The sequence below is a fragment of the Nonomuraea sp. NPDC003804 genome (assembly GCF_040610675.1).
In the GTDB taxonomy this organism is placed as follows: Bacteria; Actinomycetota; Actinomycetes; order Streptosporangiales; family Streptosporangiaceae; genus Nonomuraea.
Window position 1 is genome coordinate 208,361 of record NZ_JBEXMT010000004.1, and the last position, 56,031, is coordinate 264,391.

A 56,031-nucleotide genomic window follows, 5' to 3' on the forward strand; every position below is an offset into this window, starting at 1 on the left:
CGCTGACGACTCACACCTCGCTGCGCGACCCCGCACGACCCGACGCTCACCGGGACACGACCCGGCACGACCCGACGCTCACCTGCGCTGACGACTCACACCTCGCTGCGCGACCCCGCACGACCCGACGCTCACCGGGACACGACCCGGCACGACCCGACGCTCACCTGCGCTGACGACCCGCACCTCGCTGCGCGACCCGGCACGACCCGACGCTCACCTGCGCGCCTCGGCTGTCGACTCGCGGACGACCAGGCTGGTCTCCAGCGTCGTCACCCCCGGGGCGACGGGGTTCAGCAGCATGTCGACGGCCATGCGTCCCGCCGCGGCCGTCGGCATCGCGATCGTGGTCAGCCTGGGGCTGCCGAACCTGCCGGGCAGGATGTCGTCCACCCCGATGACGCTGATGTCGCGCGGCACCTGCGTATCGCGTTCGGCCAGACCCTCCATCAGCCCGATGGCCACCAGGTCGTTGTAGGCGAGCACGCCCGTGGCGCCGGAGGCGATCACGTCGGTCACGGCCGACCTGCCGCCGAGCTCGGTGGGCGGGTTGGGGCCGAGGAAGACCACGTCCGCCTCTCCTGCCGTGGCGGCCGCCTGCATCTCCTTGCTGGTCCACGACCCGCTGGGGCCGGTCACCAGCGCGATCCTGCGGTGCCCCAGCGCGACCAGGTGCTCGATCGCCTGCCGGGCGCCCCTGCCGACGTCCATCAGCACCGTCGGCAGGTCATTCACCCTGCGGTTGACGACCACGAGCGGCACCTGCTCGCCCAGCCGCTCGATCGTGCTGTTCGCCAGGCGCGGGCCGCACAGCAGCACGCCGTCGACCTGCTTGGCGAAGGCCTGGATCAGTTCCTCCTCCACCTGCGGGTCCTCGTCGGTGTCGGCCACGAACACGTGGTAGTCGCGCAGCCTGGCCTGCGCCTGGGCCGCCTTGATCAGCGACGAGAAGAACGGGTTGGCGATGTCGGCCACGATCAACCCGAGGTTGTGGGTCCTGCCGGTGGTGAGCGCCCTCGCCGCCCGGTTCGGCCGGTAGCCGAGGTCGTCGGCCACGGCGAGCACCCTGGTGCGCGTCTCGGCGTTCACCAGATGGGGCGCGGAGAAGGTGCGCGACACCGTCGACACGTGCACCCCTGACGCCCGCGCGACGTCCCTGATCGTCACCGCCACAGCAGGCCTCCTCCGACCACTGGCCGCACTCTAGTGCAATCGGTTGTAGCGGTGTCAATCGGCCGGACCAGGACTTACTCCTTGTCATCGCGTCCCGTCAGCACTGCTCCTGCCACCGCTTGACGGCTCCCCGCCGTACCCGAATACTCCGGTGCAACCGGTTGCTACGTCGAGCCTCGGGAGTGGGGTAGCCGATGACACGAACACTGGTGACGGGCAGTGCGGGACGGCTCGGCCGCAGCGTCGTCGTCGCGCTGGCGCAGGCGGGTCACGAGGTGATCGGCGTCGACACCGCACCGGGCACTCCCCCGCAGGCCGCCGCCACCCTGCCCGCCGACCTGACCGACCTGGGCCAGGCCTACGAGGTCATGACCCGGTTCCGGCCGGACAACGTGGTCCACCTGGCCGCGATCGCCACCCCCTTCAGCAGGACGGAAGGGGTGACCTTCCGCACCAACACCCAGCTGGCCTTCAACGTGTGCGAGGCGTCCGCCGCCACCGGCGTCGCCGGCGTCGTGGTGGCCGGCAGCCCCACCGTCATCGGGTACGGCACGCCCGCCTGGCGGCCCCGCTACCTGCCGATCGACGAGGAGCACCCCACCGAGCCGTGGAACGCCTACAGCCTGTCCAAGCAGGTCGCCGAGCAGGTGACGGCCACCTTCGCGCGCGCCTCCCGCACCAGGTTCGCGGCCGTCCGGCCGTGCTACGTCGTCGCGCCCGAGGAATGGGCGGGAGCCCCCACCCAGCAGGGCCACACCATGGCCGAGCGGCTGGACCGGCCGGAGCTCGCGGCGGTCTCGCTGTTCAACTACATCGACGCCAGGGACGCCGCCGATCTCGTCACCGCCCTGCTCGACCGGCTGCCCGGCATCCCCAGCGGCGAGGTGTTCTTCGCGGGCGCCGCCGACGCGCTGGCCCGCGCGCCGCTGGCCGAGCTCCTGCCCGAGATCGTCCCCGGTACGGCGGCCGCCGCGCACACCCTCACCGGCGCCGCCCCCGCCTTCACCTCGGCCAAGGCCGAGCGGCTGCTCGGCTGGACGGCCAAGCGGAGCTGGCGCACCGAGCTGGCCGGGGCATGATCACTGAGCTGCGCGTCAGCGCCCGCACCCCCGAACTCCTCCGCCCGTGGGGGCCGGACGTGCCGTACAACCACGTCGTGGTCGTGCGGATCACGCTGGACGACGGCAGGACGGGCACGGGCTTCTCGTGGACCCCGCAGATCGGCGCGAGCGCCGTGAGGGCGCTGCTGGAGCACGACATCCGCGAGGCGCTCATCGGCATGGACCCGCACCCCGAGGTGGTGTGGGACACGCTCTGGCGGCACCTGCGCGAAGCCGGTCCCGGCGGCCTGACCACGATCGCGCTGGCGGGCGTGGACCTGGCGCTGTGGGACCTGCGCTGCGGCGCGCGGGGCCTGGTGGAGACGCTGGGCAGGCGCAGGGACACCGTCCCCGTGTACGGCAGCGGCGTCAACCTCCACTACACCCTCGACGAGCTCGTCGCCCAGGCCCTGCGGTGGAAGGCGGCGGGCCACCCCGCCGTCAAGATCAAGGTCGGCCGGCCGGATCCGCGTGAGGACGTCGAACGGGTCGCGGCCGTCCGCGAGGCGGTCGGCCCCGGCACGCTCCTCATGGTCGACGCCAACCAGCGCTGGGACCTGCACCGGGCCAGGCGCGCGATCGAGGCGCTGACCCCGTTCGGCCTGCACTGGGTGGAGGAGCCGCTGCCCGCCGACGACGTTCCCGCCCACGTGGGGCTGCGAAGACAGGTGGACGTGCCGATCGCGGTGGGCGAGAACGTCTACACCGTCTACGGCTTCCGCGACCTGCTGACCTCCGGCGCGTGCGACGTCGTCCAGCCGAACGTGGTGCGGGTCGGCGGCATCACCCCCTTCCTTCGCATCGTGGAGCTGGCCAGGGCGTTCGACGTGCCCGTCCATCCCCACCTGCTGCCCGACCTGTCGGCGCAGCTGGCCCTCGCGTTGCCGCTGCCGTGCATGGCCGAGGAGGTGGAGGACGCCTCCTTCGCCGCGCTGGGGCTGCTGGCCGAGCCGTACCCGGTGAGCTTCGCGGGCGCGAAGGTGACGGTCGGCGATCACCGGGGGTTGGGTCTGCTGTTCCGCTGATCCACCCGGCCCGGCAGAAGGCCGACCTGACACCGACCCACATCACCCCTGCCGAGCCGCCCGGATCCGACCCGAGCCAGAGCCGACGTGACACCGACCCACATCACGCCGGCCCAGTCGCCTGGGTCCGACGCGGGACGCCCTGCCGGGGACCTCGTCGTGTGGGCGCTACAGGGGCTGCAACCGTTTGGTGCTGGGCCTTGCCGTCAGGGGCGGCCCGGACCAGTAACTAATACAACCGGTTGCATGGTGATGGAGGTGATCACGTTACGTGGCCTGCCCGCCGTCACCCTGCTGGCCCTCGGGCTCACCGCCCTGCCCGCCGACGCCGCCCCGCGCCCCGAAACCGCCTCGTCCGCGCAAGCCCTCCCTCCGGAAGCCGTCCCGCCCGCGGAAAGCGCCGCGCCTGCCCTCCCGCCCGTGGAAGCCGCACCGCCCTCCCGCCCGGTTGCCAGCGCCCCCGCCACGGGACACGCCACGCTCACGTTCACCGTCCCCGAGCAGGGCGCCTACCGGCTTCACGCCAGAGTGATCGCCGCCACCGACGGCGACGACTCCTTCTGGGTCAGGTCGGACGGCGGCGCGTGGACGCAGTGTCACGGGATCCCGCTCGGCACCTCCTGGCACTGGGCAGAGGTCCCGGTCGCCTACACCCTGTCGCCCGGCACCCACACGATCGCCTTCGCCTACCGGGAGGACGGCGCCAGGCTCGACCGGGTGGCCCTGACCAACGACCCCGCCTTCACCCCGGAGGCCGGATGACCGAGCCGGTCGCGGACGCGGTCACCAGCGTCCGCCCAGCTCCCGCAAGGTGAACAGCCCGCCGGCCCGGTCATGGAGGGGCTCGGTCAGGTCGGGTTCGCCCTGCGCGGCGACGAGCGGAGCCGCGTGCCCCTCGGAGTCGTCCCGCGGCTCGTAGCCGATCGCCCTGGCCTCCTGCAGCGACCACCACCGTCGCGCGTTGTCGGACACTCCCCACACCACGTGGTACCCGGTGGCCCGCATCGCCGCCTCCAGCAGCCGGGCGCAGTCGCCCGGCGAGATCCAGGTGGCCAGCCCTCTGGTGTCGCCGGAGCCCTCGTTGCAGGTGCCGAGCCTGATGACCGTCACGTTGATGCCGAACCTGTCGTGGTAGAGGCTGCCCAGCGCCTCCATCACGACTTTGCTCACGCCGTAGAGGGTGTCGGGGCGGGGGAAGGCGTAGTCGGGCAGGTCGGCCCCGCCGGCGGGGCGGGTGTGGAAGCCGGCCGCGTGGTGGCTGCCCATGAGGACGACGTGCCGTACCCCTTCCTGGCGGGCGGCCTCCAGCAGCACGTACGTGCCGTTCATGTTGGCGTCGACGATGTCGGCCCACGGGTGTTCGCGGCTCTGGCCGCCGAGGTGGATGACGGCGTCGACGCCTTTCATGGCGGAGGCCATGGCGTCGGCGTCGGTCAGGTCGGCGGTCACGACCTCCTCCCCGGGTCCGGCCTGCAGGGGGAGCACGTCGGACAGGCGGAGGATCCGTCCCTCACGGGCGAGGAGAGGGCGGAGCAGGGTGCCGACTTTCCCGGCAGCGCCGGTGACAAGGATGCGCATGGTGACTGTTGTACACGCCTCTGGCGTGAATTCACATACATGGAATGTTGACGCGATGCAGGCCAGTCGTTACGTTCACATGAACGAATGACACATTCGCGAAGCCTGTCCACGTATGTGAACGAGGAGGCGGTCTGATGCCACGTCATCTGCTCGGGGCCGCGTTAGTCACGACGCTCGCCGTCACCCTGTCCAGCTGCGGTTCCGGCGGGGGTTCGGATGACCAGGCGCTGGAGATCTGGATCCGGCAGGCACCGGACTCCGACTCCGCCAAGACCGCCGTCAAGCTGGCCGACGCCTTCACCAAGGCCAGCGGCGTCAAGACCAAGGTCGTCGCCCTCTTCGACGACTTCGAGACCAAGCTGCAGCAGCAGGCGGCGCAGAAGAACCTGCCCGACATCGTCATCAACGACACCGCCCAGCTCGGCAACATGCAGACGCAGGGCTGGCTGCGGGAGGTCGACAAGGCCAGGCTCAAGGGCGGCGACCGGCTGTCGGACCGGGCGTGGCAGGCCGCGCAGGCCGGCAACGGCAAGTACTACGCGGCGCCGTTCTCCGCGCAGGCGTTCGCGCTGATCATCCGCAAGGACTGGAGGGAGAAGGTCGGCCTCCAGCCTCCGCAGAGCTGGGACGACCTGGCGAAGCTGGCCAAGGCGTTCACCGAGCAGGACCCCGACGGCAACGGCCAGAGGGACACCTACGGCTTCGTCGCCCCCGCCGGCACCAAGCGCGGCTACGCCTCCTGGTACGCCTCCTCGATGATCTACGCCAACGGCGGCACGTTCCTCACCGACAACGGCGGCGGCAGGTTCGCCCCCGCGGTCGCCGACCCCAGGACGGTCGAGGCGGTCAGGTGGCTGCAGAACCAGTTCTGCGTCGCCAGGACGGTCAACCCCGGCGCGGTCAGCAACGACACCACCGTCACCCACGAGGTCTTCGAGAAGGGCCAGGGCGGTATCTACCTGGTCGGGCCGTACGTGCTGGCCCGGTTCGTCAAGAGCATCGGCACCGACAGGCTCGAGGTCGTCAAGGTGCCGAAGGGCCCCTCCGGCGGTCCCGGCACGCTGGGCGAGGGCGAGAACGTCTACCTGATGGCCGGCTCGGCCGACGAGGAGGGCCAGCAGAAGTTCGCCGAGTTCGCCGTCTCGCCCGAGGGCCAGAGGATCGGCATGAACAAGGACGCGAACGGCGCGATCGTCAGGCTGCCGGTCAACAGGAACGTGGACATGTCCGCCGAGCGGACCGATCCGCGGTGGAAGGTGTTCCAGGACGCCTACGCCGACGCCGTCTACAGTTCCCCCGTCCCCAACTGGGCGCCCATCAGGCAGACCTCGGCCGACGCCATCAACGCGGTGTGGGCCGACTGCGGCGCCGACGTGAAGACGGCCATGGACGGCCTGGCCACCAGACTGAGCGCGGAACTGCGGGCCCAGAAGGCATCGTGACCACGACGCTCGCGCGGCCCGAGCAGCGCACGGCTTCGCGTCACCGTCCCGGGCAGGGGCGGTGGCGCGGCACCGCCGTCGCGTGGCTGTTCCTCGCCCCCGCCCTGATCCTGTTCCTGTACTTCAAGTTCATCCCCATGTTCGAGGGCCTGCGGATGAGCTTCTTCAAGGTCCAGCCCTTCCTGGGCGACGAGTGGGTGGGGCTCGGCAACTACCGGACGATCATGTCGGACGACGCGTTCGTCAGCGCGGTCTCGCACAGCGTCGTCCTGGCCGTGGGCACGACGGTCGGCTCGCTGGTCCTCGGCCTGGTGCTCGCCCTGCTCGTCGAGGGGCCCGCCCGCTACCTGTGGTTCGTCAGGACGGCGGCGTTCCTGCCGGTGGTCACCACGATGGCGGCGGTGGCCGAGGTGTGGCGGATCATGTACCACCCTGACGCCAGCGGCCTGCTCAACAGCGTGCTGGGCTGGGTCGCCGTCGACCCCCAGCCGTTCCTGGCCAGCGAGGACTCCTCGCTCTGGTCGATCATGGGGATGAGCGTCTGGCGCGGCACGCCGTACGACATGATGATCTTCTTGGCGGGCCTGGTCGGGATCGACAGGACCCTGTACGAGGCGGCGGCCGTGGACGGCGCCGGCACGTGGTCGAGGCTGCGCCACATCACGCTGCCCGCGCTGCGGCCGGTCTTCTGGATCCTCTTCACGCTGGCCGCCATCCGCGGGCTGCGGGTGTTCGTCGAGGTGTACGTGCTCACCAACGGCGGGCCGAACGGCTCGTCCGAGGTGCTCATGACCCTCATCTACAAGCTCGGCTTCCAGCGCAGCGAGCTGGGCGTCGCCGCGGCCGGAGGCGTCGTCCTGTTCGCCGCCACGCTCGCGCTCACCGTGCTGGTCCAGCTGATGCGCAGGAGGCGGCCGGCATGAGATTCGACAGCGCGCTGGGCCTGGAGGCGCGCGGGGGGCCGCTGGCGACGGCGGGCAAGGTCCTGGTCTACTCCGTGATGGTGCTGGTCTTCACCGGGCCGCTGGTCGGCCTGCTGGTCAGCGCCTTCAGCAGGACACTCGACCCGACCGGCTTCACGCTGTGGCCCGACGAGTTCACGCTGGAGAACTTCGCCCAGGCCGCGGACAAGAACGTCTACCTCTACCTGGTCAACTCCTTCGTCGTCGTCGGGTTCGGTCTCGCGCTGCAGATGACGGTGAGCGTCTTCGCCGCCTACTCGCTGGCCCGCAAGCGGTTCAGGGGCATGTCGTTCGTGCTGCTGATCATGCTGGCCACGATGATGCTGCCGGAGGAGATCATCGCGATCCCCCTCTCGCTGGTGCTGGCCGACATGCCGCTCCTCCACGCGAACCTGATCGACTCCTACGCGGGGATGATCCTGCCGGTCGGCGCGTGGGGCTTCTCGATCCTCGTCATGACCGAGTTCATGAAGGAGGTGCCCGTCGAGCTGGAGGAGGCGGCGAAGATCGACGGCGCGGGCGAGCTGCGCACGTTCTTCACGATCATCCTGCCGCTGTGCAAGCCCGCGCTGGGTGTGATCGGCGTCTTCGGGTTCACCATGATCTGGGACCAGTACCTGCTGCCGCTGATCGTGGCCAACGAGTCGAGCCACTGGACGCTGCCGATCGCGCTGCGCTCGCTCCGCTCGGACGAGGAGGTCGGCATCGGGGTGCTGCTGGCCGCGTCGCTGCTGGCGCTGCTGCCTTCGGTGATCGCCTTCCTGGCCTTCCAACGGCAGTTCATGCGTGGCCTGACCAGCGGCGCCGTCAAAGGGTAGATGTCCATGTACATGGATGGCATCCATTATTCTGTCAGGCATGGAGCCCTCGATGGTCAAGTCAGCCGAGCGAACGGTCCGCATCCTGGAAACCCTGGCGGCCTCGCCCGAACGGTTGACCCTGTCGGAGCTCCAGCAGCGCACCGGCTTCCCGCGCAGCAGCCTGCACGCCCTCATGCGCACGCTCGCCGGGCTCAGGTGGGTCGAGACGGAGCCCGGCGCCTCGGCCTTCGGGATCGGGCCGCACGCCCTGCTGACCGGCACCGCCTACCTCGACAAGGATCCGGCCCTGCCGCTGGCGCACGACACGCTGGAGGACCTGCGGGAGGAGATCGGGCACACGGTCCACTTCGCCCGGCGCGACGACGCGCACGTGCTCTACCTGGCCACCCGGGAGTCGCGCGACCGGCATGCGGTCTCCAGGGTGGGCCGCCGGCTGCCCGCGAGCGTGACCGCGCTCGGGCAGGCACTGCTGGCGCAGCTGACCGACGACGAGGTGGCCGCGCTGCTGCCCGACCCGCTGCCCGCGCTCACCGAACACTCGATCACCGATCTGGCCAAGCTCACCGACGAGCTCGATCAGGTACGCGCCCGCGGCTACGCGCTCGAGCGAGAGCAGGGCACACCTGGCGTGGCCTGCGTGGCCGTGGCCGTGGACTACCGCATCCCCGCCACCGACGCCATCAGCTGCTCGATGCCCGCGGACCTGGCCCGCGAGGAGATCGAGCGGATCGCCGAGGCGGTCATCAGCCACACCCGCAGGTTGGCTGCCACTCTGCGCCGGGAGGGCATCCGATAACACATCATCCGGCGCGTTCTCTGGAGGAAAGAAATGCGTCTTGATGGTGTTCTGTTCTTCCCCGTGACCCCCTTCGGGGCCGACGGCTCCGTGAACGGCCAGGCGCTGGCCGCGCACGTGGCCAAGGGGGTCACGGCGGGGGCCGGGGGGGTGTTCGCCGCCTGCGGCACCGGCGAGTTCAACGCCCTGGCGCTGGACGAGTACTCCGCCGTGGTGGCCACCTCCGTGTCCGCCGCCTCCGGGCGGGTGCCCGTGCTGTCCGGAGCGGGCGGGTCGTTGCCGTTCGCCCAGGCCTGCGCGCGGGCCGCGGCGGAGGCGGGCGCCGACGGGCTGCTGCTGATGCCGCCCTACCTGGTGACCGCCCCCGCCGCGGGCCTGGTCTCCTACGTCCGGCAGGTCGCGGCCGGCACCGACCTGCCGATCATCGTCTACCAGCGCGGCACGGCCCGCTTCACGCCCTCGGCGGTGGCCGAGCTGACCGGACTGCCCAACGTCATCGGCTTCAAGGACGGCCTGGGCGACTTCGACCTGCTGCAGCGGATCATCCTTCGCGTACGGCAGGCGACGGACCGCCCGTTCACGTTCTTCAACGGGCTGCCGACAGCCGAGCTGACGGTTCCGGCGTATCGGGGCCTCGGGGTGCCGCTGTACTCCAGCGCGGTCTTCGCCTTCGCGCCGGAGATCGCGCTGACCTTCCACAAGGCGGTCACGGGCGGGGACGAGGTGATGGTGCAGCGCCTGCTCACGCGCTTCTATCTGCCGCTGGTGGAGCTGCGGGACCAGGTGCCCGGCTACGCGGTGTCGCTGGTCAAGGCGGGCGTACGGCTGCGCGGACTGGACGTCGGCGGCGTGCGGGCGCCGCTGGTGGACCCGTCGCCCGGCCACGTCGCCGAGCTGGAGCGGATCATCGCGGCGGGGCTGGAGCTGGCGGGGTAACCCCACGGCCCGTCCTGCCCCGTCCCGGCCACCGCGGCGGCCGGGACGGGGCAGGGCCTTCGGACAGACCGCGCGGTCGCCGACGGCCCTCGCCCCACTCGCCAGGCGGTCAGCCGTCGACGCGCCGCGGGATGCCCAGCGGGTTGTCGTCGCGCAGCTCCGCCGGCAGCAGCTCCTGCGGCCAGCCCTGGTAGGCCGTCGGCCGCAGCCACCTGCGGATGGCCATCGCCCCCACCGAGGTGTGCTCGGGGGCGGTGCTGGCCGGCCACGGACCACCGTGGTGCATCGCCCAGCACACCGCCACGCCGGTCGGCCAGCCGTTCCAGACGAGCCGGCCCGCCTTCCGCGCCAGCACCTCGGCGACCGGCGCGGCCTCGGCGGTGTCGGTGGCGTGGACGGTGGCGGTCAGGGAGCCGTCGAGCCGTTCCAGCACCTCGATCAGCTCGGCCGCGTCGGAGTAGGTGACCACGATCGACGAAGGGCCGAAGCACTCCTCGGCGACCTCGGGCAGCCGGGCGGCGAAGGCGGCCAGGTCGATGGTGAAGACCTTGGGCGCGACCGCCCACTCCCCCTCGCCCCGGCCGCCCTCCGCCAGCAGGGTGAGCTTGGACAGGCGCTCGAGCCCCTGAAGGTAGCCCTCCCTGATGCGATCGCTGAGCATCGGCGAGCCGTTCGTGCCGGCGACCGCCGTACCGAGGGAGGCGACCAGGTCCGCGTCGTCGGGCGCGAAGACCAGGCCGGGGTTGGTGCAGAACTGCCCGGTGCCGAGCGTGAGGGACGCGGCGAAGCCCTCGGCCAGCCCCTCGCGCGCGGCGGAGGGCAGCACCACGACCGGGTTCACGCTGCCCAGCTCGCCGTAGAACGGGATCGGGTCGGGGCGCTCGTCGATGAGCGCCTGGATGGCCTTGCCGCCGGGGATCGACCCGGTGAAGCCCACCGCGACCACGTCGGGGTGCTGGACCAGCCGCTTGCCCGCCGCCAGGCCGTGGACCAGGCCGAGCAGCGCGGGGTCGGGCAGCGCCGACCTGATGACGCGCGCCGTCAGCTCGGAGGTCAGCGGGTGCCCCGGGTGCGCCTTGACGACGACGGGACAGCCCGCCGCGAGCGCCGAGGCGGTGTCACCGCCCGCCACGGAGAAGGCGAACGGGAAGTTCGAGGCGGAGAAGACGCCGACGACGCCGGGCAGCGGGTGGTTCATCCGGCGCACGTCGGGCTGCACCGAGATGACCGCCTCCAGGTGACCGCCGTCGCGCAGCACGCCGGCGAAGAGCCGGAACTGGCTGGCCGCGCGGGCCACCTCGCCGCGCAACCTGGTCTCGCCGAGCGCGGTCTCCCTGTCGGCGACGGCCCAGAGCTCGTCGACGTTGGCCTCCAGCGCCTCGGCGACGGCCTCCAGCACCTCGGGCCTGCTCGCCGCGCGCCAGGCAGGTCCCGCCGCGTGCGCGGCCGCGACGGCGGCGTCGACATCGGCGTCGGCGGCCTCGGGGACGCCTTCGCCGAAGGTGCCGCCGGTGCGCGGGTCGTATGCGTGGATCATCGCCTCACCCCTATGCAATATCACACTTCACTCTACCTTGCCTTGACACTGGCTCAGCCAGATTCTTACAGTACTGACATTCGTCCACAATTCTGGCGGTTGTTCACATATATGAACATTAGAGAGATCACGGTCACCCCGGTCGCCTTCCGCGACCCGCCTCTGCTCAACGCCGCCGGAGTCCACGAGCCGTGGGCGCTGCGCACGATCGTCGAGATCGTCACCGACGAAGGACTGTCCGGGCTCGGCGAGACCTACGGCGACCTGGCCCACCTGGAAAAGGTGCGCACCGCGGCCAATGCCCTCATCGGCATGGACGTACACGCCCAGAACGAGATCTACGCCCGCGTCTCCACCCTGGTCGGCGACGTGGTGAGCGACCTTCACGGGCTGACGGGAGCGGCCACCAAGGAGAAGAGCATCGACCGGGTCTACTCGCCGTTCGAGGTCGCCTGCCTGGACATCCGGGGCAAGGCCGCCGGGCGCCCGGTGAGCGATCTGCTCGGCGGCGCCGTACGGCAGGCCGTGCCGTACAGCGCCTACCTCTTCTACAAGTGGGCCGGTCACCCGGGAGAGCCCGACGACAGGTTCGGCGCGGCGCTCGATCCCGAAGGGATCGTGGCGCAGGCGCGGCTGCTGATCGAGGAGTACGGCTTCCGCTCCATCAAGCTCAAGGGCGGAGTGTTCGAACCCGCCCAGGAGGTCGCGGCGATCCAGGCGCTGCGCGCCGCCTTCCCCGACCACCCGCTCCGCCTGGACCCGAACGCCGTCTGGTCGGTCGAGACCTCGATCCAGGTCGCCCGCGCGCTGGCCGGGACGCTGGAGTACCTGGAGGACCCCACCGCCGGCATCTCCGGCATGGCCGCCGTCGCGGCGCAGGCGCCGATGCCGCTGGCCACCAACATGTGCGTGGTGACCTTCGAGCACCTGCCGCCCGCGATCAGGGAGGGCGCCATCGGGGTGCTGCTGTCCGACCACCACTACTGGGGAGGGCTGGCGCGTTCGGTGCAGCTGGCCAGGCTGTGCGAGACGTTCGGGATCTCGCTGTCCATGCACTCCAACTCCCACCTCGGGATCAGCCTGGCCGCGATGACGCACCTGGCGGCCGCGGTCCCGAACGTCGCCACCGCCTGCGACACGCACACGCCCTGGCAGGACGGGCAGGACGTGGTGGCCCCGGGAGCGCTCCGGTTCGTGGACGGGGCGGTGCCCGTGCCCACCGGGCCGGGGCTCGGCGTCGAACTGGACAGGGACGCGCTGGCGGTGATGCACGAGCAGTACCTCAAGTGCGGGCTCACCTCCCGCGACGACACCGGCTACATGAGGAGGGTGAACCCCTCCTTCGTCACCAGCCGCCCCCGCTGGTAGCCCGATGCGCATCGCCTACGCCTACCCCTGGGACATCGTCGGCGACCCCGACGCGCCGGCCAGGCTCGCCGAGCTGGGCGTCGACGCGGTCGCGCTGGCCGCCTCCTACCACGCCACCCGCGCCGCGACCCCGTTCCACCCCGAGCACCGGGTGCTCGACGTGCCGTACTCCGCCTTCTACCTCCCGGTACGGCAGGCGGCGTGGGGCCGCCTCGTCCCGCCGAACCCGACCTGGACCGCGCCCGACGCCTTCCTCAGCGCCCGCGACGCGCTCAGGGCGGCCGGCCTGCCGGTGCACGCCTGGACCGTCCTCACCCACAGCAGCCGTCTCGGTGCCGCGCACCCCGACCTGGTGGTCCGCAACGCCTTCGGCGACCCCTACCCGTACGCGCTGTGCCCCGCCCACGAGGACGTCGTGGACTACTGCGAGCGCCTGGTGCGGGAGATCGTCACGGTGGGAGCGCCCGACGGGATCATCCTGGAGGCGTGCGGGCCGATGGGGTTCGGGCACCAGAGCGTCCACGAGAAGACCGCCGGCGCCGACTGGACCCCCGTGCAGGCAGCGCTGCTGTCGCTGTGCTTCTGCCCGGCCTGCGAGAGCGGCTACCAGGACGCCGGCCGGCTGCGCGCGCTGGTGCGCGCGGCCATCGACGGCGCCGCACCCGGCTCGGTGGCCCTCGGTTCGACGGATCCCGGCTCGACAGGGCGCGGCTCGACGGGTCCCCGATCCGTGGCGGACGCGCTCGGTGAGCAGGCCGCGCACGTGCGGGAGCGGCGGACCGGGCTGGCGGGGGCGCTCAGGGCCAGGCTCGTCGCGGCCGTCCGGGGGGCGGCGCCGGGCCTGCCGATCAGGATCCACGCCGCCCCCGACCCGTGGGCGGCGGGGCCCTTCGCCCCCCTTCCCGACGGGGATCCCGCGCTCGACGGGCTGGTGGCGATGTGCTGGGGCACGCCCGAGGAGGCCACCGCCAACCTGGAGCGGCTGTCCGCCATCGCCGCCCCAGGCCAGCGGCTCGGCGCCTACGCGCTGTTCCTGCCGCCCAAGCCGGCCGACCCCGACCACCTGGCCGCTTCCTTCGCCGCGTTCGCCAAGGCGGGGGCGGACGAGCTGCATCTGTACCACGTGGGGCTCGCCTCGCCCGCCCGCCTGGCCGCCCTCACCGTGGCGCTGCGGCTCTCCCGGTCCGTGTAGGCGAGCCGCCATTCCCTCCGGACGGAATGCGGCGTTGATTCGTGAGTCAGTGCCGAGTGGCACAACCGATGCAGCGTCCACCCGCCGCGAGCTTCGAGCTCGGCCGCGACGGTGATCCCCGGATGGACGAGCGACCGGGTGAGGGTCTCGAAGAGCTCGGTGGCTCGCCGGTAGGGCAGAGGAGCTCGCCCGTCAACCGATTGTGAGGTCGAACAGCGCGGCGATCTGCTCGCGGGACAGCGCCCGGGTCCGGAACGGAAGCGCGGGCCGGCGCTCGATGCCGACGATCGGATTGCCGGCCGGCCAGCCGTGGGCCCGCCATCAGGTGATGGCGGCTTTCATCACCGACAGTTGACGGTCAGACGGTGTCGGCCTCGATCAGCGGACCCGCATCTCGGCGAGCAGGTCGACCGGCACTTCGTCGAGCGCTGCGAACGCCACGACAGGTGGCTCGGCGCCCCCGGTCGCGACCCGAGGCGGGCCCTTATGATCCTTTTAACACATAGGGGTCTAAAGTACTAGCAGGCTAGATAAATGGAGATCCGGTGATCGAGTTCCATCTGGACGGCAGGTCGGGTGTTTCGCCGTATCTGCAGCTGGTCCAGCAAGTACGGCACGCGCTACGGCTCGGCATGCTGCGCAAGGGCGACCAGCTGCCGACTGTCAAGGAGGTCGTGGCGCAATTGGCGATCAACGCCAACACCGTCCTCAAGGCTTACCGGGAACTCGAGCACGAGGGCCTGGTCGCCGCCCGGCCAGGGGTGGGGACGTTCGTGACGGCGACGCTCACCGACACCTCGCTGGCCGCGCACGGCCCGCTGCGGCTGGAGCTGCGGCGCTGGCTGGCCAAGGCACGGCGCGCCGGCCTCGACGACGAAAGCATCGAGGCTCTCTTCATGACGACCTTCCGGACCACCGCTCAGGAGGACATCGCGTGACCTCTGTCCTGCAGGCCCAGGGACTGGGCAAGAGATACGGCAAGCGCTGGGCGCTGCGCGAGTGCGCCATCGACATACCGGCGGGCCACGTCGTCGGGCTGGTCGGCCCCAACGGCGCCGGCAAGACCACGCTGCTGAAGCTGGCCGGCGGCCAGCTCGAACCAACGGCGGGCGGCATCACCGTGCTCGGCGGCCGTCCCGCCGGCGGTCCCGCGCAGCTGGCCAGGGTCGGGTTCGTCGCCCAGGACACCCCCGTCTACGCCGGCCTGACCGTCGCCGATCACCTGCGGCTGGGAGCACGGCTCAACCCCCGCTGGGACGCCGCCATGGCGCGGGAACGGATCAAGCGGCTCAACCTCGATCCCGCCCACCGGGCGGGCAGGCTGTCCGGCGGCCAGCGCGCCCAGCTCGCCCTCACCCTGGGTCTGGCCAAGCGGCCCGAACTGCTGATGCTGGACGAGCCGGTCGCCTCGCTCGACCCGCTCGCCCGCCGCGAGTTCATGCAGAGTCTGATGGAGGCCACCGTCGAGCACCAGTTCAGCGTGGTGCTCTCCTCCCATCTGGTCTCCGACCTGGAACGGGTCTGCGACTTCCTGGTCGTGCTCGTCGAATCCCGCGTGCAGGTGGCGGGAGAGGTCGACAAGCTGCTGGCCACCCATCACCGGCTCACCGGCCCGCGCCGCGATCCCGACCGGCTGCCCGCCGACCAGCACGTGGTCGCCGCACGCCATACCGACCGGCAGAGCACGTTCGTGGTCCGTACCGAGGCCCCGATCCACGACCCCACCTGGGCGGTCACCCAGCTCAGCCTGGAGGACCTGGTCCTGGCCTACATGGACAACCGCCGCGCCGAGAACCGGCGAGTCGCGCTGGAGGTGCAGCGATGATCTGGCTGACCTGGCGCCAGTTCCGCGGCTCGGCCGCGATGATGGCCGCCTTACTCGTCATTCTCGCCGTCGTCCTGGCCCTGACCGGCCCGGACCTGGCCACCCGCTACTCCGCCGGGATCGCCGGCTGCGCGCAGGACAACACCTGCGACCGCTTCTACGACCAGTTCTTCGACGCGTACGAGATGCCCTTCATGGCCGTCAGCCTCGTCGTGCTGCTCCTGCCCGCTCTCGTCGGGCTCTTCTGGGGAGCACCGCTGATCACCCGCGAACTGGAGGCGAGCACGCACCTGCTGGTGTGGAACCAGAGCATCACCCGCGGCCGCTGGTTGGCGGTCAAGTTCGGTTTCGTCGGCCTGGTCGCCATGGCCGCCGCCGGCCTGTGCGGCTTCGTCGTGACCTGGTGGTCCGATCCTCTGGACAAGTCAGCCTCGGAGAGCCTCGCCCTGATGGCGCCCCTGGTGTTCGGCGCTCGCGGCATCGCCCCGGTAGGGTATGCGGCCTTCGCCTTCGTCCTCGGCGTAACCGTGGGCATGCTCGTGCGCCGCACCCTGCCCGCCATGGCCCTCACCCTGGCCGTGTTCGCCGCGATCCAGCTCGCGATGCCGCTGGTGGTCCGCGCTTATCTGATGCCCCCGGCCACCGGGACCTTCGAGCTCAGCCAGGCGAACGTGGAGAACGTCGGCCTGTCACAGGAGGGAGGCGGACCCGTGCGGATTCTCCTGAGGTCGGCCGTTCCCGGCCACGCCGGCGCCTGGGTCCTCCACAGCAGCCTGGTCGATCCGTCCGGACGCACGATCTCCGATGGCGACGGCGGAGCCGCCATCCAGGTCTCCACGACGTCGGGGCCCTGCTCACCGTCGGGGGCGGCGGGCCGCGGGGACCGCTGCATGGTCGAGGTCAACCGGCTCGGCTACCGGCAGCAGGCGACCTACCAGCCCCTCGACCGCTTCTGGACCTTCCAGTGGATCGAGACCGGGATCTATGCCCTCCTCACCCTCGGCCTCGCATGGTTGTCCTTCTGGTGGATCCGGAGGCGCCTGTCATGACCGTCAAGACCGTGACAGCCGGGCTCGCCCTCCTCTTGGCGGCGGCCTGCACGGCACCGACGCCGCCGCGGAGCCAGGCGAGCGCGGCAGCCAGTACGGTCTGCGCGCCACCCCACGGACCTCCCGGGGCGGAGACGGCCACCACGATCGACGTCATCGAGCAGGCGTACTTCTGCATCCTCGGCAACTACTACAGCGGCGCCACGCTGGACGCCCGCTCGCTGACCGCCGGATTCGTCGCCCTGACGCAGGAGCTCAACCGCAAGGGGCACGACGTGCCCGAGGCCACCATGCCTGCGCTGACCGGTGACCGGAAAGCCGACTGGGCCGCTTTCGAGGCCGTCTACCGGAAGGTCACCGATCAGGTGCCGGACCTGCGCGAGCGGCTGGCCGTCGTCACCCTCGAGGGCATCGTGGCCGGCCTCGGCGACAACCACGCCTCCTGGGCGCACGACGTCGAGCAACCGCCCGACTACTACGACGGTGACGGCTACGGCCTGGGCCTCCAGGCGAACGTCAATGGTGCACAGGTGAACGGCAACCCCGGCGTCGCCCTCCCTCCGTTGTTCGTCACCACCGTGCAGGGTGGCGCGGCGCGGGCCGCCGGACTACGCCCGGGCGACATCATCGAATCGATCAACGGATCGGCCCCCTTCATCGACGGGAAGGCCACCCCGGCGATCGCCGCTCTCTACCCGCGATACCCGGAAGCGCGCCCGGTCCGGCTGCGGCTCCTGCGGCAGACCACCGGCCGCCGTTGGATCGTGACGCTCAAGCCCGGCCTCCACCAGCGGGATCTGTCCGCCCTGCAAGTGGTGCAGTCGAAGCTGCTTGAGGACGGCATCGCCTACGTACGGCTGCGCGGGTTCTCCACCGACTCCGCGGACAGGGCTCTCAAAGCGATCTCCAGGCTGCGTACCGGCCGGACGCTCACCGGCGTCGTGCTGGACCTGCGCGGCAACGGCGGCGGCAGTCCCCTGGAGGCGATCCGGCTGGTGAGCGCGTTCGTCCACGGGAAGGCCACGGCCTACCTGTGCACTGTGGACGGCTCGTGCGAGACCTTGCGGACCGACGACACCGTCGAGCGGCTCGACCTGCCGCTGATGGTGCTCACCGACCGCAGCTGCGCCTCGGCGTGCGAGCACTTCAGCTCCGCGGTCAAGGACCTGGGCACGGGCCGGTTGGTCGGCACCAGAACCGCCGGCGTCATCTCCGGCCCGGCGCAGCCGTACCTGCTCGACAACAACACCATTCTGAGATTCCCCGTCAGGCACCACCTCGGGCCCGATCGCGAGGTGATCGACCGGATCGGCGTGCCCCCCGACCACTACGTGCCCCTGACCCCGGAGGACGCGGCCGCCGGGCGCGACCCCGCGCTGGCCAAGGCCCTGGCCTTGCTGCACAAGTGAATGGACCTCCCGATGAGACAGATCCTGACAGTCGCCGCAGGACTGGCCGTCCTCACCGCGTCCGCCTGCTCCGCGCCCACGCCGCCCCGGTCCGCTGTCCCGTCGGCCACGCCGACCGGGCCCGCCGCCCTGCCCACCCCCACCGGCGCCCATCCGGTCGGCACCACCGCCCTGTACCTGACGGACACCTCCCGCCCCGATCCCTGGGATCTCGACGTCGACGCCAGGGAGCTCAAGGTCACCCTGTGGTATCCGACCGAGCAGCGGGACGGCGAGCGCGCACCGTACATGACGCCTGAGGAATCCGAGCTCATGCTGAAAGGCTTGGGGATCACGGGCGTACCGTCCGACAGGCTGAGCAAGACGCGGACGAACGCCATCAAGGACGCGCGACCCGCGGGGCGGAAACTTCCGCTGGTGGTGCTCTCCCCGGGCTTCACCAAGCCGGTGAGCACGCTCACCTCCCTGGCCGAGGAGCTGGCCAGCCGAGGGTACGTCGTGGCCGGGATCGACCACACCTACGAGAGCTACGCCACGACCTTCCCCGACGGGCGGGTCGCGGAGTGCCTCGCGTGCGACAGCGACAGCGACCCGGGCTTCGGCACAGGGCTGGTCCAGGGCCGGGCGACCGACGTCTCCTTCGTGCTCGACCGGTTGCCGTCGACGTGGGACGGTGCCGACCTGATCGACCGCTCCAGGATCGCGATGGTCGGCCAGTCGATCGGCGGGGCCAGCGCCATGGCGGCCATGGTGAAGGACTCCCGGGTACGCGCCGGAATCAACATGGACGGCACCACCTACGCCCGGATCCCCAAGAGCGGGTTCTCCCGGCCGTTCATGTTCCTCGGCTCGGCGCAGCACGTCCCCGGAGGCCCTGCCCCCACGTGGGACCGCGACTGGAAGCTGCTGACCGGGTGGAAGCGCTGGCTCGTGCTGTCGGGCGCGGAACACCAGTCCTTCACCGACGGCCCACTGGTGGAGGGCGCCCTCGGCGTCAAGCCCGCCTACGGCGTTCTGCGCGCGGCGCGAGCCGCCGAGCTCACCCGCACGTACGTGGCGGCCTTCCTCGACCAGCACCTGAAGTCGCGGCGGCAGCCCTTCCTGGACAAGCCGTCGTCGCGCTACCCGGAGGTCATGTTCTGCCCCACGGCCTGCGGTCAGTCCTGATTCCCGACGCGCTCCCCGCGCTGTCGGGGGACGCTGACCGCAGGTCGCCCAGGCGTCCGGAAACAGCGCGATCCACCGGACGGTCGTGCCGGCGGCCGAAGGTGTCGTGGAAACCGAAGTCTCGCGATCCCGACCGCCCGCGCGACGGCCCCGCCTGCCGTACGGGCTGCCGTAGGGGGCGCCGGCAGGGCCGGTCAGCGCACCTGGGCGAGGTAGGGGAGGTGGGTGGCGCCGTCGAACGGGGCGAGACGGTCGGTCACCGCCGTGGTGAGCGCCGCCGCCGCGCGCTCCGCCTGGGCGACCACCTCGGGCGGGTAGCCCAGCAGCACCTGGTGGTCGGCGAACTCGTCCTCGTCGTCGACGTACACCTTCCCCTCCCTGGTGCGCACCACGTCGAGGTCGAGGTCGACCATCGTCACCTCGCCGTCGCTCCACTCGGGAACGGTGGTGACGTCGATGTAGAGGTCGGTCTTGTGACCCTCGTCGTTGAACAGCGCGACCCACCACTCGTTCCTCGGGAAGAGCATCACGAACGCCTCCTCCCACACCACCGGCGGCCCGTCGCCCTTCGCCCCCGTCGTGCCGGCCTCGCAACCCACCCACACCCCGTGGGCGTCCTCCCCGAGTAACCTGGCCGGGTGGTGCCAGTGGAGGGAACCGCCGTATTTGCGGAAAACGACCTTCATGCACCCGACCGTACAACGAGTCCGCTCTCGTAAGCGGCGATGACCAGCTGGGCCCGGTCGCGGGCGGCGAGCTTGGTCAGCAGGCGGCCGATGTGCGTCTTGACGGTCGCCATGCTCAGGTGCAGGTGCTCGGTGATCTCGGTGTTGGACAGTCCCCGCGCGATCAGCGTCAGCACCTCGCGCTCCCTGTCGGTGATCCCCTCCAGCCCGCGCACCGCGGGCCTGGCGAACTCCTCGATGAGCCTGCGCGTCACCGTCGGCGCCAGCAGCGCCTCCCCCGCCGCGACCACCCTGATCGCGGCCAGCAGGTCGGCGGGCGGGGTGTCCTTCAGCAGGAAGCCCGACGCTCCCGCCCGCAGCGCCGCGTAGACGTAGGCGTCGAGGTCGAACATGGTCACGATCAGCACCCTGGCCGCGTCGCCGATCCTGCGGGTGGCCTCGATGCCGTCCATCTGCGGCATCCTGACGTCCATCAGCACCACGTCCGGTCGCGTGGCCATGGCCAGCTCGACCGCCTGCGCGCCCGTGCCGGCCTCACCGGCCACGCTCATGCCGGGCTCGTTCTCCACCAGCACCCGGAAGCTGCCGCGCAGCAGGGCCTGGTCGTCGGCGACGAGGACGCGGATCATGCGTAGGGAAGGGTCGCGGCCACCCGGAACCCACCCTCCGGACGCGGCCCCGCCGAGAACGCTCCGCCGTACATCGCGACCCTCTCTCTCATCCCCACCAGCCCGTGGCCCTCGCCGTCGCGCCGACCGTTCCTCGTCGCGGCCCCGTGTCCTGGGCCGTCGTCCGTCACCTCGACCCGCGCCCGGCCGCCGTCGGCGGCCACCGTCACCGTGCAACGGGCCGGGCCCGCGTGCTTGACGACGTTCGTGAGCGCCTCCTGCACGATACGGTGTACGGCCAGCCGCACCCCGCCGGGAAGCCCGTCCAGCCCCGAGGCCGCCAGCTCCACCCGCACCCCCGCGAGCCTGGCGCGCTCGGCCAGCTCGTCCAGCTCGGGCACGGGACGCAGCTCCGGCGGTTCGGTGCGCAGCACGCCGAGCAGGTGGCGCATCTCCACCAGCGCGTCGCGGCTCGCCGTCTCGATCACCCGCAACGCGTCGTGGGCCTCCTCTGGCCTGCTGCGCAACACGTGGTTGGCGACACCCGCCTTCACCGCGATGAGTCCCATGCTGTGCGCGACGACGTCGTGCAGCTCGCGGGCGATGCGCAACCGCTCCTCGGTGACCAGCCGTTGGGCCGCGCGTGCCGCGTACTCGCGCCGCTCGCGCACGGCGCGGCCGACGGTCCACGAGCCGCCCAGCGCGGCGATCCCCAGCACGACGTCACCCGCCGCGCGCGACCAGTCCGCCGGCGCCCCCGCCACGGTCAGCATGAGGACCGCCACCCCGGTCACCACCGCGATCGCCGTGGTCGGCGCCCGGTTCGCGCGGGACAGCGCCACCGTGTACAGGGCGTAGGCGGGCGCGACACAGGCGGCGCTCATCCCTAGGACCAGGCCCGCCGCCGGCGCCACCGCGAACACCACGACGAAGACGCCCACCGGCCACCGCCTGCGCGCCCCCAGCGGCAGGCCCAGGCCCAGCGCCAGCACGATCGCGACCCAGGCGGGCACCGGCGCGGTGGCCGCCGACGTCATGGCGGCCAGCGCGACGACCCATCCGGCCGCGCAGTCGAGAGCGATGAGCCGGCCCCGGGTGAGCCGCCTGGTGAAGTCCACGCCCCGCACGCTATCCGGCCGCCCCGGGCTCCGGCGTCATACCCGGGTCCGATGCGCGGGACGCGGGCCGTACCCGACCGTGAAGGGGTGATCGACGTGAGAGAGCTGACCAAGACGTACGGCGCGACCCGCGCCGTCGACCGCCTGTCCTTCACCGTCGAGCCGGGCCACGTCACCGGCTTCCTCGGTCCGAACGGCGCCGGCAAGTCCACCACGATGCGGGTGATCCTCGGTCTCGACGCGCCCACCTCCGGCCAGGCCCTGGTCAACGGCCGCCGCTACGCGAGCCTGCGCAGGCCGCTGCGCGAGGTGGGCGCGCTGCTCGACGCCAACGCCCTCCACCCGGGCCGCAGCGCCCACGACCACCTGCTCAGCCTGGCACTCACCAACGGCATCGGCGCCGCCCGCGTCGCCGAGGTCCTCGACCGTGTCGGCCTGACCGGGGTGGCCCGCAGGAAGGCGGGCGCGTTCTCGCTCGGCATGAAGCAGCGGCTCGGCATCGCCGCCGCGCTGCTCGGCGACCCTGGCGTGCTGATGTTCGACGAGCCGGTCAACGGGCTCGACCCCGACGGGGTGCGCTGGATCCGCGAGCTGATGCGCGCGCTGGCCGCCGAGGGCAGGACGGTGCTGCTGTCCAGCCATCTCATGAGCGAGATGGCCGTGACCGCCGACAGGATCGTCGTCATCGGCGGGGGCCGCCTGATCGTGGCGGCCGCCACGCGGGAGCTGACCGACCGCTACGACTCCCTGGAGTCGGCCTACCTGGCGCTCACCGCCGGCAGCGTCGAGTACGGAGCCGCCCGATGATCGCCGGCGAACGGCTGAGCCTGCCCCCTCGCGACTCCCGTGAACAGGCCCGCCGTCGAAGGGAAGAACGCATGAACGTGCTCGCCGCCGAATGGGTGAAGGCCCGCTCGGTCAGGTCCAGCTGGTTGCTCGTCGGCCTGAGTCTCGGCGCGGTGCCGCTGGCGGCGGCGATCGCCTGGGCGGCGATCGGCATGTACGACGCCGCGTCCCCGCCGATGCGGCGCACCGCACGCATCGCCGAACTCGAGGAGGTGGTGCTGATCGTCCCCCAGCTGTGCATGGGGGTCATGGGAGTCCTGGCGATCACCTCCGAATACGCCACCGGACTCATCAGGACCAGCCTGGCCCTCGTCCCGCGCCGGTGGCCGGTGCTGATGGCCAAGTCGGCGGTCGTGGGCGGGCTCGGGCTGGTCGTGGGACCCGTCGTGGTGTTCGTGACGTACGCGGTCACCGCGGCGATGCTGGCGGGACGCTTTCCCGTGGCGTCGTTCGGCGAGCGGCTTTCGACGCTGGTGGCATCGGCCGTGACGGTGGCGGTGTTCGCGCTGCTCGGCCTGGGGCTCGGCGCGCTGCTGCGATCCGCGGCGGCGGCGATCGCGGTGCTGGTGGGCTTGGTGTACGTGATCCCGATCGTGGTCGGGAACCTGCCCGAGCCGTGGAGCGAACCGCTCGGGTCCGTGATGATCGGCGCGCTGCCGAGGGAGATCGCGGGGGCGGACCTGACGTCCTCGGTGTACGGGGCGCTGCTGCCGCCACCGGTGGCGGGGGTGGTGCTGGTGCTCTACGCGGTGGTGCCGCTGGCGGCGGGCCTGGCGGCCGTCCACCACCGCGACGCCTGACCGGCGGGCCTGGCGGCCGTCCACCGCCGCGACGCCTGACCGGCGTCCCCGGCACGGCCGTACTTCATGACACGGCGAACACCCCGCCCCGTGACCGCCGGCACGGTCCGTGTGCGCGACAGACGGGGCCGGAACCCCAGCAGCCCGGACACCGCCGCCCGCGGGAGACGCGGCCGGGCCGCTCAGCAACCCGGAGGGGCCCCCACCCCCTGATCGCAGGGATCGGGGGCGGGGTTCCTCCGGCGGCGGGGTCAGACCTCGACGATCACCGGAATGATCATCGGGCGGCGGCGGAAGGTGTCGCTCACCCAGCGTCCGACCGTCCTGCGCACCACGCGGCGGATCTGCGCCATGTCGACCACACCGTCGGCCGCGTTCTGCTCGATCGCCTTCTCGATCATCGGGATGATCTCGCCGAAGCGCTCGATCTCGATGCCCGACCCACGCGCGTGAATCTCAGGACCGGCGACGAGCTTGCCGCTGGTGGAGTCGACGACCACCACGACCGACACGAAGCCCTCGTCCCCGAGGATCCTGCGGTCCTTGAGCGACAGGTCGGTGATCTCGCCGACCGAGAGGCCGTCCACGTAGACGTACCCGGCCTGCACGGCACCGGTGATCTTCGCCCGGCCGTCGACCAGGTCGACGACGACACCGTCCTCGGCGATCACGATGTGGTCGTCCGGCACGCCGGTCAACTCCGCCAGCTTGGCGTGCGCCCGCAGGTGGCGCCACTCGCCGTGCACGGGCATGAAGTTCGACGGGCGCGTCAGGTTCAGCACGTACAGCAGCTCGCCGGCCGCCGCGTGCCCCGACACGTGGACCTTCGCGTTGCCCTTGTGGACAACACGCGCTCCCCACCTGGTCAGCCCGTTGATGACCTTGTTGACCGCCGTCTCGTTGCCCGGCACCAGCGAGGAGGCCAGCAGCACGGTGTCACCGCTCGCGATGCGGATCGCGTGGTCGCGGTCGGCCATGCGCGACAGCGCCGCCATCGGCTCGCCCTGCGAACCCGTGCAGATCAGCACGATGTCCTCCGGCCGCCACTCCTCGAGGTCACGGGAGTCGACGATCAGGCCGGGCGGCACGCTCAGGTAGCCGAGGTCGCGGGCCACGCCCATGTTGCGCACCATCGACCGGCCGACCAGCGCGATCTTGCGGCCGTGCTTGGCGGCGGCGTCGATCACCTGCTGGACCCGGTGGACGTGGGAGGCGAAGCTCGCCACGATCACCCGCTTGGCCGAGGTGCGGATCACCTCGTCGATGACCGGACCGATCTCCCGCTCGGAGGTGACGAACCCCGGCACCTCGGCGTTGGTCGAGTCGGACATCAGCAGGTCGACGCCCTCGGCACCGAGCCTGGCGAACCCGCCCAGGTCGGTCAGCCGCCCGTCGCTGGGCAGCTGGTCCATCTTGAAGTCGCCGGTGTGCAGGACGATGCCGGCAGGCGTGCGGACGGCCACCGCGAGCGCGTCGGGAATGGAGTGGTTGACCGCGAGGAACTCGCACTCGAACGGCCCGAACCGGCGCCGCTCCCCCTCCATGACCTGCACCTTCTCCGGCTGGATCCGGTGCTCGGTCAGCTTGGCCTCGATGAAGGCCAGCGTCAGCTTCGACCCGACGAGCGGGATGTCGCGCCGCTCCCGCAGCAGGTACGGCACGGCGCCGATGTGGTCCTCGTGGCCGTGCGTCAGGATCAGCGCCTCGACGTCGTCGAGACGGTCCCTGATGTACTCGAAGTCGGGCAGGATCAGGTCGACTCCCGGCTGCTCGGGATCGGGGAACAGCACCCCGCAGTCGACGATCAGCAGCCGGCCTTCGTACTCGAAGACCGCCATGTTCCGGCCGATCTCCCCGAGACCGCCGAGCGCCACGATGCGCAGGCCGCCCTCAGGCAGCGGCGGCGGGGGGCCGAGTTCCGGATGCGGGTGGCTCATACGCTGCCCCCAGGCCGGTCAAATCGTGAACTCAATATCTCCGTTCCTCCCCGTTTTCATCAGTCAGCCAACTTCACTCCGCCGGCCACGAGGCACGCCCGCAGCTCGGCGATCTGCACAGAGGTGGCCTCCACCAGCGGAGGCCGCATCGGGCCGACAGGCCGGCCCGTCAAGCTGAGTGCCGCCTTGACCATGATCGCGCCCCCCGCGCGGTTCATGATCCCGTCGATCACGGGCAGCAGCTGCCGGTGGACGGCGGTCGCCTCCGCGACCTCGCCCGCCCGGTGGAGCTCGATCATCGTGGCCAGCTCGGCGCCCACCACGTGGCCCACCACGCTCACGAACCCCGCCGCGCCCACCGACAGCCACGGCAGATTCAGCGCGTCGTCGCCCGAGTAGAAGACCAGGTCGGTGGCGGTCATCACGGTGGAGCCCGCGAACAGGTCGCCCTTGGCGTCCTTCACGGCCACGATCCGCTCGTGCTGCGACAGCCTGATCAGCGTATCGGTGTGGATGGGCACGCCCGCGCGGCCCGGAATGTCATAGAGCATCACCGGCAGCGCGGTCGCGTCCGCGACGGCGGCGAAATGCCGGTACAGGCCCTCCTGCGGCGGCTTGTTGTAGTACGGCGTCACCACGAGCAGGCCGTGGGCGCCGGCCCGTTCGGCCTGCCTGGCCAGCTCGATGGTGTGGTGCGTGTCGTTCGAGCCGACACCGGCGACGACGGTCGCCCTGTCACCCACGGCCTCCAGCACGACCCGCAGCAGGCCCTCTTTCTCGGCGTCGCTGGTGGTCGGCGACTCCCCGGTGGTCCCGCTGACGATCAGACCGTCGTTGCGCTGCTCGTCGACCAGGTAGGCGGCCAGGCTGCGCGCAGCGTCGTAGTCGACGGCGCCGTCCGCGGTGAACGGCGTGACCATGGCGGTCAGCATGCGGCCGAACGGAGCTTCGGCGGTGCGAGAGGGCGATGCCATAGTGCGAACGGTACCCGGATTCCCGCACGTCCCTAACCCCGCCACCCCCATAAGGCCATTTCCGAGCCCTTGTCCGGCTCCTCCCCCACCCGCCTCCGACCCCATACCCGGCTCCTCCCGCGACCGCCTCCGGCCCCATACCCGGCTCCTCCCCCACCCGCCGGGCCGCTCGCGGAGTCCCCCGCCGCCGACCCGTCTCACATCCTCCCGCCACCGCCTCCCGCACCAGCCGATCACCGCTCCCCCGCCGATATCGCGCCAGTCCTCCGCTGCTGTCGCCCGCACCTCGCGCCATCCCGGCGCTCCGCGCCCCGCCGTCCGTTCCGGCCCCTACGGCAAGCGGGCTCGAGGCCACCGTGGTCACCGCTGACCGCCCGTCCTTCACGCGTACTCCAGCGGGACTCCGGCGGGCCGCCGTCACGTCGTCCCGTCGCTGAGCGTCACCGCTTCCCAGGGGTGCCGTCCGTAACGGCGGCCGGCCACGCGCGCTCGGTGAGGCGTATCCCTCGACAGACGCCGGCCCCGGGACCAGGGTGGCGGCGGGGGCGGCTTGCCGTACGGGATGGGGGGTGGCCGGAAAGGCCCGCACGCTGGGGGGTTCGCCGGAAACACCGGCACGTGGAAGAGGTCGCCGATATGTGCTCGGGGGTACACACATCGACGACCTCTACCGGAGAATCGCCGCACCTTACGCGGGCGTTACAGAGTTCTCAGAATATTTTTCCGAACCGCCCAAAGTTGGAACTCCAAGTGCATTCGATGACGGTGGGTTACCTGCCGAATACGGCAACATGGGGCAACGCCTCACAGCAACCTCAGGGATGGACTAGTGGCAAGTTCCGATCCGGTCTACCTGCGCGTCGTCGAAGACATTCGGCGGCAGATCAACGACGGCACCCTTCCCCCCGGCGCGCCCATCCCCTCACGGGCGCAGCTGACCCGCAAATATCAGGTCGGCGAGACCGCCGCCCGCCACGCGCTTCGCGTCCTGGCCGGCGAGGGCCTCATCTTCGGTCGGGTGGGTTCGGGACACTACGTCAGGGAGCGCCCGGACCTCGCTCCCCTGCATCGCTGGCGCTTCCACGACCACCAGGCGCCGTTCGCGGCCGACCTGCAGAGCCAGGGCAGGCGCGTCACCTGGGACTGGCACAGCGAGCCCGTGGCCGCCACCCCCGAGATCGCCCAGCGCCTCCGCGTCGAGGAGTCGACCACCCTCACCAGGACCCATTACGTGTTCCGCGGCGACGGCAAACCCCTCCAGCTCGCCACGTCGTACGAACCGCTCGAGTTCGCGCCCCACTCCGACGAGGAACGTCGCGGCCTGATCGGCAGGCTCTCCTCCTACGGGATCAAGGTGACCGAGATCGTCGAGAGCGTGCACACCCGGGTGCCGCGCCCCACCGAGATCGACGCCCTCGACCTGTCGGCGGGCGTCCACGTCCTGCACCTCAAGCGGACGCACTGGGCGAGCGAACGTCCCGTGGAGACGAGCGACATCGTCGTTCCCGGCGACCGATTCGAAGTCGTCTACAGCATGGCCGTGCACCTGTGACCCCTCCCCACGCACCACCGGGCGGCGCCTTCCCCCGCGCCGCCCGGTCCCCCCTCCTTCGACGCCGGCCCCGCACCCCCTCCTGCGGCGGCCACGCGAGACGGCCGATCCACCCTCCCGGCCCCTGATTTGTCGGTGCCCGTTGATACAACCGGCAGGGTGCCGATCCGGAGGTGTCGATTGCGCGTCAAGGACCTGCCCGCCGCCGACCGCCCGCGCGAGCGCCTGCTCGCCAGCGGTGCCGCAGCCCTGGCCGACCGGGAGCTGCTCGCTCTCCTCATCGGTCACGGCACCAGGGAGAGCGACGCCGTCGACCTCGCCGCCCAGCTCATCGCCCACTGCGGCGACCTCGGCGAGCTGGCCCGCTCCGACGCCCACCGCCTGCTCGCCGTCCGCGGCGTCGGCCCCGCCAAGGCGGCCCGCATAGCCGCGGCCTTCCATCTCGTACGGCGTGCGCAGGAGGGCCCGGCCCGCGCCCGCATCACCTCGTCGAGCGACCTGGCCGCGCAGGCGGCGCCGTACCTTCGCGGACACCCCCGCGAACGCCTCGTGGTCGTGATCTGCGATCCACGCGGCTCGGTCCTGCGCCGCGCCCTGATGACGGAGGGCGGCGCCGACCACACGCCCGCCCCGATCCGGGAGATCATCACCACCGTGCTGACCTCGGGCGGCGCTGCCTTCGGGGTGGCGCACAACCACCCGAGCGGTTCTCTCGACCCGAGCGAGTCCGACCTGGCCACCACCCAGCGTCTCGCCGACGCCGCCGACACCGTGGGGCTGCGCTTCCTCGACCACGTGATCGTCACCGACACCGCCTGGCGCCGCATCCCCGTCCCGCAGGCCCCGGAAACCGGCTAGCCGCCGCCCTTCCGAGCACCTGACAGGCATCCTGAACCTCATTCAGTCCCCGCAAGCCCATTGGCCTCTTCCCACCTCGCTGCCCGGCCGGCGATGGGAACGCTCGGTGGGCTCCTGGCCGGCAGCCGCGACCGCTGCCGCCGAAACCCACCGAGCGTTCTCCGCGCGGCCCCGCTCCCACCCGACTGGACGAGGGGCCGCGCCACCCGAGAAGGCTCCACACTGCGCCTGTACCGCTCGGGCGGCCCCGCGACGCAGTACGGGGCCACCACACTCGATGTCACTCACCTCCGTCGGGCCACGCCGGCGCGGGCGCGGTCCGACGGAGCGGGCCTCCACGGGCAAGCGCTCCATCGGGGAACGACGCCCGGCCGGAGACCGCGCACCTCGGGCAGGAGCGTGCGGGAGAGACCCCGCCCGGGGTACGGCCACGAGCTGGAATGTCCCGGTGAGGTCCTGCACGACACGTCGGACATCCGCACGCTCACACGGTGAGAGGCCTCTGTGGGGTCGGTGAGTGAGGGTTACCGGTGACGATGCCCCACAGAGGCCACGCGCCCCGGACGAGCGAGCGAAGATCGCCCAGGGCACGCTTCCCGGCGCTCCCACACCGCACAGCGTGGGGCACCTGCGTCGTCTCCGGCGGGTCCGCGCCAGACCCGCCGGAGACGACCACTCGCAGGGACGGCTGATCCAAGGGGATGCCCCCACGAGCGGCCACGCACCCCGGACGGCCGAGAGGACCACCCGCCCGGGGCACACCTACAAGCTCACATCAACGCCCTGCTCCGGCGGGCCGGGCCCGGCCCGCCGGAGTGGCCTCGCACAAGGACACGGAACCTGGGATGACCCCTGTGCGAGGCCGTGCACCCCGGGCCGGCCGGGCAAGAGCCGAGCCCGAGGTACGACCAGTGAGGGACGAAGGATGTCGGTCAGTCCCACCGGCCGCGGTGGACGCCGCCTTCGGACAGGCCGAGCATCGGCATCCACCAACCCCACGACTGCTTCCCCGACCGATGCCGCCCGAGCCGAGGAGGTCGTCTCGCCCCGGCCAGACACGTCCGCCAGGCGATGACCTTCCACAACGTGATCAACGCGCCTCCCCGCGAAGGAGCCGCTGCCAGAGATCTTCCACCTCGGCGCAACGCAGCCATGGCGACTCATGAACCAGGGTCACCTCTCCTCCTTGGCTCAGGCGCCGGATGAACATCAGCCCAGCCGCCTGGCAGAGCTCGTAGAACACCGGCACGCAGTTACACGTGTACGACTTCACCCGCACCCGATCGGCACGCGGCACCTCCAACGACCAGTCGATGGACACGTAGTCCTCAGCGAGGCCGGCGACATGTCGACTGACGCAGACCACCTCGGGCCAGTCGTCCTTCTCCACACGAAGGAGAATACGTCTGGTCGTATCTTTACGTCTAGTAAGACGCAATAACTTGCCCAAGTAGACGGAGCGTTATGCGCCACCTGGTACCCGTTCGCCTAGCTTTCGTATGTGCTCGACTACGACGGAGACACCCATCTCTATCTTCAGATCGCCGAGATCATCCGGCAGCGCATCGACGGGCTGTCGGCGGGCCATCCCGTGCCCAGCGAGGCCGACATCCAGAAGGAGTTCGGGGTCGCCAGGACCACGGCACGGCGCGCCATTCACGTGCTGCGCGAGGAAGGGCTCATCTACACCGTCCAAGGCGAGGGCACATTCGTCGGACATCCGGGTGCAGCACCCCGTAATCCGCGCAAAACCCCGTTGTTCCGGCAGATCGCCAGCGATATCGAGAAGCGCATCAGGACCGGGCAACTCCAGCCTCGCCGGCCGATCCCCGGCGAGACGGCGTTGACACAGGAGTACGAGGTGGCCCGCGAGACAGTACGGCGCGCCATGGCGTTGCTTCGCGAGCAAGGCTGGATCTACACGGTCCCCGCACGGGGAAGCTTCGTCTCACCGAAGGAGTCGTGGCCCCAGGCTTGAATTCGCTCGACTGCTTGTATCCAGGCGTCTATCTTACGTCTGTGCTTGACCGAGACGGACCCGTACCTTTGTACAGGCAGATCGCCGACTGCCTCCGCGACCGCATCGCCGAGGGCGTGCTCCGCCCTGGTGACGCCGTCCCCAGCGAGGCCATGCTGGAGGCCGAGTTCGGCGTCGCACGCGCCACGGCCCGCCGGGTGGCCCAGCAGCTCAGGGACTGGGGCCTCGTCCACACGGTGCAAGGGGAGGGGACGTTCGTGGGCGAGCCAGGAGTGCCCCGCAAACGCCGGAAGGCACCGCTCTACGACGTCATCGCAGGCGAACTCGCTCAGCGGATCAGGAACGGCGAGCTGCGCCCGAACAGGCCCATCCCCAGCGAGAAGGAACTCATGAGACGGTTCGGGGTCGCCAGGGAGGCGGTCGCCAGGCTCCGCGAGCAGGGACTGGTCTTCACCGTTGCCTACCGGGGCAGTTACGTCGCCTCGCGCGATTCGTGGCCCGGGGCGGCAGGTGAGGGCTCCGGCTCCTGAGCCCGAGCCCGGGGCGGCAGGTGAGGGCTCCGGCTGCTGAGCATGCCGGAGGCCGTCACACCCCGCGTTCGGCGCCGTCCACCAGCCGGAAGGACATGCAAACGACCTCGTGGTGTCGTCAACCTCGTATCCGGCGGCGTTCCAGAAGCGGCGGTGCGCCTCGCCCCAGTGCTCGACCGACCGGTAGCCCTCGCCCTCCGACTGGGCGAACTCCCAGGTCACCTGGTGGAACGGCGCGACCTGCACCCCCGGTGACCTCCACCTCGGCGAGCCGGTGGTCGTCGTCGTCGTCGACCAAGGCCAGGCGCTCGCCGACGTGCTCGAGCTCTTTGTTCTCCGCGCGGTAGTCGTGGGCGAGCAGGCCGGCCAGGACCGGCATCCCCGGGTCGGGCGCGCGGCCGCCCGGCCGTGACTCAGAAGACCGGGATGATCTCCTCGGGGTCGATGAAGTCGACCGGCACGCCGTCGATGTCCAGTTCCGGGATGGCAGGGAACTCGATCCCCCACCGTTCCACGATCGCCCGCACCCTGGCCATCGCCACGCGCCAGTTCTCGGCCTGCTCCTCGTACGACAGCACGCCCAGCCCCGCCGTCCGGGCATGGTCCATCAGCACCCGGTGGTTGGCCAGGAAGTACGGCGGCAGGTCCCAGAACCCCTCGGGCGGCTCCCACAGGATCATCGACAGGAAGACGAACCCGGCCCGCAGCTGCCGCGTGATCAGCGAGCGGACGTCGTCGGTGAGGCCTGGCCACTCGTTCTCCAGGATCGTCATGCAGATCTGGAGGTGCCGCGACTCGTCGCGGCCGATGCGCTGGAACATCTCGCTGAAGACCGGGTGCCTGGTGCCCGACGCCATTCCTCTGAACAGCGTCGACGCGGCCATCTCGCCCATCATGAACGAGGTGAACAGCACCGGCAGGGAGTACTTGCCGACCGCCGCGGTGTAGCCGTTCCAGTAGCGCCCGCCGTTGTGGTACAGCCAGCCGATGTTGTTGTGCGCCGCCTTCTCCAGGTCGGTGACGGGGGTCCAGTCGAGGGGTCCGCCGGGCCAGAGCCTGGCGATGGTGCGCTGGCAGCACTCCTCGTGGTTCATCTCGTCCCTGGTGATCGAGAAGAAGCACTTGCGGACGGGGTCCTCCTCGTGCTTCTCGAACGCCTGGATGGTCGCGCGGGCGAACACCGCGGGCCCTGAGGCGTCGAAGTTGGCGAGGACAGCGAACCAGTACATGATCCCCAGCCGCTGCTCGACGGTGAAGTCGTCGGGGGAGAGCCCGTCCCAGGGCAGGTCGGCGGGGTTCCAGACCATGCGCTTGGACTTCTCGTAGATCGCCGCCAGCTTCTCGGTCTCGACCCGCCACTCCATCGGATAGATGTTCGGCTGGGGGATCTCGGGCGCTGGCCAGAATCCGCCTTCGGGGATCGTGAGGTCGGCCATGATTTGTGACACCTCCTGCGCTCATCCTGCGCTGAGTTGTCACATCTTTCAAGGACTACGTACGGCTGCGCTGCGTCACCGCCACGCAGACCAGGACGGCCAGCGCGCCGAGCACCGTGGCCATGCCGTACCGCTCGCCCAGGAACAGCCACGCCCACACCAGAGTGAGCAGCGGCTGGGTGAGTTGGGTCTGCCCGGCGCGGGCGATGCCGCCCTGGGCCAGGCCCGCGTACCAGGGGACGAAGCCGAGGAACATCGAGATGAGCCCGACGTAGAGGAACCCGCTCACGGACGCCACCGAGAACGACACCGGCGTGGTCAGCGCCAGCGCGGCGGTCACGGGCAGCGTCACGGGGATGGACACCACCAGGGCGTAGGAGATGACCTGCCAGCCGGGCGTGGTGCGGGCGAGGCGGCCGCCCTCGGTGTAGCCGAGCGCGGCCGACAGGAGGGCGGCGACCAGCAGGAGGTCGGCGAGGGAGACGCTGCCGCCGCCCTGGGAGACGGTGAAGACGGTGATCGCGACGGCTCCGGCCGCGCAGGCGACCCAGAACAGCGGCCGGGGGCGTTCGCCCGCGCGCCAGACGGCGAAGGCGGCCGTGGCGGCCGGCAGCAGGCCGATCACGACGGCGGAGTGGGCGGTGCCGGCGCCCAGGTGCAGGGCGAGGCCGCTGAAGACGGGAAAGCCGAAGACCACGCCCAGGGAGATGAACGCGTAGGGGCGCCACTGGGCGCGCGGCGGCACCAGCGGCAGCCGGGCGGCCTTGAGGCAGGCCAGCGCGACGAGGCCGGCCAGCAGCGCCCGCCCGATCGCCACCAGCCACGGGTCGAAGCCGCGCATCGCGAACACGGTGGCCGGAAAGGAGCCGGAGAAGGCCAGCACGCCGAGAAAGGCGAGGAGGGTGCCACGCCTGGCGTGATCGGCCCGTACGGGAACCGTTACTCCACCGGACACGATAGCGCTATTGTTACTTCTCATGAAAGACGATAGCAGTATCGCCCAGATCGCCGCGATGCTGCGCGAGGAGATCGGGACGAAGCAGCCGGGCGACCGGTTGCCGTCCAGTCGCGAGCTGATGCGGCGCCATGGGGTCAGCCCGGTGACCGTCTCGAGGGCGATCGGGCAGCTCGCCGCCGAGGGCAGGGTGGTCACCAGGCCCGGCGTCGGCGCCTTCGTGGCCCCTCGCCCCGTGCGGCTCACGGAGATCTCCGACATGTCATGGCAGACGGTCGCGCTCGGCGACCGGGTGATCGACGACTCGGGCGTCACGGCGCTGCTCACGACGCCGCCCGAAGACGTGATCCCGCTGACCGGCGGCTACCTGAACGCGGCCATGCGGCCCGACCGCCAGCTGTCGGCGGCCGCCTCACGGGCGGTCAAGCGCCTGAACGCCTGGGCCACTCCCCCGCTGACCGGCATCCCCGAGCTGCGGGGGTGGTTCGCCCGGCAGGCGGGCGGCGAGCTGACCGCCGGTGACGCGCTGGTCGTCAGCGGCGGCCAGGCCGCGCTCAGCCACGCCTTCCGCGCCCTGGCCGCCCCTGGCACGACCGTGCTGATGGAGACGCCCACCTACCCCGGTGCCATGGCCGCGGCCAGGGCGGCGGGCCTGCGGACGGCCGCGGTGCCGATGGACGCCGACGGCGTGCTGCCCGACCTGCTGGCCGAGGCGTTCGCGGTGACGGGCGCGCGGGTCTTCTACACGCAGCCGACGCTGCACAACCCCACCGGCGCGACGCTCACCGACGTGCGCAGGGAGCAGGTGCTCCAGGTGGCCAGGGCGCACAACGCGTTCGTGGTCGAGGACGACTACGCCCGCTACCTGACCGAGCACGCGCCCACCCCGATGATCGCCCTCGACCGCTACGGCACCGTCGTCCACATCAGCTCGCTCACCAAGATCCTCGCCCCCAGCCTGCGCCTGGCCGCGGTGATCGCCCGGGGCCCGGCCGCCCACCGGTTGCGGGCCGGCCAGCTCGTGGAGTCGTTCTTCGTGGCCAGGCCGCTGCAGGAGACGGCGCTGGAGTTCGTGAGCTCACCCGCCTGGCCCCGCCACCTGGCCGCCGTCCACGCCGAGCTGGCGACACGCCGTGCGACGCTCGCCGCCGCCCTCGCCGCCGCGCTGCCGGAGGCCGAGCCGCACCTGATCCCCCACGGCGGACTGCACCTGTGGGTACGGCTGCCGCCGCACGTCGACGAGGCCGCGCTGGTCGAGGAGGCCCGCAGGAACGGGGTTCAGGTGAGCCCGGGCCGCATCTACTACCCCACCGAACCGCCGGGGCCGCGCCTGCGCCTGACGCACAGCGCCGCCGTCCATGTGGCCGAGCTGACCGACGGGGTGCGGCGGCTCGCCTCCGCGTACGCGCGCCTGAGCTGATCAAGCCCTTACGATGGGATGTCGTAACCGGACGAACACCCGCGTTTATCGAGTCAGGCGTCATCGCGAGCCCCGAATCACCGATACGGTGTAACACGTGCCCTCGAGATCCTCCGGTCGCGGGCACAACGGCAGGCGAAGGAGCGGGCCGAGATGGCAGACGTAGGCGTCCGGGCGGCCCGGCGCGGAGATGTGCTCCAGGTGGCGAACACTCAGATCCGCGCCTGGCGCTACGGTTATCGGGAGTTCCTCCCCGAAGGGCCGCTCGAGCAGATGACGGGCCCCGCAGCGGAGAAGATGTGGCTGCGCCAGTGGGACGAGGCGATCGCCTCACCGCCCACGCGCATGCATCGCGTGCTCGTGGCCGTGGAGACCATCCTCGACACCGAGGGCTTTCCCGCGCTCGGCCTGGGCGGCGCCAACGCGCCCGCCACGCCGCGCGGCGGCGAGCGCGTGGTCGGCCTGGTCTCCCACGCGCCCGCCGAAGACCCCGACCTCGACCCGACGGTGACGGCCGAGATGCTGACGCTGCTGGTCGACCCCGACTTCGTCCGGCGCGGCCACGGCAGCAGGCTGCTCAACGCGACCGTCGACTACATGCGCGAGGACGGCTTCCGGCAGATCGTCACCTGGGTGTTCGCGGAGAACTACGCGATGCTCGGTTTCCTCGAGTCCGCCGGATGGGGCGAGGACATGGCCGAACGCGTGCTCGACATGGGCCGTCCGATCCGGATGGTCAGGCTCACGACGGACATCAGCTGATGGCCACGCTCAGCCAGTGGGTGCAGGGCGCCCGCCCGCGCACCCTTCCCAACGCGGTCGTACCCGTCGTCGTCGGCACCGGCCTGGCGGTCGGCGAGGGCGGCCCGATCTGGTGGCGTGCCGTGGTGGCGCTGCTGGTGGCGTTGTTACTGCAGATCGGCGTCAACTACGCCAACGACTACAGCGACGGCATCAGAGGCACCGACGACCGGCGCGTGGGCCCGATGCGCCTGGTGGGCTCGGGTGTGGCCGCCCCTCGCGAGGTGCTGGCCGCCGCGCTCGGCTGCTTCGCCGCCGCCGCCGTCGCCGGCCTGACGCTGGTGGTGGCCACGCAGGCCTGGTGGATCCTGCTGATGGGCGCCGCCGCGATCGCGGCCGCGTGGTTCTACACCGGCGGCAAGCGCCCCTACGGCTACCGCGCGCTCGGCGAGGCGGCGGTCTTCGTCTTCTTCGGCCCCGTCCCCGTGATGGGCACCGCCTTCGTCCAGACGGGCCACCTGTCGTGGGTCGCGCTGGCCGCCTCCGTCCCGATCGGCCTGCTGTCGTGCTCGATGCTCGTCATCAACAACCTGCGCGACGTCGTCACCGACGGCCCGGCGGGCAAGCGCACGCTGGCCGTGGTGCTGGGCGCCGAGCGCACGCGGGTGATGTACACGGTGTGCCTGGTCGCCCCGCTGGTGATCCCGCTGCTGCTGATCCCGTTCACGCCGTTCGCCGCGCTGCCGGTGCTCGCGGCGCCGCTGGCGATCGGCCCGGTGAAGACCGTCCTGTCGGGCGCCACCGGCCCCGCGCTCATCGGCGTGCTGCAGGCCACGGGCAAGCTGCAGATGGCCTACGGCCTGCTCTTCGCCGTCGGCCTGGCGATCACCTTGTAGGCGGCTACAAACCGGCGGGCCGATCTCGTAGCCGCCGATAACCGTCCTGGTCAGACCCTCCTGGTTCACTGAATCCGGTATTCAGCGACTCCGGAAGGAACCGTCCATGGAGCAACGCGGGATCGAGCTGGTTCCTGCGGCCGAGCGGTACGGCCGCCCTCGCGACCTGCTCTTCCTCTGGGCAGGCACGACGACGACCGTCTTCACCGTGGTCTACGGCACCATCGTCGTCGCGATGGGGCTGAGCTTCTGGCAGGCCGTGGCGGCCATCGTCATCGGCAACCTGCTCGCCTTCCCCCTGGTGGGGTTCAGCAGCATCCAGGGGATGCAGCAGGGCACCTCGACGATGGCGATCTCCCGCGCCGCCTACGGCAACAAGGGCGCCCGCGTGCTCGGCTTCTTCGGCTGGCTCAACATGGTCGGCTTCGAGGCCGGCGGCATGGTGATGATCACCCTGGCCGGGCTCACGCTGCTGGAGCAGGCCGGCGTCTCGAGCGACGGTCTCGGGCTGAAGGTGGCGATCGTGCTGGTCGCCGCGGTCATCCAGCTCATCCTGCCGCTGATCGGGCACTCCGCGGTCATGAAGGCGCAGAAGTACCTCACCTGGGTGTTCCTGGTGATGTTCGTGATCATGGCGATCCTGGTCGCGCCCAAGGCGAACCTGTCGGCGGCGGGATCGACGGACTTCTCCACCTTCACGCTGGCGGTCATGCTGGTGATGTCGGGCGGCGGCCTGTCGTGGGCGCCGCTGGGCGGTGACTACTCGCGCTACCTGCCGGTCGACTCCTCCAGGAAGGCCGTGTTCGGTTACGCCTTCCTGGGCGGCTTCGTGCCGTACCTGCTGCTGATGGTCCTCGGCGCGGCCGTCGCCACCGTGGTGACCAACGCCAGCGACCCGATCTCCGGGCTGCCCGGTGCGTTGCCGTCCTGGTTCGTCGTGCCGTACCTGCTGCTGACCGTGGTCACGCTCTTCGCCGCCAACACCACCGACCTGTACTCCTCGGGCCTGAACCTGCAGGCGGCGGGCATCAACGTCAAGCGGTGGCTCGCGGTCGTCCTCGACCTGATCCTCTGCGTGATCATCACCTTCGTCGCGATCACCTCCGACTCGTTCAACACGATGCTGAACGCCTTCCTCGGCCTGCTGGTGATCTGGCTGGCGCCGTGGGCGGGCGTGTACGTCACCGACTGGCTGCGCCGCAGGGGCCGCTACGACGCCGCCGCGCTGTTCGACGACCACGCCCCCGACCAGGTCCGCTGGCCGGGCCTCATCGCCCAGGCCGCCGGCATGGTGGCCGCCGCGCTCTGGCTGAACTCCAGCGTGTTCGTCGGCTGGATCTCCGGCGCGACCGGCGGCTCCGACTTCAGCATCTTCGCCGGCTTCGTCGTCGCCGGAATCGTCTACGCCGCCCTGGACCGGCGACCGGTCCCCGTCAAGGAGCTCGCCCATGCATGACCTGCTCGATGTCGCCTACGGCCGCCGGCCCGCGGACACGATCATCACCAACGGCACGCTCGTCAACGTGCTGACCGGCGAGCTGTACCCGGCCGAGATCGGCATCAGCGGCGACCGGATCGCGGCCGTCGGCCCCGCCCTCGACCGCGGGCCGGACACCGAGATCATCGACGCGCGCGGCGGCTTCCTGGTGCCCGGACTCATCGACGGCCACCTGCACATCGAGTGCAGCAAGCTGTCGGTGACCAGCTTCGCCAACCTGGTCGTCCCCTTCGGCACCACCAGCGTGGTCTCGGGCCTCGACCAGATCCTCGTGGCGCAGGGCCTCGACGGCGTACGGCAGGCGCTCAACGAGGCGGCCGCCACCAGCATGCGGATCTGGTGGGGCGCCCCCGCCAAGGCCCCCTACACCGTGCCGCAGTCGACCGTCGGGCACACCTTCGGCCCCGCCGAGCACCGCGTCGCGCACGAGTGGCCCGAGTGCGTCGGCGTCTGGGAGACCGTCCAGGAGATGGTCGAGCACGGCGACCCCGCCGTGATGGCGGCGCTCGAGCTCGCCCACCAGCGGCGGCTGCCGATCTTCGGGTGCGCGCCCCTGTCGGACGCCCGCCGCATCGCCGGCCTGGCCGCCGCGGGCATCAGGCTCGACCACGAGTCCTACTCCCACGAGGAGATGCTCGAGAAGCTGCGCCAGGGCATCTACGCGATCGTCCGCGAGTCGTCCGTCGCGCACTTCCTCGAGGAGAACATCCAGGTCGTCGCCAAGGTGGGCGCGCGGCGCGTCGCGTTCTGCACCGACGACGTGCACGCCGCCGACGTGCTGGCCGGCGGGCACATGGACAAGCTCGTCAGGATGGCGATCAAGGCCGGCGTCGACCCGGTCACCGCGATCCAGATGGCGACCGTCAACTGCGCGGAGATGTACCGCATCGACGACCTGGTCGGCAGCATCGCGCCCGGGCGCTTCGCCGACGTGCTGATCGTCGACTCGCTGGAGGAGTTCAAGGTCAGGGAGGTCGTCGCCGGAGGCCGTCTGGTGGCCAGGGACGGGGCCATGGTCGTGCCCGCCGTACCGCCGGTCAGGGGCGAGGTGCGGCCCTTCCCCGTGCGCCAGGTGACCGCCGACGACCTGGCCCTGCGCTCGGCGGCCGACGAGGTCACGGTGCTCACCCTGAACTTCACCGAGCAGGTCTTCGTGCGCAGGCAGCGCGACGTCACCCTGCCCGTCGTCGACGGCGTCGTCGAGCCGTCGGTCGAGCACGACGCGCTCCTGGTCACCGTCGTCGAGAGGTACGGCAAGACGGGCAACATGCCCGTCGCCATGGTCAGCGGCATGGGCCTGCGCAAGGGCGCCATCGCCACCAGCGCCGCCCCCGACGACAACAACATCATCTGCGTGGGCGCCTCCCGCTCCGACATGGCGCTTGCCGTCAACACCGTCTCGGCGATGGGCGGCGGCCAGGTCATCGTGGTCGACGGCACGGTCGTCGAGTCGCTGCCGCTGCCCGTCGCGGGCATCGTGTCCGACATCCCCGCCGCCGAGATGGCGGTGCTCGAACAGCGGCTCGACGACGTGGCACGCTCGTTGGGGTGCGGCCTGCCCGCGCCGCTGATGTACCTGTTCTTCCTGTCCATCACCGCCATCCCTGATTACGCGGTCACCGACCTCGGCCTGGTCGACTGCGTCAACCTCGAGATCGTGGAGGTCATCCAATGAACGACTTCATCGCCGGGCTGCCCAAGTGCGAGCTCCACCTGCACATCGAGGGCACGCTCGAGCCGGAGCTCAAGTTCGAGCTGGCCCAGCGCAACGGCATCGCCCTGCCGTACGCGTCGGTGGAGGAGATGCGGGCCGCCTACTCCTTCGACGACCTGCCGTCGTTCCTGGCCGTCTACTACGAGGGCATGGGCGTGCTGCGCACCGAGCCCGACTTCTACGACCTGGCCATGGCCTACCTGCGCAAGGCCGCCTCGCAGAACGTCCGCTACGCCGAGATCTTCTTCGACCCGCAGGCGCACACCTCCCGCGGCGTCCCCTTCGACGTGATCATCCGCGGGCTGCGCCGCGCGCTCATGGACGCCGACGCCCGGCTCGGCATCCGCGCCCAGCTCATCATGTGCTTCCTGCGCGACTTCCAGGCCGAGTACGCCATGGCGACGCTGCTGGAGTCGCTGCCGTACAAGGAGTGGATCGTCGGCGTCGGCCTCGACTCCGACGAGAAGGGCAACCCGCCGGCCAAGTTCGCCGCCGTCTACGAGCGGGCCAGGCAGGAGGGCTACCTGCTGACCATGCACTGCGACGTCGACCAGGAGAACTCCGTCGAGCACATCCGCCAGTGCCTGGACGACATCCAGGTCGACCGGATCGACCACGGCGTCAACATCCTCGAGGACCCCGCGCTGGTGCAGCGGGTCCTGGACAGGGGGATCGGGCTGACCTGCTGCCCGATCTCCAACTCCATCGTCACGGACTCGATGAAGGCCGAGGGGATCAGGAAGCTGCTCGACCTGGGCGTGCGGGTGACGATCAACTCCGACGACCCGGCGTACTTCCCCGGGTACGTGCAGGAGAACCTGGCGGCGCTGGAGCTGTCCAGGGAGGAACTGCTGCAGGTGCAGCGCAACGCCTTCGAGATCGCGTGGCTGCCGCGGCAGGTGAAGGACGGGTACCTGGCCGAACTGGAGGCGTACGCGGCCGGGGCCTGAAAGCACGGTCCCAGCCGAGCATCGCCGACGCGGGTCCGGCCGGTGCGCCACCGCGCGCACGGCGGCGGGCAGCTCGGCCACGAGCTGGGGCGGCGCCGCCGGAACGTCGAGACCCGCGGCGCACCCGGGTGATCGTCGTGGCGGGATCGGAAGACTTCTCCGAAGGCTTCGACACCCCCGCCGATGTCGCCAGGATCCCCGAGGGGTACTCCGGCGGCGTCTGGACCAACCGCATCGACCGCGTGGCCTCCCTGCTGCGCCACCAGCCGAGCCTGCGCCACCGGCCGAGCTGACGGTCTCCGCCGGGCACCGGCGGCCCAGCGCTCTCGCCCGCACCGGGTACCGGCCCCGGTGCGGGCGGCCGTCACGGGCGCCAGTACAGTGCGGGGTCGGGGTGCTCGACGAAGCCGAGTGACCGGTAGAGCGGTTCACCGTCGCGGGAGGCGTGCAGGTCGACGCGGGCGACGTCCTGTTCGCGGAACCAGTCGAGCAGCCCGTGCATGATCGCGCGGCTGTGGCCGCGGCGCCGGTAGGCGGGGTCGGTGACCACGCCGATCACGTGTCCGACCCGGCCGTTGTGCGAGTGCGGGCCGGGGAACCACTGCTCGATGGTGCCGATGCCGCAGGCGGCGAGACCGTTGTCGCCGTCCACGACCAGGATGCACGCGTCGTCGGCGGTCAGCTTGTCCTTCAGAACCGTGGTGAGCGCGTGCCGCCACTCGTCGCCCGCTGAGGAGGGGTTGAAGAAGTCGCCGCCGAGGGTCGCGAACAGCAACGCCCGCAGGCGCACGAGTTCCGCGACGTCATCCTCGACTGCCTGCCGTACATCGCTGTGGTGCCTCATACCCAACAGCCTGATGTAATGAGCTTATGCATCTCAACCCTTACGGCGAGGGCGCCGTGAAGCTGGCCGCGAGCCTGGCCAACCGGCGCCCGGCGACCGCGGACGAGCTCGCGGACCGCTGCCGCGCCGCCGGGCTGGTGCTGGAGCGCCCGGTCACGCCGCAGGACCTCGGCCACACCATGGACACGCTGGACGCGTGGGAGAAGATCGTCGACGCCACCGACGAGCACGAGCGCGCCGCACTGCTCAACCGCATGCTGGCGGCGGCCGCGGCCTACCCGCGGCTGACCGACCACGCCGGATCCGGCTGGCACCTGCACTACCGCGACGACCGGCAGCCGCTCGGCCCCGTGCTGTTCGCGCTGATCTCCGTCGGCACCGCGCTGCACCTGGCGGGGCGGGGGATACACCGGCTGCAGCGGTGCGCCGTGGACGGGTGCACCCTGGTCTTCGCCGACACCTCCCGCACCGGACGGCAGCGCTACTGCTCCCACCGGTGCGCCAACCGCGACGCGGTTCGCCGGCACCGCGCCCGAGTCACACCCATGACCTCGCCATGAGCCCTTTCCCGCCGGCCGCTCAGCCCGGCGGAGCGGCGCGCCGCAGCCGGACGGCCGGGAGCCGGCCGCCCGCCGTGCCCTGGGCTCCGGGAACCGCCGTGACCAGCAGCCCCTCGATCGGGACGGCGATGCCGGCGCCCGTGCGGAACCGGCCCAGTTCCTCCCGGGCGTCCGCGATGATCCTGCCGTACACCTCGTCGCTGATCCGTTCACGGAGCGGCGTGCTCTCGACCTCGTTCCGCACCAGCTCGTCGACGGAGCCGAGCCGTACCGTCCCGGCGCGGGCGGTGATGGCGGTGACCCGCAGCCCGGCGGCGGCGAACAGCCCCGCCAGCGCGTCGGTGTCGCCCAGCTTCCAGTAGGCGCTCAGCAGGCTGACCGCTTCGGGCCCTGCGTGGCGGGCGGCCACCTGGACGAGCGGGCCGTAGCCCGGCTGGCGCTCCAGCCGCGCCCACACCTGGACGGCCACGCGGCCGTCCGTGGCCACGACGCGCGCCATCTCGCGCAGGGCGCGGACGGGGTCGGGGAAGAACATCAGCGCCGACTGGCACAGCACGGCGTCGAACGACCCGTCGGCGAACGGCAGATCCGCCGCGTCGCCCTGCCGCCATTCGAGGTCGGGGCGCAGCCGCCGGGCGACGGCCAGCATGGCCGCGTTGAGGTCGAGGCCGGTCACCCGTCCCCGCTTTCCGGCATGCCGGGCGGCGGCGCGGGCGACGACGCCCGTGCCGCAGGCGACGTCGAGGACCCGCTGGCCGGCCGCGACGCCGGCCGCCTCGACCAGCAGCGGCGCCCATTCGCCGAAGATCGCGGGAACCAAACTCGACTCGTAGCTCTCCGCCTGGTCGACCGAGAGCTGGAACGTCTCCGTCGGGCTGCTCATCGCGCACGCTCCGTGAAAGGTGGCCGGGTTCCCGGCCAGCATGCGCCGCGACCGGGCACGGAAGCATGGGGCGACTGCCCTATTCGCGGGCGCGTTCGCGGCGGGATAATCGTGACGTGGGGGTCGATGAGGCCGTTGCCGCCGGGAGGGCCGCCCTCGCGGCAGGTCACTGGAAGGACGCCCGCGCCGCCTTCGAGACCGCCCTCGCGCGGGAGGAGACTCCTGAGGCGCTCGACGGGCTGGGGCAGGCGCTGTGCTGGCTGGGCGAGTACGGCACGGCGGTCGCACTACGAGAGCGGGCCTTCGCCGGCTTCCGCGCCAGGGGTGAGACGCGGTATCCCGCGGTGATCGCGGCCTACTGGCTGGCTTTCGAGTACGTCGCGCTGTACGGGAACTACGCGGTCGCCGGCGGGTGGCTGGAACGCGGGAAGCACCTCGCCGAGGCGGCGGGCGACTGCCTCGAGCGGGGCTGGGTCGAGCTGGCCTGCGCGATGGCGAGTGACGACCAGGCCGTCAGGCTGCGGCACATCGAGGCCGCGCGGCGCCTCGCCGTCCGTTTCGGCGACACGGACCTGGAGTTCGACGCCCTGGCCTACAGCGGCGTGTGCCTGGTGGAGCGGGGCCGTACCGATGAGGGCATGCGCCGGCTCGACGAGGCCGCGGCGGCCGCCGTGGGCGGCGAGGTGCGGAACGTCGCGGTGGTCGGCGAGATCTACTGCAAGATGCTGCTGGCCTGCGAGATGGTTCTCGACGTACGGCGGGCCGAGCAGTGGACGGCCGCGGTCGAGGCGTTCGTGCGGCGCACCGACGTCGTGTGGGCCGCGGCCATCTGCCGGATGTACTACGGCGGGATCCTCACCGCCGCGGGCCGGTGGGCCGAGGCCGAGCACGAGCTGACCACGTCCGTCCGCCTGTACGACGCCAGCTACCGGGCCCTCCGCCCCGGTTCGGTGGCACGTCTGGCCGACCTGCGCGTACGGCAGGGCCGGCTGGAGGAGGCGGAGCGGCTCCTCGACGGCCACGAGCACGACGGGTACGCCGTGCGGCCGCTGGCCGGCCTCCACCTCGCTCGCGGCGAGGCGGAAAGCGCCGCGACGCTGCTCCGCCGCGGGCTGGCGGCGGACAGCCGGAGCGCCGAGAACCAGGGAGACCACGAGGACAGGGACCAGGGGGACCAGGAGGGCACAGACCAGGGAGACCACCAGGACGCGGACCAGGGGGACCACGAGGACGGCGGCCACGAGGGCGAGGCGTTGCGGGCGCCGCTGCTGGCGCTGCTGGTGGAGGCCGAGGCGGCGGCCGGGCACCTGGCGGCCGCCCGGCTGGTGTGCGCCCGGCTGCGTGCCCTGCCGGAAGCCGCCCGAACCCCGCTGACCAGGGCATTCATCGAGTACGCCGCCGCGCTCGCCGGCGAGGGCGAGGTCCGCGGCCATCTCGAGGCGGCTCTGGCGGGCTTCGTCGCGGCCGGCCTCCCGCTGGAGGAGGCCCGAGCCAGGCGGGCGCTGGCCGAGGCTCTGCGCCCGTCCGCGCCCGAGGTGGCGATCGCCGAGGCCCGGACGGCGCTGGCCGTCTCCGAACGGCTCGGCGCCCGTGCCGACGCCGACGCGACGGCCGCGCTGCTGCGCAAGCTGGGGGTGCGTGGCAGGACCGGGCCCAAGCAGGCCGGCGTCCTGTCGAAGCGGGAGCGGGAGGTGCTCCACCTGATGGGCCTCGGGCTGTCCAATCCCGAGATCGCCGAGCGGCTGTTCATCAGCCGCAAGACCGCCTCCCACCATGTCAGCAACGTGCTGGCCAAGCTGGGCCTGCGCAACCGCGCCGAGGCCGCCGCCTACGCGACGGCCCGGGCGTGGGGCGAGGATCTCGACAGACCCACTTCAGGTAAGTAGCTTCTTCTCAGTAAGGGCGCCGCCCTCGCGTCCGGAGGGCACACTCCACCGGGAGACGACCATGAACCACAGCCCCGCGGCGTGCCGGGCCCGCGAGATCCTCGACCGCGTGGGCGGGAAGTGGTCGCTGTCGGTGATCCATCAGCTCGGCTCGGGCACCAAGCGCTTCACCGAGCTCAACCGCGGCATCGACGGCATCAGCCACCGCATGCTGGCCGTCACGCTGCGGGAGCTGGAGCGTGACGGCATCGTCTCCCGCACCGTCCGCGCGGTCATGCCGCCGCATGTCGAGTACGCGCTCACCACCATGGGCCGCGCCCTGCTCGACACCATGGGCGGCCTGGTCGTGTGGGCGGAGGACCACCTCGGCGAGATCGACGCCGCCCGCGCCGCCTTCGACGCCCGGACGGCGACCGGGGGTGACCGTCCCTGAGCCAGGCGGCCGGCGGACGCCGTCCACGAAGGTGATCCCGTTCGGTGCGTTCGTCGAGGTGGCGGATGGGGTCGAGGGGCTGGTCCATGCCTCGGAGTTCCCTCTCGACGTAATAAGAGAAGCCGCGCGGTGAGAACTGCGCTACTGCGCGGCGCCCAGGACGCCGGCCTGTCCGCCTCCTGGAAGGGGCGGCCGACACATTGTCGATCAACAGGAGCCCTCAATACACTGCTGGTCCTTTGGGGCTACGGCCGAGAGAAGGCGGAGCCTGGGCGGACCCACCCTGGTCGTTGGAGGGGCGTTGAAGCTGGGCTATTGGATGCTGGGCATCGGGGCAGTGGTGCTACTGGTCTGGCTTGTGGTGTCGAAGGACGCGCAGGAGCCGAGATGCGGCGGCGAGAGGATGAGCAGCGGTGATTATTGCTCGAGCCGCCGGACGGGGCCCGACAGCTATGAGGAGAAGAAGGAGGATGCCGCGGCGGTCGCCTTCGGGATGGGGCTGGTCGGCGGGACCCTCGTGGTGGGTGGCGCCCTCCTGGTGGTCGGCGAACGCGCGACGCGTAGCTTCCGAGACGGCAGCAGACAATGGGCCAGAATCCAAAGGCGGCGGGCTCAACTGGTGTTGGACATCCGCGCCACCGAACTCCCGCTCGTATCGGGGCGGGGCTACAACCAGCGAGAAGTCGATGCCTACATCGAACGGATCATTGCGGGCCTCGAAGGAAGGGAGCCCGCTTTTCGCAGGGAGAAGAACCATCCGAGCGGGATCTCGATCCTCCATGGCTTCTCGATGGCCTCACCCGGATACGACATACGTCACGTCGACGCCTTTCTAGACCATCTCTACGGCCTGCTGGACCGGGTTGACGGGAATTGACCTGAATCAGACTGCCCGACGACGTGGATGACGACGCCGGGCCAAGGGCGATGGCTCTTTGGTCCGCGCATCCGATTCACGAGTGCACGTCGACCGCCGAGCGCTATCAGCATCCGCTGGTGGGCGCGATGACCTCGTCCAAGGGGCCTGCTCCGGACGAAGCCTCGGAGAGAACCCCGCCCGGGGTAGACAGCCGCCGCCTGCCCTGGGGTCGAGGAACGCAGGAACAGCCATGAGCGGTGAGAAAGATCTTGCAAGTCAACGACGAAGGGCGTCGCTTCCGCGGAGGACGCCCTGAGGCGGGTCAGGGGCCGTCCACGTAGGCGCGGAAGTCAAGGATGGACAGCGGTGGCACCGGCTCGTCCTCCGTGCCCGGCGCGGGGCTGCGGTCCAGCAGCTGGGTGCCGACCACGGAGCCGCCGAACACCGCGTGCAGCCGTACCGTGCCGCCCGACAGGTTGCGGAAACCGTGGGACACGCCGGGCGGCACGAGGATGACCGACCCGGGCCCCACCGGCTGCCATTCCCCGTCGTAGAACGCCTCCGCCTCGCCGTCGTCGATGATGAGGACCTCCTCGCTGGTGTGGAAGTGCACGGGGATGATCTCGTCCGGCGCGAGCTTCTCGAAGTTCAGCACCAGGTTCTTCACGTAACGACCGTCAGGACGGGCCGGGTCGAGCACCAGGGAGTGGCGCGAGTTCGGCTTGTGGTTGTGCGGGTCCGGAGGGAAGGGCTGGTAGTCCATGCGAGTCACGATGCTCATGGCAGCAGTCTGGTTCCGCGTGCCCCGCGCAGGAAGATCGCACTTTTCGGGAACCCGGTGACCCCGAGGTAACCGCCGAGCCCGCGCGGCTAGCGCATCCGCAACGCGAGCAGGAAGTCCACCCGCTGGTCCCAGGAGTTCAGCGACCGCCCGGTCAGCTCCTCGATCCGCTTCAACCGGTAGCGCAGCGTGTTGACGTGCACGTGCAGCCGGTCCGCCGTCGCCGACCACGACCCCGACTCCTCCAGGAACGTCTCCAGCGTCTCCAGCAGGTCCGTCTGGTTCGTGGCGTCGTAGGCCTCCAGCCGTCCCAGGAGGCGCGCCCTGAACGAGCGCCGCAGCGGGTCGGGGATCGCCGCCAGCAGCGTCCGGTGCGAGCTGACGTCGTCGCCGGTCACCACGCTGACCCGCTCGGCGCCGAGGGAGGCGAGCGAGCGGGCGTGCCTGGCCTCCTCGATCAGCCCGCTCAACCCGGCGGGCCCGGTGGTCACGCTGCTGACGCCGAGCGCGATCCGCTCGTCGCCCAGCCCCGCCTCGAGGATGCGGGCGCCCTTCACCAGATGGCCGGTCAGCTCAGCCGCGCTGTTGCCCGCCAGCGGGACCAGCGCGATGGCCTCCTCCCCCGCCGCGGTCACGATGCCGGGCGCGAGCGGGCGCAGCAGTTCGTCGAGGACGGCGACGCCGACCTCGGGCCCCGCGGCCGTCAGGGCGACGACCAGCAGACCGTGCTCGGTCTCCACGTGGAGGGTGTGCAGGCGGGAGACGAGCCCCGGCAGGGACGCGTCGCCCGACTCCAGCAGGCGCAGCAACTGGTCGAGGACGCGGCGTTCGATGCGCTGGGCGGCCTCCAGACGCGAGCGTTCGAGCGCGACGAGAGCGGCCAGTTCGACCAGGACGTCCTCGCTGTCGCCCTGCGCGCCCTCCCCCTGGTAGGCGAGGAACCAGTTGGCGATCCGGTGCGGGGCGCCCTTGCTGATCGGGAAGACCGACAGGCGGTCGACCATGCCGGGCAGGAAGCGCGCGGTGAGGAAGGTGTGGGCGAGGCGCGCCCTGGAGTCCTCGTCGAGCGGCTGCGAGCCGACGATCACCCGTCCGGTCGCCGACATCACCCAGCACGGCACGTCGAGCTCGCCCGCGACCGTGTCGACCAGCTTGGTGAGGCTGCCGCCGTCCACCAGGGTGCTGGCCAGGCGCCGGCGTCCGCCGGGCGGCCGGCGGGGCGCGGCGCCCAGCTCGGCGATCAGCGCCCGCAGCACCTGCTCGGTGACCTGGCTGAACGGCACGTCCACCGGCAGCGTGAGCAGCGGCAGCCCCGCGGCGGCACAGGCATCGATGAGGTCGGACGGCGGGACCTTGAGCGCGGTGCCGCACACGAGCGCCGCCACGTCGCCCAGGCCGCGCACGAAGGCGGTCGCGGACTCGGCGCCGGTGTGCCAGGTCAGCTCGGTCAGCACCAGCTCGCCCGGCTTGACGAAACGGGACGGGTCCGGCAGGTCGGTGGTGGCGACACCGCGCACCCTGCGGTCGAGCAGGTCGTGGCCGGTCAGCACCTTCAGCGCGAGGTGGTCGTCGTGGACGAGGTCCCTCAGCCGCATGGCCAGCTCTCCTGGCGCCAGGCCGCGTCCCAGTACATCCACTCGAACCGGGCGGTGGTGATCGCCCGCTCCACCAGCCGCTCCCGCTCGTCGGCGGTCAGCGTCAGGCCGTCGAGCAGGTCGAGCACGCCCGCGACGGTGTCCTGGTAGTCCTCGCCGCCGTAGGTCTCGATCCACCACGCGTAGAGCGGGTCGGGCGACGACTCGGCCAGCAGCTTCTCCCCGACGCGGGCGTAGATCCAGTAGCAGGGCACGATCGCGCCCAGCGCCTCCGGGAAGGTGCCCAGCGAGCAGGTCCGCACCAGGTACGACGCGTAGCCCACGGTGGTCGGTCCGGCGGGCGACTTCAGCGCCTCCGCCTCGTCGAGCCCGAACGCCGCCAGCAACTCCAGGACGAGGCTGTGCTCGACCTCGACGGTCCTGGCGGCGTCGGCGGCGAACCTGTGCACGGCTGACGGCTGCGGCGACCTGGCGGCGCAGGCGGCCAGCGCCCTGGCGTAGTCGGGCAGGAAGTGCGCCTCCTGCATGACGTAGTGGCGGAAGGCCTCGCGAGGGAGCGAGCCGTCGGTGAGCCCTTCGAGGAAGGGATGCCGCAGGATCTGGCGATAGACGCCGTCCATCGCCCGCCACAGTTCGTCGCGAAACCTCACACTACGGGACGGTACATCACTATCCGTGGCGCGAGTTCGATGCCGAGCTCCCGCTCGTGCCGGACGATGGCGCGCAGCTCCGGCCCCGGGTCGTCCATGACGGCGAAACCGTGCCGCTCGTACCACGGCCCGTTCCACGGCACGTCGCGGAACGTGGTCAAGGTCACCCCCGGCGCGCCCACGGCCAGCGCGTGGTCGGCCACGGCCGCCACGAGCCTGCCGCCGATGCCCTGCCGCATGCTGTCAGGATGGACGGCCAGCTGGTCGAGATGGACGTTGCCGTCGACCATGCTGATCATGGCGAAGCCCCTGCCCTCCACCAGCACCCTGCCCGGGTCGTCACACTCCTCGACCATCGTGGTGCCCGGCGGGAAAACGATTCCGACCTGCGCGAACAGGCCATCGGCCGCACGCTCGACATCGGCCAGCCCCGCCAGCTCGTCCTTGTCCGCCCAACGCACCATCGACACGCACGCACCTTTCCCTGGATGGTGTGCACTGGCATTAGTGTGATGATCGTGTGCCGGCTGTGCGGAGCCGGAACCCCTCCACAGAATGTGCCCATGCTTCGGCATGGGCACATTCATTTTCACGGGTCGCGCCGGATGGAGCCGCGTCGAGCCGGTTGGCGCCGGTGGTTCGAGCCGGTCACGCCGACGGGTCGCGCCGGCGGTTCGCCGGTTGGCGCCGGTGGTTCGGGCCGGCTACAGGTCGAGCAGGGCCTCCAGGCCCACCGTGAGCCCCGGCAGCTCGCCCACCCTGCGCACGCCGAGCAGCACGCCCGGCGTGAACGAGGCGCGGTTCATCGTGTCGTGCCTGATCGTCAGGATCTCGCCGGCGCCGCCGAGCAGCACCTCCTGGTGGGCGATCAGCCCGGCCAGCCGTACGGAGTGGACGTGGACGCCGCCGACGTCGGCGCCGCGCGCCCCGTCGAGCGCTGAGCTGGTCGCGTCGGGCATCGCCGCCATGCCCGCCTTGGCCCGCGCCTCCGCCACCAGCTCCGCCGTCCGGCGGGCGGTGCCCGAAGGGGCGTCGGCCTTGTTCGGGTGGTGCAGCTCCACGATCTCGACCGAGTCGAAGTATCGGGCCGCCTGCTGGGCGAAGTGCATCATCAGCACCGCGCCGATGCCGAAGTTCGGGGCGATCAGGCAGTTGGTGCCGGGAAAGCGCTCCAGCCAGCCACGCACCGTGGCCAGCCGCTCCTCGTCGAACCCCGTGGTGCCCACCACCGGGTGGATCCCGTGGGAGATGGCCCACTCGAGATTGCCCATGACCACATCGGGATGGGTGAAGTCGACGACCACCTGCGCGCCCTCGAGCGACTCGATCGGATCGTCCCTGTCGACGGCCGCCACGAGCTCCATGTCGGTCGCCGCCTCGACGGCCCTGCACACCTCGACGCCGACCTTGCCGCGCGCCCCGAGCACACCCACTCTCATCACGCCCCCACCCTATCGGGCCGCCTCATCCCGTACGGCCCCGGCGCGTTCTTCTCCCCCGTACGGCAAGCGGGCCCACGCCCACCCCAGGCACGGGGCCGGTCCCTGTCCAGGGTGACGCCACTCCAGCGCACGGGGCCGGCCGCCGTTACGCGACACCCCCGACCGACCCACGGAGCCATGGCCTCACGGGCCCCGAGGGTCCACCGTCACAGCATCCACGGGCCCCGCAGCCACGGCGGCACGGCGTCACGGGCACGGCCCCACGGGTCCCACAGGCACGGCGGCGCGGGGGGCAGCGCCGGCCCGCTGGAGTGGCGTGACAAGTGAAAAGGCCACCGAGTGACCCCGGTGGCCTTGACCCCGCTGTGCCGTCAGGAGATCGCCGAGGAGAAGTCCTTGTCCGCGTACGGGCCGATGACCGCCAGGGTCAGCGGGCGGTTCAGCACGTCCTTGGCGACCGCCGCGATCTCCTCGGGGGTGACCGCGTCGATACGTCCCAGCACCTCGTCCACCGACATCAACTCGTCGTAGACCAGCTCGTTCTTGCCGATCCGCGACATCCGCGAGCCGGTGTCCTCCAGCCCCAGCACCAGCCCACCGCGCATCTGGCCCTTGCCGCGCAGGATCTCCTCCTCGGTGATCCCGTCGGAGACCACCCTGGCCACCTCGTCGCGGCAGATCCGCAGCACGTCGTCGATCTTCGAGGGCAGGCAGCCCACGTAGATCCCGAACTGCCCCGTGTCGGCGTAGGCGGAGGTGTAGCTGTAGGCGGAGTAGGCCAGGCCGCGCTTCTCCCTGATCTCCTGGAACAACCGGGACGACATGCCGCCGCCCAGCGCCGCGTTGAGCACGCCGAGGGCGAAGCGCCGGTCGTCGGTGCGCGACATGCCGGTGGTGCCCAGCACGAGGTTGGCCTGCTCGGTGGGCCGGTCGAGCACCCTGACCTCCGACCGGCTCGGCGCACCGGGACCGCTGGTGCGCGGCGGCGCGCACTCGCGGGGTCCCTCCAGCGCGCCCGCCCGCTCGTAGGCCCGCGCCACCAGCTCCACCACGTGCTCGTGCTGGATGTTGCCGGCGACGGAGACGACGGTGCGCGGCGGCCGGTAGTAGGTGCGGTAGTACTCGACGATCCGGTCACGCCCGAGGGCGTTGATGGACTCGACCGTGCCGAGGATCGGCCGCCCGATCGGCGAGTCGCCGTACAGGGCGGCCGAGAACTGCTCGTGCACCACGTCGGAGGGGTCGTCGTCGTGCATGGCGATCTCTTCGAGGATCACGCCACGCTCGGACTCGACGTCCTCCTCGGTGACGAGCGAGGAGGTGACGACGTCGGCCAGCACGTCGACGGCCAGCGGCAGGTCCTCGTCGAGCACCCGCGCGTAGTAGCAGGTGTACTCCTTGGCGGTGAAGGCGTTGATCTCGCCGCCGATGCCCTCGATGGACGCGGAGATCTGCATGGCGTCACGCGTCGGCGTGCCCTTGAACAGCAGGTGCTCGAGGAAGTGCGTGGCCCCCATGTGCTCGGGGGCCTCGTCACGCGAGCCGATGCCGACCCACATGCCGACCGCGACGGAGCGCACGGTCGGCATGGTCTCGGTCACCACACGCAGCCCACCGGGGAGGACGGTGCGCCTGACCACCCCGGCACCGTCCCTGCCGGGATGCAGCGTGACGGTAGTCACGAGGCCTCCTTCGTCGGCCCCGTGACCACGGTGCTGTGTCTACTGGTGCCCTCGCTACGCTCGGTCACGAGTTCCGGTCTTCTCCGTCGGACGAGGCGGGCTTGCGGACCCTGGTGCGGGTACGGCGGGGCTTGTCCTCGCGCGGCTTGTCCTCGGCGGGGGCGGCGGCGGCCGGAGCGGCCTCCTCCTCCTCCTCCGGCGCGGCGGCAGCGGTGGCCTCCTTGGCGGCGGCCTCCTTCTCGATGACCTCGACCGGCACCAGCGACAGCTTGCCCCGCGAGTCGATCTCGGCGATCTCCACCTGGATCTTCTCGCCGACGCCCATGACGTCCTCGACGTTCTCGATGCGCTTGCCGCCGTGCAGCTTGCGGATCTGCGAGACGTGGAGCAGGCCGTCCTTGCCCGGCATCAGCGAGATGAAGGCGCCGAAGGCGGCGATCTTCACGACCGTGCCCAGGTAGCGCTCGCCCACCTCGGGCATGTGCGGGTTGGCGATGGCGTTGATCGCGCTGCGGGCGGCCTCGGCCGAGGGGCCGTCGGTCGCGCCGATGTAGATCGTGCCGTCGTCCTCGATGGTGATCTCGGCGCCCGAGTCGTCCTGGATCTGGTTGATCATCTTGCCCTTGGGGCCGATGACCTCGCCGATCTTGTCGACCGGGACCTTGATGGTGATGATGCGCGGCGCGGTCGGGTTCATCTCCGCCGGGGAGTCGATCGCCTCCTGCATCACGTCGAGGATCGCCAGGCGGGCGCCCTTGGCCTGCTTCAGCGCGGCGGCCAGCACGGAGGCCGGGATGCCGTCGAGCTTGGTGTCGAGCTGGAGGGCCGTGATGAGGTCCTTGGTGCCGGCGACCTTGAAGTCCATGTCGCCCATGGCGTCCTCGGCGCCCAGGATGTCGGTCAGGGTGACGTAGGTGTCACCCTCGCCGATCAGGCCCATGGCGATGCCCGCGACCATCTCCTTGAGCGGGACACCTGCGTCCAGCAGCGCCATCGTGCTGGCGCAGACCGAACCCATCGAGGTGGAGCCGTTGGAGCCGAGCGCCTCGGAGACCTGGCGGATGGCGTAGGGGAACTCCTCGCGCGACGGCAGGACCGGGATCAGCGCCCGCTCGGCCAGCGCGCCGTGGCCGATCTCGCGGCGCTTGGGCGAGCCGACGCGGCCCGTCTCACCCGTGCTGTAGGGCGGGAAGTTGTAGTTGTGCATGTAGCGCTTGGTCCGCTCGGGGTTGAGCGTGTCGACGACCTGCTCCATGCGCAGCATGTTCAGCGTGGTGATGCCCAGGATCTGGGTCTCGCCGCGCTCGAACAGCGCCGAGCCGTGCACCCGCGGGACCACGTGGACCTCGGCGTTGAGCGCGCGGATGTCCTTCGGACCACGCCCGTCGATGCGGACGCCCTCCTTGATGACCCGCTCGCGCATGAGCTTCTTGGTCAGGCTGCGGAAGGCGGCGCTCAGCTCCTTCTCGCGACCCTCGAAGTCGGGCAGCAGCTTCTCGGCCACCAGGCCCTTGACCCTGTCGAGCTCGGCCTCGCGCTCCTGCTTGCCGGCGATCGTCAGCGCCGCGGCGAGCTCGGACTTGACCGCGCCCTCGACGGCCTCGAGCGCGTCGTCCTGGTAGTCGAGGAAGACGGGGAACTCGGCCGTCTCCTTGGCCGCGACCTTGGCGACCTTGGACTGCGCCTCGCACAGCACCTTGATGAACGGCTTGGCCGCCTCGAGGCCCTGCGCGACGCTCTCCTCGGTCGGGGCGGCGGCGCCCTCGCCGACCAGCTTGAGCGTGTGGTTGGTCGACTCGGCCTCGACCATCATGATCGCGACGTCGCCGTCGTCCAGGACGCGACCGGCCACGACCATGTCGAAGGTCGCGCGCTCCAGCTCGGGGTGGGTCGGGAAGGCGACCCACTGGCCGTCGATCAGCGCGACGCGGACGCCGCCGATCGGGCCGGAGAAGGGCAGCCCCGCCAGCTGGGTCGACAGCGAGGCGGCGTTGATCGCGATCACGTCGTAGAGGTGGTCGGGGTGCAGCGCCATGACGGTCGCCACGACCTGGACCTCGTTGCGCAGGCCCTTGACGAAGGACGGGCGCAGCGGCCGGTCGATCAGGCGGCAGGTGAGGATGGCGTCCTCGGAAGGACGGCCCTCACGGCGGAAGAACGAGCCGGGGATGCGGCCCGCGGCGTACATGCGCTCCTCGACGTCGACCGTCAGCGGGAAGAAGTCGAGGTTGTCCTTGGGACTCTTGGACGCGGTGGTGGCGGACAGGACCATCGTCTCGCCGTCGAGGTAGGCGACGGCGGAGCCGGCCGCCTGCCGGGCGAGCCGGCCGGTCTCGAACCTGATCGTGCGCGTGCCGAACGAGCCGTTGTCTATGACGGCTTCGGCGGTGTGGACACCCTCCACGGGGGACCTCCTTGATGGTTGGTCACCCGCGCCCTCTTTCACCGGCACCCTTCGTAAGGTGCAGCGCCGGTCTTCGATCGAAGCGCCCGGTCACGATGACCGGAAGCCACTACCGAGGACCGGCCCGCAGGCGTCGCGGGTCGCATGGTGCTGTAGCGGACGCGGGGGCTTTCAGTGTGTCTCGGATATTCAGTTGTCCGACGCTAGGCGCGCCGGATGCCATATGCGAAGGGAGCGGCGCCGAGCGCCGCTCCCTTCCTACTCTATCGGCGCAGGCCCAGCCGCTCGATGAGCGAACGGTAACGCGCGATGTCGTTGTTCTGCAGGTACTTCAGCAGGCGACGCCGGCGACCGACGAGCAGCAGCAGGCCACGACGGCTGTGGTGGTCGTGCTTGTGCGTCTTGAGGTGCTCGGTGAGCTCGCTGATGCGCTTGCTGAGCAGCGCGATCTGCACCTCGGGCGACCCGGTGTCGCCCTCGGCCGTCGCGTACTCGGCGATGATTGCCTTCTTGGCAGCGGTGTCGAGGGACACGGCTCTCCTTCGATCTACGGACACGCGTCGATGAGATGAGATTGCGAGCGACCGTGCGTGCCTACAGTCGCCGCGAGAAGGCACTTCAGGGCAGCGCACAGCGCCACCGTTACAGAGCCGACATGCAAGGTTACCATTGCGGTCCGCTCCCTGACACATCGTTCTTGCCGGGCCGCGGCCGAACCGTCCGTACGCCGCCCGTGGCGGTCACCCCCGTCGCCAGTGTCCCGGGCGGCTGAGCGACGGCGGGATGCGCGTGGCCGCGTCTCCCCTGGCGGCGTCGAGCTGTGACTGGGTGAGGAACAGGCAGCCGCGCAGGTCGGCGCCGCTCAGGTCGGCGTTCCTGAAGTCGGCGCCGATCACGTCGGCTCCGCGCAGGTCCGCGCCCCGCAGGTCGGCGCCGATCAGGTAGCCGCCCCGCAGGCTCGCGCGGCGCAGGTCGGCCCCCTTGAGCCTGGCACCCATGAGATCCGGCTTCATCGTGCGCCCGAGCCGCTGCCCGCCGTGGCCGCGCACCAGCTCGCCGGCCTGCCGCAGCAGGGGCGCGACCGCCGCGCGCAGCGCCCCCGTGTCGGCCTTCACCAGGACGTCGGCGTCAC

The 56,031-nt window shown here is 71.2% G+C and carries 54 protein-coding genes and 1 pseudogene (1 of these 55 running past the window's edge); 33 read left to right on the forward strand and 22 right to left on the reverse strand.

What is annotated here, in order from left to right; genetic code table 11:
• Nucleotides 1-216: 216 nt before the first annotated feature.
• Nucleotides 217-1,173: a LacI family DNA-binding transcriptional regulator gene (locus tag ABZX22_RS07110; RefSeq protein WP_354906681.1), complete on the reverse strand. Its 957-nt coding sequence runs from the start codon at nt 1,171-1,173 to the stop codon at nt 217-219.
• Between the two features lie 194 nt (nt 1,174-1,367).
• Here ABZX22_RS07110 and ABZX22_RS07115 point away from each other — a divergent pair, with 194 nt between their 5' ends.
• The 3 genes from ABZX22_RS07115 (at nt 1,368) to ABZX22_RS07125 (ending at nt 4,060) form a co-directional block, all read left to right on the forward strand.
• Entirely contained in the window at nt 1,368-2,252 is an 885-nt protein-coding gene (locus tag ABZX22_RS07115; RefSeq protein WP_354906682.1) for an NAD(P)-dependent oxidoreductase, read from the forward strand.
• Entirely contained in the window at nt 2,249-3,298 is a 1,050-nt protein-coding gene (locus ABZX22_RS07120) for a mandelate racemase/muconate lactonizing enzyme family protein (protein WP_354906683.1), read from the forward strand. Before ABZX22_RS07115 ends, ABZX22_RS07120 begins: the two co-directional genes overlap by 4 nt.
• Before the next feature lie 258 nt (nt 3,299-3,556).
• Nucleotides 3,557-4,060 (forward strand): hypothetical protein, encoded by a 504-nt coding sequence (locus ABZX22_RS07125; protein ID WP_354906684.1) that lies wholly within the window; start codon nt 3,557-3,559, stop codon nt 4,058-4,060.
• A 21-nt stretch (nt 4,061-4,081) separates the two neighbouring features.
• Here the strand turns inward: ABZX22_RS07125 and ABZX22_RS07130 are convergent, their stop codons facing one another.
• Nucleotides 4,082-4,876, reverse strand: a complete 795-nt coding sequence (locus ABZX22_RS07130; protein ID WP_354906685.1) for an NAD(P)-dependent oxidoreductase — start codon at nt 4,874-4,876, stop codon at nt 4,082-4,084.
• Nucleotides 4,877-5,013: 137 nt separating this feature from the next.
• On the opposite strand from ABZX22_RS07130, the gene ABZX22_RS07135 reads away from it, so the two are divergent.
• The 5 genes from ABZX22_RS07135 to ABZX22_RS07155 are packed head-to-tail and all read left to right on the forward strand — an operon-like array spanning nt 5,014 to nt 9,836.
• Complete coding sequence (locus tag ABZX22_RS07135) at nt 5,014-6,321, forward strand: sugar ABC transporter substrate-binding protein (protein ID WP_354906686.1); 1,308 nt, start codon at nt 5,014-5,016, stop codon at nt 6,319-6,321.
• A complete protein-coding gene (locus tag ABZX22_RS07140; RefSeq protein ID WP_354906687.1) occupies nt 6,318-7,244 on the forward strand; it encodes a sugar ABC transporter permease in 927 nt (308 codons plus the stop codon). The genes ABZX22_RS07135 and ABZX22_RS07140 overlap by 4 nt, the downstream gene beginning before the upstream one ends.
• The gene (locus tag ABZX22_RS07145; protein WP_354906688.1) at nt 7,241-8,101 is read left to right on the forward strand and encodes a carbohydrate ABC transporter permease; all 861 of its coding nucleotides are present in this window, start codon (nt 7,241-7,243) and stop codon (nt 8,099-8,101) included. Before ABZX22_RS07140 ends, ABZX22_RS07145 begins: the two co-directional genes overlap by 4 nt.
• A gap of 40 nt (nt 8,102-8,141) precedes the next feature.
• Entirely contained in the window at nt 8,142-8,900 is a 759-nt protein-coding gene (locus ABZX22_RS07150; RefSeq protein ID WP_354906689.1) for an IclR family transcriptional regulator, read from the forward strand.
• Between the two features lie 33 nt (nt 8,901-8,933).
• Nucleotides 8,934-9,836: a 5-dehydro-4-deoxyglucarate dehydratase gene (locus ABZX22_RS07155; RefSeq protein ID WP_354906690.1), complete on the forward strand. Its 903-nt coding sequence runs from the start codon at nt 8,934-8,936 to the stop codon at nt 9,834-9,836.
• 109 nt (nt 9,837-9,945) lie between these two features.
• Here ABZX22_RS07155 and ABZX22_RS07160 read toward each other — a convergent pair whose 3' ends face one another.
• Nucleotides 9,946-11,373, reverse strand: a complete 1,428-nt coding sequence (locus tag ABZX22_RS07160; RefSeq protein WP_354906691.1) for an aldehyde dehydrogenase (NADP(+)) — start codon at nt 11,371-11,373, stop codon at nt 9,946-9,948.
• 111 nt (nt 11,374-11,484) lie between these two features.
• On the opposite strand from ABZX22_RS07160, the gene ABZX22_RS07165 reads away from it, so the two are divergent.
• The 7 genes from ABZX22_RS07165 to ABZX22_RS07195 all read left to right on the forward strand — a co-directional run bounded on the left by ABZX22_RS07165 (nt 11,485) and on the right by ABZX22_RS07195 (nt 19,383).
• Nucleotides 11,485-12,741, forward strand: coding sequence for a glucarate dehydratase family protein (locus tag ABZX22_RS07165; RefSeq protein WP_354906692.1), 1,257 nt, complete (start codon nt 11,485-11,487; stop codon nt 12,739-12,741).
• Nucleotides 12,742-12,745: 4 nt separating this feature from the next.
• Nucleotides 12,746-13,933, forward strand: a complete 1,188-nt coding sequence (locus tag ABZX22_RS07170; protein ID WP_354906693.1) for a hypothetical protein — start codon at nt 12,746-12,748, stop codon at nt 13,931-13,933.
• A gap of 545 nt (nt 13,934-14,478) precedes the next feature.
• On the forward strand, nt 14,479-14,871 hold the full coding sequence (locus tag ABZX22_RS07175; RefSeq protein WP_354906694.1) for a GntR family transcriptional regulator: 393 nt from the start codon (nt 14,479-14,481) through the stop codon (nt 14,869-14,871).
• Entirely contained in the window at nt 14,868-15,758 is an 891-nt protein-coding gene (locus ABZX22_RS07180; protein ID WP_354906695.1) for an ABC transporter ATP-binding protein, read from the forward strand. The genes ABZX22_RS07175 and ABZX22_RS07180 overlap by 4 nt, the downstream gene beginning before the upstream one ends.
• The gene (locus ABZX22_RS07185; RefSeq protein ID WP_354906696.1) at nt 15,755-16,807 is read left to right on the forward strand and encodes an ABC transporter permease; all 1,053 of its coding nucleotides are present in this window, start codon (nt 15,755-15,757) and stop codon (nt 16,805-16,807) included. Before ABZX22_RS07180 ends, ABZX22_RS07185 begins: the two co-directional genes overlap by 4 nt.
• Entirely contained in the window at nt 16,804-18,216 is a 1,413-nt protein-coding gene (locus tag ABZX22_RS07190; protein WP_354906697.1) for a S41 family peptidase, read from the forward strand. The genes ABZX22_RS07185 and ABZX22_RS07190 overlap by 4 nt, the downstream gene beginning before the upstream one ends.
• 12 nt (nt 18,217-18,228) lie before the next feature.
• A complete protein-coding gene (locus ABZX22_RS07195; protein ID WP_354906698.1) occupies nt 18,229-19,383 on the forward strand; it encodes an alpha/beta hydrolase in 1,155 nt (384 codons plus the stop codon).
• 194 nt (nt 19,384-19,577) lie between these two features.
• Here the strand turns inward: ABZX22_RS07195 and ABZX22_RS07200 are convergent, their stop codons facing one another.
• From ABZX22_RS07200 to ABZX22_RS07210, 3 genes are read right to left on the reverse strand one after another with little or no spacing between them, the layout of a single operon-like run.
• Entirely contained in the window at nt 19,578-20,069 is a 492-nt protein-coding gene (locus ABZX22_RS07200) for a DUF402 domain-containing protein (protein WP_354906699.1), read from the reverse strand.
• On the reverse strand, nt 20,066-20,698 hold the full coding sequence (locus ABZX22_RS07205; protein ID WP_354906700.1) for a response regulator transcription factor: 633 nt from the start codon (nt 20,696-20,698) through the stop codon (nt 20,066-20,068). Before ABZX22_RS07205 ends, ABZX22_RS07200 begins: the two co-directional genes overlap by 4 nt.
• Nucleotides 20,695-21,795: a sensor histidine kinase gene (locus ABZX22_RS07210; protein WP_354906701.1), complete on the reverse strand. Its 1,101-nt coding sequence runs from the start codon at nt 21,793-21,795 to the stop codon at nt 20,695-20,697. The genes ABZX22_RS07205 and ABZX22_RS07210 overlap by 4 nt, the downstream gene beginning before the upstream one ends.
• Before the next feature lie 87 nt (nt 21,796-21,882).
• Between ABZX22_RS07210 and ABZX22_RS07215 the strand changes: the two are divergent.
• Both ABZX22_RS07215 and ABZX22_RS07220 read left to right on the forward strand, forming a co-directional pair.
• Nucleotides 21,883-22,500, forward strand: a pseudogene (locus tag ABZX22_RS07215) (ATP-binding cassette domain-containing protein); the annotation flags it as partial.
• Nucleotides 22,501-22,673: 173 nt separating this feature from the next.
• Nucleotides 22,674-23,441, forward strand: a complete 768-nt coding sequence (locus ABZX22_RS07220) for an ABC transporter permease subunit (RefSeq protein ID WP_354906702.1) — start codon at nt 22,674-22,676, stop codon at nt 23,439-23,441.
• 251 nt (nt 23,442-23,692) lie between these two features.
• Here the strand turns inward: ABZX22_RS07220 and ABZX22_RS07225 are convergent, their stop codons facing one another.
• Nucleotides 23,693-25,378, reverse strand: a complete 1,686-nt coding sequence (locus tag ABZX22_RS07225; protein WP_354906703.1) for a ribonuclease J — start codon at nt 25,376-25,378, stop codon at nt 23,693-23,695.
• Nucleotides 25,379-25,437: 59 nt separating this feature from the next.
• The gene (dapA, locus tag ABZX22_RS07230; RefSeq protein WP_354906704.1) at nt 25,438-26,352 is read right to left on the reverse strand and encodes a 4-hydroxy-tetrahydrodipicolinate synthase; all 915 of its coding nucleotides are present in this window, start codon (nt 26,350-26,352) and stop codon (nt 25,438-25,440) included.
• Nucleotides 26,353-27,181: 829 nt separating this feature from the next.
• Here dapA and ABZX22_RS07235 point away from each other — a divergent pair.
• Nucleotides 27,182-27,904, forward strand: coding sequence for a GntR family transcriptional regulator (locus ABZX22_RS07235; protein ID WP_354906705.1), 723 nt, complete (start codon nt 27,182-27,184; stop codon nt 27,902-27,904).
• Between the two features lie 180 nt (nt 27,905-28,084).
• The gene (gene radC / locus ABZX22_RS07240; RefSeq protein ID WP_354906706.1) at nt 28,085-28,762 is read left to right on the forward strand and encodes a DNA repair protein RadC; all 678 of its coding nucleotides are present in this window, start codon (nt 28,085-28,087) and stop codon (nt 28,760-28,762) included.
• A 1,090-nt stretch (nt 28,763-29,852) separates the two neighbouring features.
• On the opposite strand, the gene ABZX22_RS07245 is transcribed toward radC, so the two are convergent.
• Nucleotides 29,853-30,152 (reverse strand): hypothetical protein, encoded by a 300-nt coding sequence (locus ABZX22_RS07245; protein ID WP_354906707.1) that lies wholly within the window; start codon nt 30,150-30,152, stop codon nt 29,853-29,855.
• 111 nt (nt 30,153-30,263) lie between these two features.
• On the opposite strand from ABZX22_RS07245, the gene ABZX22_RS07250 reads away from it, so the two are divergent.
• The 3 genes from ABZX22_RS07250 (at nt 30,264) to ABZX22_RS07260 (ending at nt 31,682) form a co-directional block, all read left to right on the forward strand.
• On the forward strand, nt 30,264-30,740 hold the full coding sequence (locus ABZX22_RS07250) for a GntR family transcriptional regulator (RefSeq protein WP_354906708.1): 477 nt from the start codon (nt 30,264-30,266) through the stop codon (nt 30,738-30,740).
• Nucleotides 30,741-30,808: 68 nt separating this feature from the next.
• Nucleotides 30,809-31,270: a GntR family transcriptional regulator gene (locus tag ABZX22_RS07255; RefSeq protein WP_354906709.1), complete on the forward strand. Its 462-nt coding sequence runs from the start codon at nt 30,809-30,811 to the stop codon at nt 31,268-31,270.
• A 274-nt stretch (nt 31,271-31,544) separates the two neighbouring features.
• Nucleotides 31,545-31,682, forward strand: a complete 138-nt coding sequence (locus ABZX22_RS07260) for a hypothetical protein (RefSeq protein ID WP_354906710.1) — start codon at nt 31,545-31,547, stop codon at nt 31,680-31,682.
• A 1-nt stretch (nt 31,683) separates the two neighbouring features.
• Here the strand turns inward: ABZX22_RS07260 and ABZX22_RS07265 are convergent, their stop codons facing one another.
• The gene (locus tag ABZX22_RS07265; protein ID WP_354906711.1) at nt 31,684-32,706 is read right to left on the reverse strand and encodes a hypothetical protein; all 1,023 of its coding nucleotides are present in this window, start codon (nt 32,704-32,706) and stop codon (nt 31,684-31,686) included.
• Nucleotides 32,707-32,761: 55 nt separating this feature from the next.
• Nucleotides 32,762-33,661 (reverse strand): DMT family transporter, encoded by a 900-nt coding sequence (locus ABZX22_RS07270; protein ID WP_354906712.1) that lies wholly within the window; start codon nt 33,659-33,661, stop codon nt 32,762-32,764.
• Between the two features lie 22 nt (nt 33,662-33,683).
• Between ABZX22_RS07270 and ABZX22_RS07275 the strand changes: the two genes are divergently transcribed.
• The 7 genes from ABZX22_RS07275 to ABZX22_RS07305 all read left to right on the forward strand — a co-directional run bounded on the left by ABZX22_RS07275 (nt 33,684) and on the right by ABZX22_RS07305 (nt 41,173).
• Nucleotides 33,684-35,081 carry a PLP-dependent aminotransferase family protein gene (locus ABZX22_RS07275; protein ID WP_354906713.1) on the forward strand — a complete coding sequence of 466 codons (1,398 nt, stop codon included), beginning with the start codon at nt 33,684-33,686 and terminating at the stop codon, nt 35,079-35,081.
• 153 nt (nt 35,082-35,234) lie between these two features.
• On the forward strand, nt 35,235-35,843 hold the full coding sequence (locus ABZX22_RS07280; protein WP_354906714.1) for a GNAT family N-acetyltransferase: 609 nt from the start codon (nt 35,235-35,237) through the stop codon (nt 35,841-35,843).
• Nucleotides 35,843-36,718, forward strand: coding sequence for a 1,4-dihydroxy-2-naphthoate polyprenyltransferase (locus ABZX22_RS07285; RefSeq protein WP_354906715.1), 876 nt, complete (start codon nt 35,843-35,845; stop codon nt 36,716-36,718). Before ABZX22_RS07280 ends, ABZX22_RS07285 begins: the two co-directional genes overlap by 1 nt.
• Nucleotides 36,719-36,824: 106 nt before the next feature.
• On the forward strand, nt 36,825-38,174 hold the full coding sequence (locus tag ABZX22_RS07290) for a cytosine permease (RefSeq protein ID WP_354906716.1): 1,350 nt from the start codon (nt 36,825-36,827) through the stop codon (nt 38,172-38,174).
• Nucleotides 38,167-39,891, forward strand: coding sequence for an adenine deaminase C-terminal domain-containing protein (locus tag ABZX22_RS07295; protein ID WP_354906717.1), 1,725 nt, complete (start codon nt 38,167-38,169; stop codon nt 39,889-39,891). The genes ABZX22_RS07290 and ABZX22_RS07295 overlap by 8 nt, the downstream gene beginning before the upstream one ends.
• Nucleotides 39,888-40,880 (forward strand): adenosine deaminase, encoded by a 993-nt coding sequence (locus tag ABZX22_RS07300; RefSeq protein WP_354906718.1) that lies wholly within the window; start codon nt 39,888-39,890, stop codon nt 40,878-40,880. Before ABZX22_RS07295 ends, ABZX22_RS07300 begins: the two co-directional genes overlap by 4 nt.
• Before the next feature lie 137 nt (nt 40,881-41,017).
• Nucleotides 41,018-41,173: a hypothetical protein gene (locus ABZX22_RS07305; RefSeq protein WP_354906719.1), complete on the forward strand. Its 156-nt coding sequence runs from the start codon at nt 41,018-41,020 to the stop codon at nt 41,171-41,173.
• 71 nt (nt 41,174-41,244) lie between these two features.
• On the opposite strand, the gene ABZX22_RS07310 is transcribed toward ABZX22_RS07305, so the two are convergent.
• Complete coding sequence (locus ABZX22_RS07310; RefSeq protein ID WP_354906720.1) at nt 41,245-41,724, reverse strand: GNAT family N-acetyltransferase; 480 nt, start codon at nt 41,722-41,724, stop codon at nt 41,245-41,247.
• A gap of 26 nt (nt 41,725-41,750) precedes the next feature.
• Here ABZX22_RS07310 and ABZX22_RS07315 point away from each other — a divergent pair, with 26 nt between their 5' ends.
• Nucleotides 41,751-42,284: a CGNR zinc finger domain-containing protein gene (locus tag ABZX22_RS07315; RefSeq protein ID WP_354906721.1), complete on the forward strand. Its 534-nt coding sequence runs from the start codon at nt 41,751-41,753 to the stop codon at nt 42,282-42,284.
• 19 nt (nt 42,285-42,303) lie between these two features.
• Here the strand turns inward: ABZX22_RS07315 and ABZX22_RS07320 are convergent, their stop codons facing one another.
• Entirely contained in the window at nt 42,304-43,167 is an 864-nt protein-coding gene (locus tag ABZX22_RS07320) for a methyltransferase domain-containing protein (protein ID WP_354906722.1), read from the reverse strand.
• A gap of 116 nt (nt 43,168-43,283) precedes the next feature.
• Between ABZX22_RS07320 and ABZX22_RS07325 the strand changes: the two genes are divergently transcribed.
• From ABZX22_RS07325 to ABZX22_RS07335, 3 genes are all read left to right on the forward strand, one after another.
• Nucleotides 43,284-45,053 carry a LuxR C-terminal-related transcriptional regulator gene (locus tag ABZX22_RS07325; protein WP_354906723.1) on the forward strand — a complete coding sequence of 590 codons (1,770 nt, stop codon included), beginning with the start codon at nt 43,284-43,286 and terminating at the stop codon, nt 45,051-45,053.
• Nucleotides 45,054-45,114: 61 nt separating this feature from the next.
• Nucleotides 45,115-45,486: a helix-turn-helix domain-containing protein gene (locus tag ABZX22_RS07330; protein ID WP_354906724.1), complete on the forward strand. Its 372-nt coding sequence runs from the start codon at nt 45,115-45,117 to the stop codon at nt 45,484-45,486.
• A gap of 301 nt (nt 45,487-45,787) precedes the next feature.
• Nucleotides 45,788-46,363: a DivIVA domain-containing protein gene (locus tag ABZX22_RS07335; protein WP_354906725.1), complete on the forward strand. Its 576-nt coding sequence runs from the start codon at nt 45,788-45,790 to the stop codon at nt 46,361-46,363.
• Between the two features lie 304 nt (nt 46,364-46,667).
• Here the strand turns inward: ABZX22_RS07335 and ABZX22_RS07340 are convergent, their stop codons facing one another.
• The 9 genes from ABZX22_RS07340 to ABZX22_RS07380 all read right to left on the reverse strand — a co-directional run.
• A complete protein-coding gene (locus ABZX22_RS07340; protein WP_354906726.1) occupies nt 46,668-47,126 on the reverse strand; it encodes a cupin domain-containing protein in 459 nt (152 codons plus the stop codon).
• Between the two features lie 89 nt (nt 47,127-47,215).
• Entirely contained in the window at nt 47,216-48,721 is a 1,506-nt protein-coding gene (locus ABZX22_RS07345; protein WP_354906727.1) for a helix-turn-helix domain-containing protein, read from the reverse strand.
• On the reverse strand, nt 48,712-49,371 hold the full coding sequence (locus ABZX22_RS07350; protein ID WP_354906728.1) for a TenA family protein: 660 nt from the start codon (nt 49,369-49,371) through the stop codon (nt 48,712-48,714). The genes ABZX22_RS07345 and ABZX22_RS07350 overlap by 10 nt, the downstream gene beginning before the upstream one ends.
• Nucleotides 49,368-49,835 (reverse strand): GNAT family N-acetyltransferase, encoded by a 468-nt coding sequence (locus tag ABZX22_RS07355; protein ID WP_354906843.1) that lies wholly within the window; start codon nt 49,833-49,835, stop codon nt 49,368-49,370. Before ABZX22_RS07355 ends, ABZX22_RS07350 begins: the two co-directional genes overlap by 4 nt.
• A 240-nt stretch (nt 49,836-50,075) precedes the next feature.
• On the reverse strand, nt 50,076-50,810 hold the full coding sequence (gene dapB / locus ABZX22_RS07360) for a 4-hydroxy-tetrahydrodipicolinate reductase (protein WP_354906844.1): 735 nt from the start codon (nt 50,808-50,810) through the stop codon (nt 50,076-50,078).
• A gap of 374 nt (nt 50,811-51,184) precedes the next feature.
• Nucleotides 51,185-52,495, reverse strand: coding sequence for a pitrilysin family protein (locus tag ABZX22_RS07365; RefSeq protein ID WP_354906729.1), 1,311 nt, complete (start codon nt 52,493-52,495; stop codon nt 51,185-51,187).
• Between the two features lie 64 nt (nt 52,496-52,559).
• On the reverse strand, nt 52,560-54,899 hold the full coding sequence (locus tag ABZX22_RS07370; protein ID WP_354906730.1) for a polyribonucleotide nucleotidyltransferase: 2,340 nt from the start codon (nt 54,897-54,899) through the stop codon (nt 52,560-52,562).
• 263 nt (nt 54,900-55,162) lie between these two features.
• Nucleotides 55,163-55,432, reverse strand: coding sequence for a 30S ribosomal protein S15 (rpsO, locus tag ABZX22_RS07375; protein ID WP_354906731.1), 270 nt, complete (start codon nt 55,430-55,432; stop codon nt 55,163-55,165).
• Between the two features lie 207 nt (nt 55,433-55,639).
• On the reverse strand, nt 55,640-56,031 hold the final stretch of the coding sequence (locus tag ABZX22_RS07380) for a pentapeptide repeat-containing protein (RefSeq protein ID WP_354906732.1). It continues 421 nt past the right edge of the window; only the last 392 of its 813 coding nucleotides appear in the window; its start codon lies off the right edge, out of view — the gene reads right to left on this strand; the stop codon is at nt 55,640-55,642.

Excerpts from the sequence above, each read along its gene's own strand:
- ABZX22_RS07115 (WP_354906682.1), top strand. The coding sequence starts at position 1,368 with ATGACACGAACACTGGTGACGGGCAGTGCGGGACGGCTCGGCCGCAGC.
- ABZX22_RS07120 (WP_354906683.1), top strand. The coding sequence starts at position 2,249 with ATGATCACTGAGCTGCGCGTCAGCGCCCGCACCCCCGAACTCCTCCGC.
- ABZX22_RS07130 (WP_354906685.1), bottom strand. The coding sequence starts at position 4,876 with ATGCGCATCCTTGTCACCGGCGCTGCCGGGAAAGTCGGCACCCTGCTC.
- ABZX22_RS07135 (WP_354906686.1), top strand. The coding sequence starts at position 5,014 with ATGCCACGTCATCTGCTCGGGGCCGCGTTAGTCACGACGCTCGCCGTC.
- ABZX22_RS07145 (WP_354906688.1), top strand. The coding sequence starts at position 7,241 with ATGAGATTCGACAGCGCGCTGGGCCTGGAGGCGCGCGGGGGGCCGCTG.
- ABZX22_RS07150 (WP_354906689.1), top strand. The coding sequence starts at position 8,142 with ATGGAGCCCTCGATGGTCAAGTCAGCCGAGCGAACGGTCCGCATCCTG.
- ABZX22_RS07155 (WP_354906690.1), top strand. The coding sequence starts at position 8,934 with ATGCGTCTTGATGGTGTTCTGTTCTTCCCCGTGACCCCCTTCGGGGCC.
- ABZX22_RS07160 (WP_354906691.1), bottom strand. The coding sequence starts at position 11,373 with ATGATCCACGCATACGACCCGCGCACCGGCGGCACCTTCGGCGAAGGC.
- ABZX22_RS07165 (WP_354906692.1), top strand. The coding sequence starts at position 11,485 with ATGAACATTAGAGAGATCACGGTCACCCCGGTCGCCTTCCGCGACCCG.
- ABZX22_RS07170 (WP_354906693.1), top strand. The coding sequence starts at position 12,746 with ATGCGCATCGCCTACGCCTACCCCTGGGACATCGTCGGCGACCCCGAC.
- ABZX22_RS07185 (WP_354906696.1), top strand. The coding sequence starts at position 15,755 with ATGATCTGGCTGACCTGGCGCCAGTTCCGCGGCTCGGCCGCGATGATG.
- ABZX22_RS07190 (WP_354906697.1), top strand. The coding sequence starts at position 16,804 with ATGACCGTCAAGACCGTGACAGCCGGGCTCGCCCTCCTCTTGGCGGCG.
- ABZX22_RS07195 (WP_354906698.1), top strand. The coding sequence starts at position 18,229 with ATGAGACAGATCCTGACAGTCGCCGCAGGACTGGCCGTCCTCACCGCG.
- ABZX22_RS07200 (WP_354906699.1), bottom strand. The coding sequence starts at position 20,069 with ATGAAGGTCGTTTTCCGCAAATACGGCGGTTCCCTCCACTGGCACCAC.
- ABZX22_RS07205 (WP_354906700.1), bottom strand. The coding sequence starts at position 20,698 with ATGATCCGCGTCCTCGTCGCCGACGACCAGGCCCTGCTGCGCGGCAGC.
- ABZX22_RS07220 (WP_354906702.1), top strand. The coding sequence starts at position 22,674 with ATGAACGTGCTCGCCGCCGAATGGGTGAAGGCCCGCTCGGTCAGGTCC.
- ABZX22_RS07225 (WP_354906703.1), bottom strand. The coding sequence starts at position 25,378 with ATGAGCCACCCGCATCCGGAACTCGGCCCCCCGCCGCCGCTGCCTGAG.
- dapA (WP_354906704.1), bottom strand. The coding sequence starts at position 26,352 with ATGGCATCGCCCTCTCGCACCGCCGAAGCTCCGTTCGGCCGCATGCTG.
- ABZX22_RS07265 (WP_354906711.1), bottom strand. The coding sequence starts at position 32,706 with ATGGCCGACCTCACGATCCCCGAAGGCGGATTCTGGCCAGCGCCCGAG.
- ABZX22_RS07275 (WP_354906713.1), top strand. The coding sequence starts at position 33,684 with ATGAAAGACGATAGCAGTATCGCCCAGATCGCCGCGATGCTGCGCGAG.
- ABZX22_RS07280 (WP_354906714.1), top strand. The coding sequence starts at position 35,235 with ATGGCAGACGTAGGCGTCCGGGCGGCCCGGCGCGGAGATGTGCTCCAG.
- ABZX22_RS07285 (WP_354906715.1), top strand. The coding sequence starts at position 35,843 with ATGGCCACGCTCAGCCAGTGGGTGCAGGGCGCCCGCCCGCGCACCCTT.
- ABZX22_RS07290 (WP_354906716.1), top strand. The coding sequence starts at position 36,825 with ATGGAGCAACGCGGGATCGAGCTGGTTCCTGCGGCCGAGCGGTACGGC.
- ABZX22_RS07295 (WP_354906717.1), top strand. The coding sequence starts at position 38,167 with ATGCATGACCTGCTCGATGTCGCCTACGGCCGCCGGCCCGCGGACACG.
- ABZX22_RS07300 (WP_354906718.1), top strand. The coding sequence starts at position 39,888 with ATGAACGACTTCATCGCCGGGCTGCCCAAGTGCGAGCTCCACCTGCAC.
- ABZX22_RS07310 (WP_354906720.1), bottom strand. The coding sequence starts at position 41,724 with ATGAGGCACCACAGCGATGTACGGCAGGCAGTCGAGGATGACGTCGCG.
- ABZX22_RS07315 (WP_354906721.1), top strand. The coding sequence starts at position 41,751 with ATGCATCTCAACCCTTACGGCGAGGGCGCCGTGAAGCTGGCCGCGAGC.
- ABZX22_RS07320 (WP_354906722.1), bottom strand. The coding sequence starts at position 43,167 with ATGAGCAGCCCGACGGAGACGTTCCAGCTCTCGGTCGACCAGGCGGAG.
- ABZX22_RS07330 (WP_354906724.1), top strand. The coding sequence starts at position 45,115 with ATGAACCACAGCCCCGCGGCGTGCCGGGCCCGCGAGATCCTCGACCGC.
- ABZX22_RS07340 (WP_354906726.1), bottom strand. The coding sequence starts at position 47,126 with ATGAGCATCGTGACTCGCATGGACTACCAGCCCTTCCCTCCGGACCCG.
- ABZX22_RS07345 (WP_354906727.1), bottom strand. The coding sequence starts at position 48,721 with ATGCGGCTGAGGGACCTCGTCCACGACGACCACCTCGCGCTGAAGGTG.
- ABZX22_RS07355 (WP_354906843.1), bottom strand. The coding sequence starts at position 49,835 with ATGGTGCGTTGGGCGGACAAGGACGAGCTGGCGGGGCTGGCCGATGTC.
- dapB (WP_354906844.1), bottom strand. The coding sequence starts at position 50,810 with ATGAGAGTGGGTGTGCTCGGGGCGCGCGGCAAGGTCGGCGTCGAGGTG.